Origin of the sequence: Micromonospora fluostatini (genome assembly GCF_050410825.1) — a bacterium.
Lineage (GTDB): Bacteria > Actinomycetota > Actinomycetes > Mycobacteriales > Micromonosporaceae > Micromonospora > Micromonospora rosaria.
In genome coordinates, this window is the sequence record NZ_CP191251.1 from 6,582,501 (window position 1) to 6,637,581 (window position 55,081).

Consider the following 55,081-nt stretch of genomic DNA (forward strand, 5'->3'; position numbering starts at 1 on the left):
GGCCAGCTTGCGGGCGGTCTGCAGGGTGCCGGCCAGGATCGGCAGGCCGAGCACGGTGACCAGCAGTCCGGTCCCGAGCAGGGTGCCGGCGAACAGGACGACGAAGCCGGCGAGCGCCACCGGGAAGCCGAGCAGCACGTACCGGGTGTCGGTGCCGAGCTGGCGCAGCATCCCGGCCCGGGGGGTGAGGACGCCGGTGGGCGCCGGGGCGGCGACGGGCGGTGTGTCGGCGGAACTGCTGGTGGTCATGCCGTCGAGGCTAGGCAGCCGCCGGGGCGGAACCCATCCTGCCCGCCGGGTACGCGCTGGTAGGGCTACCCCCACCACGCCGATCTTGGTGATTGGCGAGGGAAGTCGGAATTGAGCAATAATCGACGGGTGGCACCGCCGCGTCCGGCGGATCGATCTTGTGGAATGGAGGCCTGGTGGCGGCGCTGCGCCGATCTGCAAGATCGCGATTTGTGCACGTCTTCACAAGCGCCTACTCTGTAGTTCCGACGCGCCCCACTAGCACAGCCGTGAGTATCGGCCGCCGGTGGGAGTCCCGAAACGGCCGGCGACGGGAGCTGGCAGAGGATCGCACCGCACGGAGTCTCATGAGTCAGCATCGTCACCCTGGCGCGTCCGGCCGCGCCGGTGTCGTACCGGCGCTCCCGGACCTGCCCGAGGCGACTGTCGCCCGGCTCCCGGAGTACCTTCGTGCCCTGCACAATCTCGCCGAAACCGGGCACGAGACCATCTCCAGCGAGGGTCTCGCCTCCGCCGCCGGGGTGAACTCCGCCAAGCTCCGCAAGGACCTCTCCCAGCTCGGCTCGTACGGCACCCGGGGGGTCGGGTACGACGTCGCCCTGCTGATCGACCAGATCGAGTACGTGCTCGGCCTCACCCAACGCCGGGCCGTGGCCCTGGTCGGCGTGGGTAATCTCGGTCACGCCCTGGCCGGCTACGACGGCTTCGCCACCCGGGGATTCCGGATCGCCGCGCTCTTCGACGCCGACCCGAGGCGGGTCGGTGAGGAGATCAGCGGGCTGGTCGTGCGGCACATCGACGACCTGCCCCGGGTCGCCGCCGAGGAGGCCATCGCGATCGGGGTGATCGCCACCCCGGCCGCCGCCGCCCAGCGGGTCGCCGACGAGCTGGTCGCCGTCGGCGTGACGAGCATCCTCAACTTCGCGCCGTGCGTACTCTCGGTGCCGGACGGGGTCGACGTGCGCAAGGTCGACCTCGCCATCGAGCTCCAGATCCTGTCCTTCCACGAGCACCGTAAGGCATCGTTGACCCGGCTGCCCGCCACCGGCGGGTCCACCCTCACCGCGTTGCCCGGCGGGCTCGCGGCTCCCGACACCCAGGAGGCGATCGGCACGTGAAGCTGCTCGTCGTCGGCGCGTCGTACCGCACCGCTCCGGTCGCTGTCCTGGAGCACCTGGCGGTCGCCCCGGCCGACCTCACCCGCACCCTGGACCGACTCGTCGGTCAGCCGTACGTGGCCGAGGCCGTGCTCGTCTCCACCTGCAACCGGGTGGAGGTGTACGCCGCCGTGTCCGGTTTCCACGGCGGGCTCGGCGACATCTGTGCCGTCCTCGCCGAGCAGGCGGGGTGCCCGCCGGCGGCGCTCGCCGACCACCTCTACGTGCACTACGACGCCGCCGCGGTGGAGCACGTCTTCCGGGTGGCCGCCGGGCTGGACTCGATGGTGGTGGGCGAGGCGCAGATCCTCGGCCAGCTCCGTGACGCGTACCACTGGGCCAGCGGCGCCGACTCGACCGGCCGGCTGCTGCACGAGCTGATGCAGCAGGCGCTGCGGGTCGGCAAGCGGGCGCACGCCGAGACCGGCATCGACCGGGCCGGCCAGAGTGTGGTCACCGCCGCGCTCGGCCTGGCCGCGGGGCACCTCGACGGTGGCCTCGCCGGCCGGCCGGCGCTCGTGGTCGGGGCCGGCGCGATGGGTGCCCTCGGGGTGGCGACCCTGTCCCGCCTGGGGGCCGGGCCGCTGGCCGTGACCAACCGGGGGGCCGAGCGGGCCGTTCGGCTGGCCGAGTCGTACGGGGCGAGCGCGGTGCCGATGACCGGGCTCCCCGCAGCGCTCTCCACAGTGGACATCGTAGTGGCCGCCACCGCGGCGACCGAACCGGTCCTCACCCGTGCGGTGGTCACCCGGGCGCTCGCCGGCCGGGACCCCGGGCGGGGGCCGCTGGTCCTGCTCGACCTGGCCGTGCCGCGCGACGTCGAGGCCGGCGTCGCCGAGCTGCCCGGCGTCGTGGTGATCGACATCGACCGGATGGCGGCGGTGCTGGCCGGCGGCCCGGCGGCGGCCGACGCCGCCGCCGTCGAGCGGATCGTCACCGGCGAGGTCGAGGGCTTCCTCACCTGGCTGCGCGGCGCCGACGTGGCGCCCACCGTGGCCGCCCTGCGCGGGCGCGCGGACGACGTGGTCAGCACCGAGCTGCGCCGGCTGGCGCAACGTCGCCCGGATCTCACCGACGAGCAGCGGGCCGAGGTGGCGCGTACGGTGCACCGGGTGGTGCAACGACTGCTGCACCAGCCCACCGTACGGGTCCGGCAACTCGCCGCGGAGCCCGGCGGCGACCAGTACGCGGCGCTGCTGCGCGAGCTGTTCGATCTCCAGGTGCCGCAGACCTCACCGGTCGGCACCGTCCCCGACGTGGTCGGCGGCACCGCGCCCGACGTGGTGGGCCCCGACACCGTCCCGCACTTCGGAGGTGACCGATGACCGTGCCCCTGCGCCTGGGTACCCGGGGCAGCGCGTTGGCGATGGCCCAGTCCGGGCAGGTCGCCGAGGCCCTCACCGCCGCCACCGGGCGGCCGGTCGAGCTGGTCGAGGTGGTCACCGCCGGGGACCGCTCGTCGGCCCCGGTGCACCGGCTCGGGGTCGGCGTCTTCGTCTCCGCCCTGCGGGACGCGCTCACCGCCCGCACCATCGACTTCGCGGTGCACTCCTACAAGGACCTGCCCACCGCGGAGGCGCCCGGTCTGCACATCGCGGCGGTACCGCCCCGCCAGGACCCCCGGGACGCCCTGGTCGCCCGGGACGGGCGGACCCTCGCCGAACTTCCCCCCGGTGCCACCGTGGGGACCGGCGCGCTGCGCCGCACCGCCCAACTGCACGCGCTCGGGATGCAGTTGGTGGTGACCCCGGTCCGGGGCAACGTCGACACCCGCCTGGCGCGGGTGCTCGGCCCGGACGCCGATCTCGACGCGGTGGTGCTGGCCCGGGCCGGCCTGGCCCGGCTGGGCCGCACCGACGAGATCACCGAGACGCTCGACCCGATGCTGATGCTGCCCGCGCCCGCCCAGGGCGCGCTGGCGGTGGAGTGCCGGGTCGACGACCCGGAGCTGGTCGAGCTGCTCGCCGTGCTCGACCACGCACCGTCCCGCGCCGCGGTCACCGCGGAACGGGCGTTGCTGGCCACCCTGGAGGCCGGGTGCTCCGCCCCGGTCGCCGCCTACGCGATCCTCGCCGAGGGGGAGCCGACCGGCTCCGGCACCGAGGACGAGATCGTCCATGAGATCTACCTGCGCGGGGCGGTGATCAGCCCGGACGGTACCCGAGACCTCCGGCTGTCCCGCACCGGTACGCCCGCCGACGCGGCGGAGATCGGCAAGGCCCTCGCCGCCGAACTCCTCGACCTCGGCGCCGACTCGATCCTCGGCCAGGACGAACAGGCCGGCCCGGGGACACAGCACATTGGGAGCACAGGATGACCCGCACCCGTAAGCCCGTAGGCCGCATCGCGTTCGTCGGGGCCGGCCCCGGCGACCCGGGCCTGCTGACCCGCCGGGCGCACGACGCCCTGGTCGACGCCGACCAGGTGGTGTACGACCGGGGCGTACCCGAGTCGCTGCTCGACGCCGTACGGACCCAGGCCCGCCAGGACACGCAGTTCAGCCCGGCCGAGGGTGTACCGGGGGACGTGGCGAAGGTGCTGATCTCGGCGGCCCGCTCCGGGCTGAACGCGGTGCACCTGGTCGCCGGGGACCCGTTCGGCCACGACTCGGTGGTCAAGGAGGTGCAGGCGGTGGCCCGCACCGCCGCGCACTTCGAGGTGGTCCCCGGGGTCAGCCAGGCCGAGGGGGTGGCCACCTACGCCGGTGTGCCGCTGCCCGGCGTGCGGACCGCCGCCGACGTCGAGGACGTCGCCGCGCTGGACTTCGAGGCGCTCGCCGCCGCCGTGGCCCGGGGTTCGCTGGCGCTCGCGGTGGACGCCGGTGACCTGGCCGCGATCCGGGACGGCCTGCTCGCCGCCGGGGTGGACGGCACGACCGAGGTCGGGGTGACCGGCGACGGCACCGGCGAGACGCAGTACACCACCACCTCGACGGTGGACTCGTTCGTCGCGGCGGCGCTCGGCTTCACCGGCCGGGTGGTGCTCACCCTCGGCTCCGGCGTCGGCCAGCGGGACAAGCTGAGCTGGTGGGAGAACCGCCCGCTGTACGGCTGGAAGGTGCTCGTCCCCCGGACCAAGGAGCAGGCCGGCGCGATGAGCGCCCGACTGCGCGCGTACGGGGCGATCCCGTGCGAGGTGCCGACCATCGCGGTGGAGCCGCCGCGTACCCCGGCGCAGATGGAGCGGGCGGTCAAGGGCCTGGTCGACGGCCGGTACGCCTGGGTCATCTTCACCTCGGTCAACGCGGTACGGGCGGTCTGGGAGAAGTTCGCCGAGCACGGCCTGGACGCCCGGCACTTCGGCGGCGTCAAGATCGCCTGTATCGGGGAGGCCACCGCCGAGGCGGTCCGTGCCTTCGGCATCCAGCCGGAGCTGATCCCCGCCGGGGAGCAGTCCTCGGAGGGGCTGCTGGCCGAGTTCTCCCCGCACGACGAGGTGCTCGACCCGGTCGGCCGGGTGCTGCTGCCGCGCGCCGACATCGCCACCGAGACGCTCGCCGCCGGGCTCACCGAGCGCGGCTGGGAGGTCGACGACGTCACCGCGTACCGCACGGTGCGGGCCGCCCCGCCGCCGGCCGAGATCCGGGACGCGATCAAGTCGGGTGGCTTCGACGCGGTGCTCTTCACCTCCTCGTCCACCGTCCGGAACCTGGTCGGTATCGCCGGCAAGCCGCACGCGCGTACCGTGGTCGCTGTCATCGGGCCCAAGACGGCGGAGACCGCGACGGAGTTCGGCCTGCGGGTCGACGTGCAGCCGCCGCACGCCTCGGTGCCCGACCTGGTGGAGGCGCTCGCCGCGTACGCCGTGGAGCTGCGGGAGAAGCTGGCCGCGATGCCGGCCAAGCAGCGTCGTGGCTCGAAGGTGCAGGGCCCCACCGCGCTGAGGTTCCGCTAGTCGTCAGGGAGGCCCCGCCATGCCGTACCCCGAGATCCGGCCCCGCCGGCTGCGCCGCACCCCGGCGGTGCGGCGGCTGGTCTCCGAGACCCGGGTGGCCCCGGCCGAGCTGGTGCTGCCGATGTTCGTCAAGGAGGGGCTCACCGAGCCCCGCCCGATCGCCTCGCTCCCGGGGGTGCTCCAGCACTCCCGGGACTCCCTGCGCAAGGCGGCCGTCGAGGCCGTCCAGGCCGGGGTCGGCGGGATCATGCTGTTCGGGGTGCCGGCCGAGCGGGACGCCACCGGCTCGGGCGGCATCGACCCGGCGGGCATCCTGAACGTCGCCATCCGGGACGTGGCCGCCGAGGTCGGCGACGCCACGGTGGTGATGAGCGACCTCTGCCTGGACGAGTTCACCTCGCACGGGCACTGTGGCCTGCTCGCCCCGGACGGTGACGTCGACAACGACGCCACCCTCGCCGCCTACGCGGAGATGGCGGTGGCCCAGGCCGCCGCCGGGGTCGGCGTGGTCGGCCCGTCCGGGATGATGGACGGCCAGGTCGGGGTGGTCCGCCGGGCGCTCGACGCGGCCGGGTACGCCGACGTCGCGGTGCTGGCCTACGCCGCCAAGTACGCCTCGGCCTTCTTCGGCCCGTTCCGGGACGCCGTCGAGTCGGCGTTGCAGGGCGACCGGCGCACCTACCAGCAGGACCCGGCGAACCTGCGGGAGTCCCTGCGCGAGGTGGAGCTGGACGTCGCCGAGGGCGCCGACATGGTCATGGTCAAGCCGGCCCTGCCCTACCTGGACGTGGTCGCGGCGGTCCGGGCCGCCGTGGACGTCCCGGTCGCCGCCTACCAGGTCTCCGGCGAGTACGCGATGGTCGAGGCCGCCGCCGCGAACGGCTGGGTCGACCGGGAACGGGTGATCCTGGAGACGCTCACCTCGATCCGCCGGGCCGGCGCGGGGATCATCCTCACCTACTGGGCCACCGAGGCCGCCCGGCTGCTGCGCGAGAGCTACTGACGACCGGGTGCTTCCGGGGCGCGGGGTTCAGCCGTCGCCGGGCGGAGCCGGTGGGCAACCGGGGTGCCTTTCGAGCTGCCCCGTGGACAGGACCGCCGGCCCTGGAGCAGCGGCCACGGCCTGTTCCGGTCGGCGCTCGCCGGAGCGTTCGGCGCGCCCTCGTTGCCCCGACACCGCCGCGCGCGGTCGCGCCGCCCGGTCGGATGCGGCAGAGCCCCACCGCCCCGCCCCCGTCCACCGGCGATCGGTCATCGGTCATCGGTCATCCGAGGCGAAGCACACGTCCCCAGGTGGGTGCGCGGGGTTGCCCCGTCCATGGGGGCAGCTCGACAGCGCCCGACCACAAGGCGGCCGTCCACCCGGAAACTGGCCGCCCGTTCCGGGCCCGGCTACCGGTCGGGCCCGGACGCCGGGGCCGCCGGCGGTGGGACGTCGGCCGGCCGGACCCGGGTCAGGACGAACATGTACGGGTGGTCCGAGCCCCGGACGTCCATCGCGCCCAGCACCCGGTCCGCGTCGATCCGGCGGAACGCGTCGTGGATCGGGTGGGCGTCGTAGCACATGGTGGCGGTGACCACCCCCCGGTACCCGGTCAGCCGCAGCCGCGCGGTCGGCCGGGCGGTGCCGAGCAGCGGCCGGAGCACCCGGAACAACGTGCCCGCCGCCGGCAACCGGGTCAGCGCCGGCTGCCGCATCAGCGTGCCGACCGGCAGCAGCGCCGGGTTGACGCTGGTCAGCCCCCCGCCGGGGGTACGGAAGACCAGCGGGTGGACCACCTCGGCGCTCTCGAACCGCTTGCCGTACCAGCCGAGCTGCTCCAACAGCCAGTCCATCGGGTGGCCGGTCGGCAGGCCGGTGCCGCGCCAGCGGCCCAGCATCTCCTCGACCGGCACCGCTGGCAGGGTGTCGTAGTACGCCAGGGTCGCGGCGAGGTCCGGTCGTGCGCGCAGCCCGTCGAGGACGTCCGGGCCGTCCGGTCGGGTGGTCATCTCGTACCGTCTCTCCCGCTTCCGGGTCAGCCGTGGGCGTCGAGCCGGTGCACCAGCTCGGCGACGTCCGCGCCGTACTCGCACCACTCGCGGTCGGGACGGTACCCCAGCTCGGCGTTGACCTTGAGCATCGCCTCGTTCGACTGGGCGTTCCAGGTCTGCACCTCGATCAGCCCCGGCTCGGCCGAGCGGAGTTCGAGCAGCATCCGCGCCTTGATCGCCCGGTCGATGCCGTACCCCCGGTGGTCCTGCACCACGATCGTGTCGTACTGGTCGGCCCGGGTCGGGTGCTGTGCCGGGACGACCACCTCGGTCAGCCCGGCCACCTCCCCGGTCCGCTCGTGCAGGGCCAGCACGATGTACGGCTTCATGCCCCGCCGGTGCAGGCAGTCCAGGCTGTCCCGGAGCCGCTCCGGCTCGTACGAGCTGGGCCGCAGCTCGCCGTCCTCGACGTCGCGGATCTCGGCCTTCGCCCGCACGTACGCCTCGATCAGCTCGTTCGGCGGCCCACCCGGATAGAACTGCACCTGGTAGCCCGCGCCCACCCCGGCGGCCATCTCGCCCAGCGCCGGCCAGTCCACCGTCGAGAGGTCGAGCACGCTGCGGGTCTCGACGTAGTCCCGGGTGAAGCCGAGCGACTCGTAGAAGGCGACGGCGGGCGTGTCACCCACCACCTCCACCCCGACCGACTGGAAGCCCTCCTGGTAGACCCGGCGGGCGGCCAGCCGGACCAGTCGTCGGCCGAGGCCGGTCCGGCGCTGGGACGGATGGACCAGCACCTCCAGCACCCCGATGTCGCCGAGCAGCAGCACGTGGACGTGCCCGAGGACGGCTCCCGGGGCCGTCGGGTCGGTCGGCTCGGCCTGGACGATCCAGGAGATCCGCCGCTCGCCGGGCATCACCTCGCCGAGGTACTCCCGCATCGAGTCCGCCCGCCAGGAAGGGTCCTGCGGAAGGTCGGTCGCCAGGACCGCGTTCAGCGTCTCCACCAGTGATGTGATCTCGGCGGACGACGCGGTCCTGGGATCCCATTCGCGCACCATCACCCGTCTAGCTTGCCGGGTGCGGGTGGCCGGCGGAAGTGTCCAGTTCTCCATTGTGCTTGGAAGATCACCTCACGTGCGACTGGCCTGACCGTACCGGTTGGCCGTGTTGTAGACGTCCAGCGCGTACCGGCGGACGTCGTTGTAGGACAGGATCGCCTCCCACCAGTCACCCGGAATGGTGAGGTTCCGGCTGCCCTTGCAGAGGTACCGGCCGGCGGCGAGCGCGGCGTCGTTGATGTTGTGCGGGTCCTTCACGCCGTCGTTGTCGGCGTCCGCCCCGATCTCCTCCCACGTGGTCGGGATGAACTGCATCGGCCCGACCGCCCGGTCGTACGTGGTGTCGTTGTCGAGCCGGCCCTGGTCGCTGTCCCGGATCAGCATCCGGCCGCCCTGGCCGTCCAGCGGCAGCCCGAAGATCAGCGGGTCCTCCGCCCGGCCGTTCGGCTTCAGGGTCGCCCCGTTCGCCTGCCCGTGCCGGGACTCCACGAACCCGATCGCGGCGAGCGTGGTCCAGCTCAGCCCGCAGCTCCGGTTCGTCTCGGCGAGCACCAGTTCGGCGTAGCCGTACGCCTGCATGGCGACCGGCGAGATGCCCACCTTGGCGCCGGTGGTCTGCGCCCACGCGGCGAGCGCGTCGGCCGGCCGCCCGGCGGCCGGACCGACCGCCGGCCCCGTCGGCAGCACGCCGCCGGGACCCGGTGTCACCCCCGGCAGGGGCGACCCGGAGAGGCCGGGCAGCGGCGTCCCGCCGGGCAGGGCCGGCACCGCCGTCGCGCCGGGCGGCAGGGGTACCCCGGTCCCGAGCCCCGGCACCACGCCGCTGCTCGGGTCGGCGGTCGCCCCGGCGACCCGCCGGGTGTCCCCGGCGGTCGCCGGCACCAGCAGCGCGCCGGCCGTCGCCGTGGCCGCGACCAGGGCGAGCAGGAACAGGCCGGGCAGGGTGAGCCGCCCGCTGGGCCGCCGGGACCACTCCCGGGTGGCCTGCGCCGCCCTCCTCGCAGCCCGCCGGGGCGGCGTCCGCAGCGCGTGCGCGAACGGAACCCGCCGCCGCCGACCCCCCGTCGCGCCGGCCGCCCCCGATCCCCCGGCCGCCGTGCCCCCGGCCGCCGTGCCGCCGGTGCTGGCCTTCGTGCGGTCGGCCTCGATCTTCGTCCCGTCGGTGCTGGTCTTCGTGCCGTCCGCACCGGCCGCCGTGCCGTCGACCTCGATCTTCGTGCCGTCGATCTTCGTGCCGTCGATCTTCGTGCCGTCGATCTTCGTGTCGCTGATGCTGGCCTTCGTGTCGCCGGTGCCGGTGTCAGCGCCGGTGGCGGAGACGGTGCCGGTGCTGGCCGCCGGGCCGCCGCTGCCGTTTCCGGTCCCGCTGGCGGTGTCGACGGTGCTGGCCTCGGGGCTGCCGGTGGCCGCCGCCGTCGGGCCGTCCCCGTGCCCGGCCGCCGGACCTGCGGTGCCGGCGGCGGCCCCGCCCGTCGCGGGGGCCGCGCCGGCCTTCCCCGTTCCTGGCGTACCCGCTCCGGCGTCCCCGGCGGCATCGGGCGCTCCGCCCTCGGTCCTCCCCGCCTCGGTCCTCCCCGCCTCGCTCTTCCCGGTCGTGCTCTTCCCGACCGTCGGATCGGCGGTGCTGGCCTGCTGGGCGGCGGCGCCGGCGGCTGAGGCGGTGCCGGTCGGTGGGGTGGTGCCGGTCGGTGGGGTGGTGTCGGCGGCAGCCGGGGGCTGCTCAGCAGGCTGTCTGCTCAGCCAGGGGCGGCGCGGCCGGGGTATCCGGAAGACGCGGGTCGGTGCCGGCGTGTCGCCGGACGGAGCGGGCCCGGCCGGGGGCGCGGCCGGCCGCAGAGGTCGGTTCATCGAGCTTTCCTGGCCGTCCACCACTCGTGGAGTATCACCCATGCTGCCCAGCACGTCAGGTCCGGCCGTACCCTGGTGGCATGCCCCGGTACGAGTTCCGTTGCCGCGCGTGCGGCGACACCTTCGAGGTAAACCGCCCGATGGCCCAGGCCGGCGCGCCGGCGTCCTGCCCGCAGGGGCACCACGACACGGTCAAGCTCCTCTCCACGGTCGCGGTCACCGGCCGGGGCGGTGCGGGAGCGGCCGGTGGTGCGCCCGCGCCCACCGGTGGAGGTTGCTGCGGCGGAGGCTGCGGCTGCTGACACCATCGTCCCCAGTGGACGGCGTGTATCCCCCGACCTTGCCGCTGCGCAGGTCGAATGGCACCGTGGGGCACACCCGTTGGCCGCCGACGGCGCGCTACGGATGGCCCGGGAGTGCATGATGCCGACGTGAGGTGCGGAGGTTCCACGCATGTCGACACCGACCGACCTCCCGAGCGGCCTGGTGACCTTCGTGTTCACCGACATCGAGGGGTCGACCAGGCTGGCTCAGCTACTCGGCCCGGGGTACCGGCCGGTGCTGCGGGAACACCGCCGGTTGCTGCGCCGCACGCTGGCCAGCACCGAGGGCGCGGAGCTGCTCACCGAGGGGGACTCGTTCTTCATCGCGTTCTCCGACGCCGCCGCCGCCCTGACCGCCTGCCTCACCGCCCAACTGGCCCTGACCGGCCACGACTGGCCCAGCCCGGAGTCGGCCCCCCGGGTCCGGATGGGGCTGCACACCGGGTACGCCGAGCCGCGCGACGGTGAGTACGCCAGCCCGGAGGTGCACCGGGCCGCCCGGGTCGCCGCCGCTGCCCACGGTGGGCAGGTGCTCTGCTCGGCGGCGACCGCCCGGCACGCCGATCCGCTGCCGGTCGGGGCGTCCCTGCTCGACCTCGGCCTGCACCGGCTGCGCGGTTTCGACGACCGGGAACGGCTGTTCCAGCTCGTCGCGCCCGGTCTGGAACGGCAGTTCCCGCGCCCGCGTACGGCCGACGCGGTGGCACACAACCTGCCCACCCAGGTCACCACGTTCATCGGCCGGCAGGCCGAGCGGGCCGAACTGGACCGGTTGATGCGGCAGCACCGACTGGTGACCGTGCTGGGGGCCGGGGGCGCCGGCAAGACCCGGCTGGCCGTGGAACTCGCCGCCTGCGTGGTGGAGTCCTATCCGGACGGGCTCTGGTTCGTCGACATCGCCACGGTCACCGACCCGGGCCTGGTGGCGTTCGCCGTCGCCGCCGTGCTCGGCCTGCGTCCGGAGCCCGGCCGCCCGATGGTGGACACCCTGGTCGAGTACGCCACCGACCGGCGGATGCTGATCGTCCTGGACACCTGCGACGCCCAGCCGGCCGCCTCGGCGGAACTCATCTCCCGGCTGCTCGCCGGCGGCGGTGGTGTCCGGGTGCTCGCCACCAGCCGGGAGTCCTTCGGGCTGCCCGGCGAGGTGGTGTGGCGGATCCCGCCGCTCTCGGTCGACCCACGTCCCGACGGGGCGCAGAGCGACGCGGTCGCGCTGCTGCTCGACCGGACGGTGGCGGCCCGGGGTGGCCGGCAGCCCCATCCGGCCGAGGAGGCCGACCTCTGGCGGGTGGTGCAGCGGCTCGACGGCCTGCCGCTCGCCATCGAACTGGCCGCCGCCCGGCTACGGGTCCTCTCGGCCGGGCAGCTCGCCGAGCGGCTCGACGACGTGCTGGGCACCCTCGACGCGGGGCGGGACGACCCGACCCCGACCCCGACCGAGGGGGACTGGAGCGGCAACCAGGAGGACACCGTCGACCTGGTCGCCGCCGCGACCGGGGCCTCCCCGCCCACCCCGGCCACCCGGGCGGTACGCCGGTCGGCGGCGGAACGGCACCTCACCATGCAGGCGACGGTGACCTGGTCGTACCGGACCCTCGGGCCCCGGGCGGCACGCCTGCTGCGCTGGCTGTCGGTCTTCGCCGGCCCGGTCGACCTGGCGACCGTGCAGTGGCTGCTCGACGACGACCCGCTCGACCCGCTCAGTGTGCTGGTCGACAAGTCGATGCTGCTGGCCGAGCCGAGCGCCGCCGGCAGCACGTACCGGATGCTCGACCCGATCCGGGCGTACGCGGCGCGGCGGCTGGCCGAGGCCGGCGAGGAACGGACCGCCCGGGACCGGCACGTGGCCTGGTCGACGCACGCCCTGGAACGGGCCCACCTGGGCCCGGACGGGCGGCCGGTGACCCTGTCGCTGTACGCACTGGACCCGCTGGCCGGGGAGCTACGGGCCGCACTGCGCTGGTGCGCCACCGGGGGCAGCGCGCGCGCCGGCCTGCGGCTGGCCGGTGGACTGGACCAGTGGTGGCGGGAGCGGGGCCTGGCCCGGGAGGGGCGGCTCTGGCTGTTCCGGCTCTACGGCCGGATCGCCGAGACCGGTGAGGTGATCCCCGAGGCGGAGCTGGCGGCGGCGTACCATCTGCACTCGCTGCACGCCGGCGCGGACGGTGAGCTGGCCGAGGAGCTGCGCTTCTCGCAGCGGGCCGAGGCCGCCGCCCGGCAGGCCGGGGAGGCCGGGCTGCTGGCCCGGGTGCTCGCCGGACGGGCCGCCCCGCTGGTCGACATGGGACAGTTCGTCGAGGCGGAGCGGGTCTGCCGGGAGGTCATCGACTGGGCGCACGAGCAGGGCGTGATGGGCGACGCGCTCTTCGCCGTGTTCAGCCTGGCCGAGCTGCTCTGGCAGCGGGGCGCCCTGGACGAGGCGGCGGAGTTGCTGGGCGCGGCCCGCCCGATCGAGGCGGCCCGCCCGGTCGAGCGGGGCCGCCGGTCGGTGGACATGCTGCTCGGCATGGTGGCGCTGGCCCGGGGTGACCTGGTGGCCGCGCACGAGCACCTGCTGGTGGCGCTCCGCTCCCGGTTGAGCCACGGCTTCCACGGGCGGGCCTGCGACACCGTGGACGCGATCGCGGTGCGCTGTGCCGCCGGGGGCGACGCGCTCACCGCCGCCCGGCTCTTCGGTGCCGCCCAGGCGACCCGGGCCAGCATGCGCTGCACCCCCGGCATCCACGACGCGTACTGGTCGCAGCGGCAGGCGGAGGTACGGGAGCGGCTCGGTGACGGGGCCTTCGACGCCGCGTACGAGGAGGGGAGCGAGCTGAGCCTGGAGGAGGCGGCGGCGCTCGCGCTCCGGGTGGAGCATCCCGACCTCGCCGCGGACTCGACCCGCTTCACCACCCCCGCCCCACCCGTCGCCCCCTGAGCCCCCCACCCCGATGTAAGGAAGGGCCCCCTTTTAACACCTCCGGGTGAGAGGGGAACCCTTCTCTACCGTATGCGTTAACAAGGGGCCCTTCCTTACACCTAGGCGGCTCGCTGCTCGGCGTGGGCCTTGAGGTCGGCGGCGCGGTCCAGGTCGGCCTGGCTGACGGCGGCGACGGAGCCGAAGAGGCGGACCGCCTCGTAGTAGGTCCAGGCCAGGCTGAGGCAGGCCGGCCGGACGACCGAGTTGTACGTGGCGCAGACCCGCTTCAGGTCCTCGTAGAAGGCGCTGTCCAGGCGGGCCTTGTTGGCGGAGAACTGGCCGACCGCCTTGTAGTTGCGGTACCCGAAGTCGTGCCGGTGGCAGGAGGTCGCGAAGCTGAAGCCGAGCGGGTTGTCCGGGCTGGACGAGCAGTAGTCGGTGGACCAGTCGAAGTTGTAGGCGGCCCACGGCGCCCGGTTGAGCCGGGCCGAGTTCCAGTTGTTGTAGCTGGTGGCGCTGGTCTGGGTCCAGCTCGACAGGACGCTCAGCTTCTGCTGCTGGGTGGGGGCGGCGGCGGCCGGGGACGCGGCGGCGAAGGTGCCCGCCAGGGCCAGTGCGGCGGTGGCGACGAGGGTGGCGAGACGGCGGCGCATGGGGACCTCCAGGGTGGCGGGGGTGTGGGGGTTACCGGTCGGTCACCGGGATGTCGACCAGTGTCGTTGTATCGTCATCCATGGATCTTCCACGGAGGGGAAGTATTGGTGACATGCGTGGAAAGAGACGAATGCCCTGAGGTGTCGGAGCTGACCCGGTCAGGGTCGGGCGGCCGGCCCGGTCAGAGCCGCCGGGGCGGGCTGACCGGGCTCTCGTTGGCGAGCCGGTCGAGCGCGGTGACCCGGTAGGTGTACCGCCGGTCCGGCGCGGCCGTCGGGTCCACCCAGGACTGCGTCGCGCCCGGGGCGGCCCGGACCGTGTCGACCAGGTGCGCGGCGTCGGCCAGCCCGCACGGGTCGGTCGGGCCCGCCCCGTCGAACCGGTAGATCGCGTACCCGGTCGCCGTGCCGAACGGGCCCACCCCGTCGGCCGGCTGCCGCCAGGTCAGCCGTACCCCGTCGGCCTGCCGGGTCGCGCCGCTGAGCACCGGGGCGAGCAGCGGCCGGGCCGGCAGGTGCGGCATGGCGGGTACCAGCGCCGGACGGGAGTAGTGCTCGGCGGCGTAGAGGTCGGTCGCGCCGAGCCGGTTGGCCCGGACCTGGACGGCGGAGAAGTGGATGTTCCCCAGGACCTCCGGGTACGCCCGGTTCAGCGTCAGGTGGTCGGACAACTCGCGCGGGTCCTGCCAGTCCGGCCCGTACGCGGGGTCGCCGCTCTTGTAGTCGGCCTGCCCGACGTAGAGGTGCACCCGGGTGCCCCGGACGGTGCCGGCCCACCACGGGACCAGCCGGGCGTAGTCGGCCGCCGGATACTGCCCGATGTACCAGTACAACTGCGGCACGACGTAGTCGATCCACTCCTGGCGTACCCACCGGCGGCTGTCCGCCGAGACGATGTCGTAGGACTGGCTGCCGGTGGTGTCCGAGCCGAGCGGGTCGGCCGAGGCGTTGCGCCAGATGCCGAACGGGCTCACCCCGAACTTCACCCACGGCTTGACCGCCTTGATCCGGGTGCCGGTCTCCTGGATCAGCAGGTCGACGTTGTCCCGTCGCCAGTCCGCCCGGTCGGTGAAACCCCGGTGGTACCGGGCGAAGGTGGCGTCGTCGGGCACCTCGTGCGTGCCGCTCGGGTACGGGTAGAAGTAGTCGTCGAAGTGCACCCCGTCGATGTCGTACCGCCGGACGGCGTCCAGGATCGCGGTCTGTACGAACGCGCGGACCTCGGGTACCCCGGGGTCGTAGTAGAGCCGGCTGCCGGCGACCCCGGCCGGCGGGTACGCGAAGGTCCACTCCGGCTGCCGCCGGGCCGGATGGCCGGGCGCGAGCCGGTCGAGGTCGGCACCGGCCCCGCCCGGCGCCGGCATGGAGACCCGGTACGGGTTGAACCAGGCGTGGAACTCCAGGTTGCGGCGGTGTGCCTCGGCGACGAGGAAGCCCAGCGGATCCCAGCCCGGATCCTGGCCCCGCACCCCGGTCAGGTACTCCGACCAGGGCTCGTGCGGCGACGGCCAGAGCGCGTCGGCGGTCGGCCGGACCTGGACGACGACCGCGTTGTGGTGCCGCCGCTGCGCGAGGTCGAGCAGCGCGCGGTACTCGGCCTGCTGGGCGGCGATCCGGTCCGGGGCGGTCAGCGAGGCCGCCGACGGCCAGTCGATGTTGACCACCGACGAGATCCACATCGCCCGGAACTGCCGTTTCGGCGTCGCCGGATCGGTGTCGCAGCCGGCGGCCGGTCCGGGGCCGGCGGAGGTGGCGGTCGGTCCGGCGGCGGTGTTCAGCGGGGGGCGGTGGGTGGGCGGCGTGGTCGTGGCGGTCGCCGGGGTGGCGGCGGCAAGCGGACCGAGCAGCGCCACGGCCAGGGCGGCGGCGGGCAGCCGGAACAGTGTCATCCGGCACCTCCCTTCGTCGGGTCGGCGGGCGGAACCCGGCGTCGGCGGCGGCCCGCCGGACCGGACCTGTCGGCGACATTCGCCGCACGACGAATATCGATAGAAGGAAAGTTTCACATCCGTCCAAGGTGCGCAAGGGGTCGCGGCCGGCGACGCCCGTCGATGCCTTGTTCGATCCGGGGTGATGCGACGGAGGGTGGCCAGGTGTTACCGAAAGGCCGCGCGGGGTGACGGTTCGCTGGTCGTCGGGGCGGGTAGCAACGCCGGTCACCAGCCGCCGACGGGGTGGCCGACCGGTGGGAGGGGTGAGCGCGGTGTCCGTGCTGCGCACCAAACCGATCCAGGACGTGATCGCCCAGAGCACCGCCGAGGAGGGCGGGCAGGGCCGGCGGCTACGCCGGAAGCTGGGCCCGTTCGACCTGATGGGCTTCGGCGTCGGCATCGTGATCGGTACCGGCATCTTCACCCTGACCGGCCTGGAGGCCCGCGACTCCGCCGGTCCCGCGGTGATCGTCTCGTTCGCCGTCGCCGGGGTGGTCGCCCTGCTCGCCGCGCTCTGCTACGCCGAACTCGCCTCCAGCGTGCCGACCGCCGGCAGCGCCTACACCTACGCGTACGCGACCATGGGCGAGGTGGTCGCCTGGATCATCGGGTGGGACCTGCTGCTGGAGTTCGCCCTCGGCGCGGCCGTGGTCGCCCGGGGCTGGTCCGGGTACCTCGCCGAACTGTTCGGCCTGCCCACCGCCTGGTTCGGCGAGGAGGGCAGCGTCGTCAACGTCGGCGCGATCGCCATCGTGGCGCTGCTCGGCCTGGTCGCCACCGTCGGCATCCAGCAGTCCGCCCGGATCACCAACGTCCTGGTCGTGGTCAAGGTCGCGATCTGCGTCTTCATCGTGGCCGCCGGGCTCTTCTTCATCACCGCCGACAACCTCACCCCGTTCGTCCCGCCGACGCAGGAGCCGCCCGCCGGTGAGTCCGGCCTGGCCCAGCCGCTGACCCAGGTGCTGTTCGGGCTGGAGCCGTCCGTCTTCGGGATCGCCGGGGTGCTCAGCGCGGCGGCGGTGGTCTTCTTCGCGTACACCGGGTTCGAGGCCGTGGCGAACCTCGGTGAGGAGACCCGGCGGCCCGGCCGCGACCTGCCGCTCGGGCTGCTCGGCACGCTGGGCCTCTCCGCCGTGCTCTACGTCGGGGTGTCGTTCGTGGTGGTCGGCATGGTGCCGTACACCGAGATCGACCGGGGCGCCCCGATCGCCGCCGCCTTCAACGCGGTCGGCGCCACCTGGGCCGGCGCGCTGGTGGCGATCGCCGCCGTGGCCGGTCTGACCAGCGTGATCCTGGTCCAGTTGGTGGCGATCGGCCGGATCGGGTACGCCATCGCCCGGGACGGGCTGATCCCGCCGAAGATCGGCGAGATCCACCCCCGCTGGGGCACCCCGTACCGGGTCACCCTGCTGATGACGGTGCTGGTGGCGCTGCTCGCCGGCTTTCTGCCGCTCTCCGCCCTGGCCGACCTGGTGAGCATCGGCGCGCTCTTCGCCTTCGTGATCGTCTCGGTCGCGGTGCCGCTGCTGCGCCGTACCCGGCCGGAGTTGAAGCGCCCGTTCCGGGTGCCCCTCTCCCCGGTCCTCCCGGTCGTCAGCGCGCTGGCCTGCGTGTACCTGATGCTGAACCTGTCGGTGGAGACCTGGCTGCGCTTCCTCGCCTGGCTGCTGCTCGGCGTAATCATCTACGCCGCCTACGGCCACCGCCGCAACCGCCTGGCCCGCCGCTGACCCGCCCCCCTCCGCCCGGCTCCCGCCCGGCCCCTGGTCGGCTTCCGCCCGGCTCCCGGTCAGGCGAAGAAGCGGGCCAGGTGGGCGGGGGTGGGGCCGGGGGCGTCCGGCGGCAGCGGGGTCAGGTCGGCGAAGATGCTCGCGCCGTCGGAACCGGCGTGCAGGGGGTACCAGCGCGGGGTCCCGGGTGGCCGCTGCACGCAGATCCCCTTGACCGTCTGCACGTCCAACAGCCGGACGTGGGTCGGGTCGGCGACCGCGTTCACATGCCCCCACCAGGGGCTCATCACGTGCAGGACACCACCCGGCCGGAGCACCCGGTGGCACTCGTCGACCAGCGGCAGGAAGTCGATCAGGTGCTCCAGGATGTGCACGGCGAAGAGGACGTCCACCGAGTCGTCGGCCAGGGGCAGGGAGCCGGAGAGGTCGGCGACCGCGTCCACCCCGGGCGCGGGGAAGATGTCCAACCCCAGGTTCCCCGGGTACTGCTTGGTGCCGCCGCAGCCCAGGTCGACCACGACCGGTTCCCGTCCGGCCACCCGGACCCGGCACCAGACGCCGAACACCCCGGCGAGCCGGCCCAGCCGGTCCCGTACCAGCCGCAGGTGGGTGGCGTCGGGGACCTCGCCGGTCACGTGCGCCACCCCCCGGTCGAAGCGCACCCGTACCGCCAGGTCGCGGAGCCGGTCGTCGTGGGACACCTGGTCCGCCCACGCCTCGGCGAGGAACTCGTCGACCGCCCGCAGCCGCTCGGCCGAGGGCGGAGTATGGGTCAGCGCGACCATGGGCCACCTCCGGCCGGCCCGGTACCCGCATCATGCCCCGGTATGCCCGATCCTCGCCGCTGTCACCCGAACGGGCGCGGGTGTAAGGAGGGGCCCCCTGTTAACGCATACGGTAGAGAAGGGGCCCCTTCTCACCCCGACGTGTTAATAAGGGGCCCTTCCTTACACCGGGGCGGGTGGGGGTGGGGGTCAGTGCTCGGTGACGTGGCCGGCGTCGACCCGGAGGCGTCGGGTGGTGTGCACCGCGTCCAGCATCCGGCGGTCGTGGGTGACCAGCAGGAGGGTGCCCGGGTACCCGGCCAGCGCCGACTCCAACTGCTCGATGGCCGGCAGGTCCAGGTGGTTGGTCGGCTCGTCGAGCACCAGCAGGTTCACCCCGTGCCCCTGGAGCAGGGCGAGGGCGGCCCGGGTCCGCTCGCCGGGGGAGAGGGTCGCCGCCGGCCGCAGCACGTGGTCGGCGCGCAGTCCGAACTTGGCCAGCAGGGTCCGCGCGTCCGCCGGCGACAGCTCCGGTACGGCCAGCCGGAACGCGTCCAGCAGCGGCTGGTCGCCGAGGAAGAGTTGCCGGGCCTGGTCCACCTCACCGACCACCACCCCGGGGCCGAGGGTGGCGTGGCCCCGCTCCAGCGGCAGCCGGCCCAGCAGCGCGCCGAGCAGCGTCGACTTGCCGGAGCCGTTCGCCCCGGTCACCGTCACCCGGTCCGCCCAGTCGATCTGGAGGTCCACCGGCCCGAGCACGAAGTCGCCCCGGCGGACCACGGCGTCGCGCAGGGTGGCCACCACGGCACCGGCGCGGGGCGCGGCGGCGATCTCCATCCGCAGCTCCCACTCCTTGCGCGGCTCCTCGACCACCTCCAGCCGCTCGATCAGCCGTTCGGTCTGCCGGGCCTTCGCCGCCTGCTTCTCGCTCGACTCGGACCGGAACTTGCGGCCGATCTTGTCGTTGTCGGTGGCCTTGCGCCGGGCGTTGCGGACGCCCTTCTCCATCCACGACCGCTGGAGGCGGGCCCGCGCCTCCAGGTCGGCCTTCGTGTCGGCGTACTCCTCGTACTCGGCGCGGGCGTGCCGGCGGGCCACCTCCCGCTCCTCCAGGTACGCGGCGTACCCGCCGCCGAAGTGGTTGACCTGCTGCTGGTGCAGGTCCAGCTCCAGCACCCGGGTCACCGTGCGGGTGAGGAACTCCCGGTCGTGGCTGACCAGCACGGTGCCGGCCCGCAGTCCGGTGACGAACTGCTCCAGCCGTTCCAGGCCGGCCAGGTCCAGGTCGTTGGTGGGCTCGTCGAGCAGGAAGACGTCGTACCGGCTGAGCAGCAGCGAGGCGAGCCCGGCGCGGGCCGCCTGGCCGCCGGAGAGCCCGGTCATCGGGTGGTCCAGGTCGACGGTGAGGCCCAGGTCGGCGGCGACCTGCTCGGCCCGTTCGGCCAGGTCGGCGCCGCCGAGGGCGAGCCAGCGCTCCAGCGCGTCGGCGTACGTGTCGTCGGCGCCCGGGGCGCCCCCGGTCAGCGCCTCGGTGGCGGCGTCCAGCGCGGCCTGGGCCCCGGTCACCCCGGTCCGGCGGCCGAGGAAGTCGCGGACCGTCTCGTCGGCCCGCCGCTCCGGCTCCTGCGGCAGGTGCCCGACGGTGGCGGTGGGCGGGCTGAGTGCGATCGTCCCGGCCTCGACCGGCAGCAGACCGGCGAGGGTACGCAGCAGCGTCGACTTGCCGGCGCCGTTCACCCCGACCAGGCCGACCACGTCCCCGGGGGCGACCACCAGGTCCAGCCCGGAGAAGAGGAGCCGGTCGCCGTGCCCGGCGGCGAGATCCTTGACCACCAGCGTCGCGCTCATCAATGGTCGAGCCTAGCCCCGCCGGCCCCGCCGATTTCGGGCACCCGGCGCGCCCCGCTCGGCGGTACGGGGCAGACTCGCGGGAGTGGTGACCACTCTGGCGATCGACTGCGGTGGCGGCGGGATCAAGGCCTCGGTGCTGGACGCCGCCGGCACCATGCGGGCCCGTCCGCTGCGGGTGCCCACGCCGTACCCGCTGCCGCCCGCGCTGTTCGTGAAGACGCTGGTGGAGCTGGGGGCCCGGCTGCCCACGGCGGAGCGGGTGACCGTCGGGATGCCCGGCATGATCCGGCACGGCGTGGTGGTGGCGACCCCGCACTACGTGACCCGCGCCGGCCCCCGGAGCAGGGTCGACCCCGCGCTGCTCGCCGAGTGGTCCGGGTACGACGCCCGCGCGGCGCTCGCCGACGCCTTCGGGGTACCCGCGCTGGTCCTCAACGACGCCGAGGTGCACGGCGCCGGGGTGGTCGCGGGGACCGGCTGCGAGCTGGTGTTGACCCTGGGCACCGGGCTGGGCAGCGCGCTCTTCGACGGCGGGATGCTCGCCCCGCACCTGGAGCTGTCCCACGCCCCGGTGCGCTGGGGCACCACCTACGACACGTACGTGGGGGAGCCGGAGCGCCGCCGCCTCGGCGACGGGTTCTGGTCCCGCCGGATCCGGCAGGTGGTCGACGGGCTGCGTCCGGTGGTCCGCTGGGACCGCCTCTACCTGGGCGGCGGTAACTCCCGGCTGATCCGTCCCGAGCAGCTCGCCCGGATGGGCGACGACGTGGTGGTGGTGCCGAACACCGCCGGCATCGTCGGCGGCGTGCGCGCCTGGGACCTGGTCGCCGGCCGGTACGACCCGACCGGCTGACCGGGGTTCGGTGCAACTTCCATCCGGGGAACACTCGCGGTCCCGGCGATGTTGTGCCAGCGTCGGGGAAGTGGCGTGGCGACACCAGGAGGTGGGTCGGATGGACTTTCTGGCCGAGTACCGGCGGGCGACCATGTTCTTCGAGGCGGGCGACGCGGGCGGCGCGGCCCGGCTGCTGGAGCCGATCGTGGCGGCGGAGCCGGAGAACTCCTCGGTGCGCCAGTTGCTGGCCCGGGCGTACTTCCAGTCCGCCCAGCTCAACCGGGCCGAGGAGCAGTTGCGGGAGCTGGTCGACCGCGACCCCAGCGACCACTACGCGCACCACGTGCTCGGGCGGACGCTGGAGCGGCTGAACCGGCCCGTCGACGCGCTGCGGCACCTGCGCATCGCGGCGGCGATGCACGGGACGAACACCGACTACACCACGGCGCTGCGCCGGGTCGAGTCGCGGGTCGGGGGCGGTGCCAACGGCTCTACGATGAGGCGGCACGCGAGCTGAGCGGAGGGGCGGCCGGCGGTGAAGCTCAAGCTGGACCTGCACGACATCTTCAACAAGGGCCACGACATCGACCGGGCGCTGCGCGGGATCATGGACGAGGCGGTGGCCAAGAAGGCCACCCTCGTCGAGATCATCCCCGGCAAGGGCTCGGGCCAGCTCAAGAAGCGGGTGCTGCGGTTCCTCGACCAGAAGGACGTCAAGCAGCTCTACCATCGGGTGGAGAAGGACTCGAAGAACTTCGGCCGTCTCTTCGTCCACTTCCGCTGGAAATAGCTACGACATGGCCTCTGACCTGCCTCGCAGGCCGCTACCAGGGCCGTTGAACCATGATCATGCCGTGTCCAGGCCGTCAGAGGCTTGCGGAGCATCATCGCTGCCTTGGTCTTCACCGAGTGCCTTGTCGATGGCGCGGCGGGTGCGATCCTCGCTGGCCGGCAGCAGGTGTGTGTAGGTCCGGAGGGTGAAGCCAGGGTCCGCGTGGCCCAGGTAGGCCGACAGAGCCTTGATGCTCTCCCCGGCGTCCAGGAGGACCGAGGCGTAGGTGTGCCGCAGGACGTGCATCCCGTTGTGTCGGTCGTCCGGGATGCCGGTCGCACGGATTGCGGGCTTCCAGACACCGGAGTTGAACATCGAGCGGGACAGCGCCAGGCCGGTGGGTGTCGTCAGGTACAGCTCTACAGTTCGCGGCTCACCGGTCAGGGTCGCCCACGGCAGGGTCACCGCGACCGGCGGGCAGTCCTGCGCGTGTTGTCTCAGCCTGCCCGCTACCGAGTCCGGCAACGGAACCTCGCGGGACTTGCCGCCCTTCGGTGGCGCGAAGATCAGCGAGCCGCGAACGAGTTTGATCTGCCGAGTGATATGCAAAACGGGGCGGGCCGGGTCGAGATCTCCGGGGCTGACCGCAAAGATTTCCCCTTGCCGTAGGCCGCAACCCGCGCCCAGGTCCACCGCTACCCGGTACCGGGGCTGCACGTTCTTGCGAAACGCCGTCAATCGGGTGACCGGCCACGGCACCACCTTGGTTGGAGCGGGCTTCGGCCGGCGAATGCTCTTGACCGCGAAAGGGTTGCTGACAATCTTTTTGTCGTCCACTGCCGCGTTCAGAACCATGGACACATCGGTGAACAGGACCCGGCGGTAACCTACCGACAGCCCTTTCTCCTGAATCTTCCGCGCCCACTCTCTGATTGTCGTCGGCTGAATGGCCGCGATCGGTTTGTGACCGAAGATCGGGTATACGTGCAGTCGGAGTTCGTACTCGATGCGGTCGCGAGTCAGGACATCGGTGGTCGCGGCGGCGAGCCATTCGTCCGCGTACTGCTTGAAGGTGGTGCGCCCGGCGTCCGGGTCGACGTAGGTGCCCTTGAGGATGTCAGCTTGGACGTTGGCGAGGAACGCTTGTGCCTCGCGCTTTTTCTTGTCGGGGAACGACTGGGATTTCTCTTTGCCGTCCGGGGCGATGTACCGGACGCGGTAGCGCATTCCCTGCCCGCACTCTGGCTTTGGTTCCTGCCGAGCTTTCCCATCCGGGCCGGCAACCGTCTTGTACCAGCGGTCAACGATGTGGGCCATGTCAGGCCGCCTGAGACTGATCGGCGAACCAGGTGCGCACCGAGGCCGGGTCGTAACGGAGGTGCCGGCCGACCCGGGCGGCGGGTGGTCCGTACTTGCGTTTGCGCCACTGGTAAAGCGTCTGCACCGGCACCCGGAGGTAGGTCGAGACATCTTCGACCTCCCAGAGGGGTTCGGGCGTAGCGGGTGCGGTCATCGGGGCTCCTTTCGGGTGATGGTGATGTAGGCGCGGCTTTCGCCGCTGTAGCCGGCGGGGCGGGTGCTGGTGCGGCAGGTGACCCGTTCGCGGCCGTAGTGGGCGACGAGTTGGGCGGCGATGGTCGCGGCGTGGGCGGTGACGGTGGCGGTCGGGCCGATGAGCCGGACCGCGACCAGGGCGCGGGGTCGTGTGGGCATGGCGCTCCTTCCAGGGGGTCGGTCGGGTGAGGTGGTTGCTTGCGCTGTGGAGTTGTCAAGGAACGGCTACACAGGCGTTGACACGTACGTGTCAAGCGGCCAGGGGTTGGACCGCGCGGGCGGCGGTGAGTTCGTCGGCCAGGGCGTCGAGGCCGGCGAGGTGTCGGGCGCGGGCTTGGGCGGCGGCGGTGTTGGCCAGGAGGGCGTCTCCGGTGGTGATCCAGCCGGTGGCTTGGTAGCCGAGTTCGTAGATGACGCGCTCGGTCTGCTCGTCGTCCCAGGTGTGGGGGTGGCCCTCGGTGCGCCGCCAGATGGTGCGTTGGAGCCGGAGGAAGCCGAGGGTGACGGAGAAGGCGCGGCTCTTGGTGGCGATGTGGCCGCCGTAGCCGAACTGGTGCGCCCACCGCCGTAGGCGGGCGTAGTCGGGGTGCTCGCCGAGGTCCCAGCAGGCGCGGATCAACCGGCCGAGGTGGGTGCGCGGGTCGCCGTGGACTTCGACGGAGAGGTCGTCGACGCGGCGCAGGCTCAGGCCGGTCACTTCGGTGCTCTTGGTGACGTACTTGGCGATGTAGCCGGTGATCTGGGCGAGGTTGACGGTGCCGCCGGGGGCGTTGACGTGCTTGAGGTCCAGGCCCTTTTCACCCCAGGCGATGCGCCACCCGTGCCCGTTGTTAGCGGGGTGTGGCGCGGAGGTGTAGGCGGTCTTGACGAACGCGGTCCGGACGGCGTGTTCGAACATGTCGCGGGTGATGGCGGCCGGTGGTGGGGCGATGGCGTCGGGGCAGTCGGGGTTGTGGCCGTCGAGGCGGATGAGGGCGTGGTAGTGGATGACGCCGCGTACCTGGAATTCGTAGACCTTGATGTAGCGGCGGCGTAGGTCGACGCCGTGGGCGCGGCCGAGGCGGCGTAGCTCGCGGTCGGCTTGTTGGATGGTGCGGCGCCACAGCTCGGGTGCTTCGTGGTTCCAGATGACCTGTGCGGTGTGGTCGTAGCAGTCCAGGCAGAACGGCTGCCCGAGGCGGGTATCGCTGGCCTTGTGCCGGGCGGTGCAGCGGATCTCGACGCCGTGCGGACAGACCCGGCCAAACGGGCGGCAGATCTCTGGACGGCAGGTGCAGCCGTCCTTCTTCCGGCAGTCGGCGGCATGCACTTTCACGACCCGGTGGTGCACCGGCCCGAACGAGGGGGCGGTGGCGGTGAGGAAGATGGCGATGTGCTCGTGCAGCGGTGGTAGTCCCCACCGGTCGCCCTGGAGCCCGGCCTTGACGAGGTGGTACGTGTCGCGCCGGTACAGCTCGGCGCAGGACGGGCACACGGCGGCGCGGCGGTTGCCGCAGGGGGTGTAGATCGCGCCGTCGGGCATGTCCTCGGTGTCGATGGTGACCATGCGGTTGCCGTCGGCGTCGTTGACGTGGATCTGCCCAGCCAGCCGGATCGGGTGCTTGCACGCCGAGGCCGCACGGACGTGGCCGAGCCATTCGGGATAGTCGGGATCTTGGGCGCGGGCGCGGCCGGAGGCGACGGTGCGGGGGTCGTGGCCGCGCACCCAGCCGTCGGCGGTCAGGTCGCGGGTTCCGGTGTTGGGGGTGGCCCAGGGCCAGTAGCCGTCGGTGGTTTCGGCGCATGCTCCCGTGCCCGAAACCGTGGTGGTTTCGGGCGCGAGAGGCAACGTCGAGGACGTCACGCGGTGGCTCCCACAGCGGTGCCGTTGTGGGTCTTGTCGTTGATGCTCGGATCGGTGGTCAGGGCCGTGAGGATGTCAGCGGCCGTGTGGGTGGGGACGCGGAGCCGGACGGCGAGTTGGCCGGGGGTGATGGGTTCACCGTGGGCTTTCTCATGGGCCGTGGCGACGATGCGGGCGTTGGACAGCATCGCCGGAGCCGGTGCGGCCGGCTTGGTGGCCGGGGTCGCGGGTGCGGTCGTGTCCGGGACCGGAGTCGGCGCGGGTGCGGTCGACTCGGTCGGGGTGGTCGTCTTGGGTGCGGTGGTCGTCTTCGTCGGGGTGGTGCGCTTGCGAGGTGCCGCAGTCTTCTTCGCCGGGGTGCTCTTCTTGATGGGGTTGGTGGCCGTGGTGTTCTTCGCGGCTGCCGGGCGGACCTTCGCGTCGGCGGTGATGTCGGGTGACGACGCCGGGGCGGAGGTGGCCGGCACCAGTGCCGGGGCAGGGTTTGACGGCCGGGTGTCGGTGCGGTGTTTGGCGGCGAGGAGTGCGGCGGTGGCCATGAGCATCAGGCCATCGACGGCGACGGGACCGAACCAGATGACCAGGGTTCCTTCGTCGTAGTGACGCAGGAGCCCGGACAGGTGTTGGTAGGACACGAACGCGGCGACCAGGGCCACGGGCGGCAGCCCGACCCAGCGCAGCACGTCCCAGCCCCAGCCGTTCGGCCAGGGGGTGCGGGCAAGGATTTCGATGGCGATGAACAGGAACAGCGGCCAGACGATCGCGGAGACAACCGCGCCCGGCTCAGGAGTCCAGTTCTCGGGTGCGCCCTTCGGGGCGATGAAGGAGTGGGCGATGTTCGCGGCGACGGAGACGAGTCCGCCGAGGATCAGGCCGAGGTAGGCCCAGCGTGAGGGGCGAAGGTTCGATGTCATCGTGGGTTCCTCCGGGGTCGGCGAGTGCGGAGGTGGGCGCAGTCGGTGCAGCGGGGACCCTTTTCGAAGGGGCCGAGTTCAGTGCCGCAGTTGGCGCACAGGCGCAGGTCGTATTCGTCGGGAATGGGGGTCATCGGTCGCCTCCGTGGCAGTCGAGGCATGCGCCGGTTCGGCGGGGGATGTAGTAGGGCTGGACCTGGCCGCATTCGGGGCAGGTACGCCGGGCGGTGAGCGCCTTGTCGATGGCCGCCAGTTGGGCGGGAGTTGCGGTCCGCTTCGGGACGGCGAGGTCGAGGCGGAACAGGTAGGCGACGCGCTTGCCGCGCCGCCAGAGGATCTGCGCGGCGGGTTCCTGGCCGCCGGGGCGCAGGTCGCGGGCGCGGAGCTGTCGGCGGGTGAGCAGGTCGCCGGGGGCGAACTTGTAGGGGTAGGTCGGCATGCCGTAGCGCTCGCCGGTCGGGTCGTAGAACACCATCGGGTCCTCCGAGTCGGCGTCGTCCTGGTCCTGGTCGTCGTCCTTGTCCTCACCGCCGTTGCCGGTGGTGAAGGTGGGGTGTTCGTAGGTGTCGCGGTCGATGTCCTCGGGCAGGAACGCCGCCGAGCAGACCGCGCAGACGATCGGCCCCTCTTCGAAGGCCGTGGTGGAGATCCGCAGCTTGCGGGGGCACTCGCACTCACACGAGACGCCGTTGTTGTTGTTCGTGCGCTGCTTGCCCTCCCCGGTCGGTTCGGGGTGGCGGTAGAAACGCAGCGCGACCGAGAGGCCGGCGATGGTGGCCTTGTAGCGGGCGCGGGTGAGGTCGGTCAGGGTGCAGGGCGAGTAGCCGAGCTTGTCGTCCTTGGTGGTCGACATGCCGAGTTCAGCGGCGAGGGTGGCGAACTTCTTGTTGTGCCAGCGGCCCTGCCGGGAGGTGTCCTGCACACCTCTGGCGTCGGCCAGAGCGTGGGTCGCTTCGTGCAGGAGGGTGGTGAACACGGCCTCCGGTTCGCGGGACAGTCCCTCACCGGAGATGAGGATTTCGGGGAGTTGGGTGTCGCCGGCCTGCCAGCGCAGGGAGGCGAAGTGGCCCCACTTCATGCCCTGGCTGGCCTTGGTGGGCGAGCCGGAACCGACCACGATCACGGCGGCCGGAACCTCGGAGTGCTGGGCGCGGATCGCGGCCCAGGCGGATTCGAGTGCGCCGACGAGTGCGGCGGTGGAGATGTCGTTTTGACACGTACGTGTCACGTCGGTGATCGAGGTAGCGGTGCTCATGCGGCCCTCCAGGTGGTCGGGGCGGCGGCAAGGGGACTGGTGGGGCGGGCCAGGTCACGGGGCCGGTCGGCCGCAGCCATGGCGGGGGTGTCGGTGGTGGCCGTGTAGACGGCGGTCGTCCGGCGGTTCGCGCGGGCGGCGTACATGGCCAGGTCGGCGCGGTGCAGCCAGGTCGCGGCGGGGTGGCCGGGGTGGGCCAAGACCGCGCCGAGGGTGGCGCCCACCGCCAAGGGGTGGGCGTGGTAGGTGACCGAGGTGGTCAGCCGGGTGTGGATGTGGGTCAGCCAGCCGGTCAGCCAGATGTCCGGATCGGGCGGGGTGGCGGGGCCGGTGGTGATGACGGCGAACTCGTCACCGCCGAGACGGGCGGCGATACCGGCGGGACCGGCGATGCCGGTCAGCCGGTGGGCGACGGTGGTAAGGATGTGGTCCCCGGCGTCGTGGCCGTGGGTGTCGTTGACCTTCTTGAAGCCCACCAGGTCGACCAGGACGACAGCCACCGGACGGCCGGTGGTGTGGGCGGAGGTGATCAGGGTGTCGGCGGCGGCGGTGAGGCCGGCGCGGTTGTGGATGCCGGTCAGCGGGTCGTGACAGGCGGCGTGTCGGACGGTGGCGAGTTCGGCCCGCAGGCTGTGGCGGGCGGTGAGGTAGCCGGCGGTCGCGGCGGCGCTGATGGCGCTGGCGGTGACCAGGGCGCGCAGGCGGGGGCTCATCGGGCGGCCCGCCAGGCGAGGAAGCCCTCACGGGTGGGGTGCTTCTCGGCCCACGCGCAGGCGTCGGCGTAGGTTTCGAGGTCGTCCTCGGTGGCGTGCGACCAGTCGTAGTCGTCAGCGGCGGCCCGCAGGGTGGTGATGACCTGCTCGGCGGTGCGGGTAGGCCGGTCGTTCCAGTCGAACGGGTTCGGGTTGTCGCAACCGGTGAGGGTGTTGAGGTCCAGGTAGTCGACCAGGTAGGTCACGGCGCGGTTGTAGTCGCGGAAGCCCGGATCGCCGTCGGGGGCAAGGGCGAGGAAGGTGACACGGCCGTAGGCAGCCATGCCGAGCGCGCCGTCGACGCACGCGGGCGGGAACGGGTTGTCCTCGGTGGGGGCGTAGTAGGTGCCCTGGTTCCAGCCGTGCAGTTCGAGGTAGCGGGCGGCGCAGCGCAGGATGTCGGCCGGGGTGAGGTCGGCCAGCGCGCCGGGGCTGTGGGGCTGTTTGTGGGTAGGGTTCATGGCGGCCACGTCCTTTCGTGGGCGGTGGTTGGGTCGGCAGGCCGGGGTTGCTTTCTCAGGGCTGGTCCCGGTCTGTCGGCCGCTTCTATCGGTGGTGCAGGTGGAGCCGGAGGAACACCCGCTGCCGGTTGTCGTGCTCACCGGCGGGGGTGGGTGCGGAGCGGAAGACGAGCGCGCCCGAGCGGCGGGCGATGGCGGTCAGGGCGGCGATGTCCTCGCCGTCGCCGATGAGCACGAGGTCCAGGACGCGAGTCGGGACAGCGGTCCGGGTTTTCATGCCGCGACCTTCGCGGCGTAGGCGGTGGCGTGCCGCTCGGCGGGGGTGACCAGGCCGCTACGGCGGCGGGTCCAGGTGGCGTAGTCGGCCACGCGGATGATGTCGGCATCCGTCATGTAGGCGGCCTTGACCCGGTTCGGGATGCCGCCTTCGGCGATGAGGTAGCCCTCGCCCTGGTTGTTCGGGTCGATGCTGTTGGACGAGAAACCGCGGGCGTACCAGCCGTGCCCGAGCACGATGTCCGAGGACACGTCGTTGGTGCAGCGGCCGGCGAACCGCCACGCGAACAGGTCCCGCAGCGACGGCGGGATGATGTCCGAGGACGGGCGCTGAGTCGCGGCGGCCACGATGATGCCGACGGCGCGGCCACGGGCGACGATGTCGCGCAGCAGCGCGGCGAACAGTTCCTGGGTCTTCTTGTCCCCGGCGGTGGCGGAGAAGTAGGCGATCTCGTCGCAGGCCACGAGGATCTGACCGAACAGGTCGTTCGGGCCGATCTTCCGACGCCGCCGGGACAGCAGGAACGTGTAGCGGTTGTCCATCACGGTCTGCACCCGGCGAAGGGTGCGGATGGCGTGGTCCATGTCCGGGCCGACGAACACGTCGGCGGCGTCCTTCCACAGCCCGAGTTCGACCTGCTTGCCGTCCAGCAGGCACAGCCGCACGTCCGGGCACAAAGCGGCGTGACCGACGATGGTGTTCAGCAGGCTCGACTTACCGGCACCGGGCTCTCCGCCGATCAGGATGTTCCGGTAGATCATCGGCAGGTAGACGGCCTGGCCGAACTCATCGATGCCGAGGAAAATCGGGTCGAAGATGGACAGGCCCGCCCCGACCGGCACCGTCTGCGGCGCGTCCGGCGGGGTGGGAAGTTTGAGGGTGTCCGTGAGATCCATGGCAGGGCTCCCGGGGTCGGTTGACACGTACGTGTCAATGCGGGTGGGGGAGGGGGAGGGAGGGGCGCGGACTCTTGACCCGTGTGGGGTGCTCGGTCCGCGCCGTCCCGGTCAGGCGTAGTCGGAGGGGTCGAACCCGTTCGGGCTCTCGGTGGTGGGGGTGTTGCGCGGCTTGCGCGGCCGGGGGGTGTCGGCGGTCGTGGTGACCGGCTCGTCCGGCACGTCGGGCAGGTCCAGGCCGACAGGCGGCATGCCCGGTGAGGTGGGGGCGTTGACCGGCACGTCGGTGGGCACGTAGTCCGGCAGCGGGGACACGACCTTGCCCGCCAGGGGTTCGCGGCGGGTGATGTCGATGCGGATGAACGCGGCGTACTTGCGGTTGGCGCGCATGACGCGGACCTCGTTGGCCCAGCACGCCACGGCCAGTTTCTGCACCTGGCCTTCCTGCTCCAGGTCGCGCAGGGACAGGCCGGGACGCAGCCACACCCACACCCGCTCCCCTGCCGGGGTGGGCCGGGCGGGCAGGATCAGCGGCAGTGAGCCGTGCCGGTTGGTGGCGATGAACGCCGCGAAGCACAACCGCAGGCGGTGCCGGACGATCAGGCACCAGATCCACGCCATCACAGGGCGGCGCACGGGTGTGATCGCGGCCGGGACGCCGACGACCAGGGCGACGATGAGCAGCGAGCCCCACAGCGGGGTGGACTGCATTAGCGTGGTCCAGCCGTAGACGGCGGCCAGGCCCAGCACGATTTCCGGCAGCCAGTGCCAGAAGACGCGCAGCACCGGCCACGCCACGATCAGCGCGAACACCACCGCGCCGAGCACCGCACCCAGGACGACACCGAGCAGAGCACCCACGATCGGGTGCAGGTAGTGAGAGGCCACCGTGGCGGCCAGCAGGCCGACCACACCGAGGGTGACCCAGAACGCGATGACGGCCCGACGACGGTACGAGCGGGCAACCGGCGCTTCGATGACAGTGACGTTGTTGCCCCCACGGTTCGACCAGCCGAACGGGGACCTTTGGCTAGACTTGGACACGACAAGTCCTCCCTACTCAGGGAACGGATCTGTTGGCAGGACGCGGGGTCGCAGACGACGCCAATCAACGGCGACCCCGTGTCCACCTCTTCGCTTCTGTGGAGCCGATCGAGAACGCCGCCGCTAGGCGGCGGTGTCCATCGCGGTCAGGGCCGAAGCCCGGAACGCGACACCCGAGCGGACCTTGCCGTCGCGGTCGTTGACCCAGGGCAGCGCCTCCAGGTCCACGGGCACGACCGGCTGACGAACGGTCACCGCCGGCATGGTCGGGCTGACCACCGTCACGTTGATGACCTCGGCGCTACCCTCCGCTAGGGCGTAGAGCTGCACCGCCCACATCGGGGCCTTCGTCTCCCGGTCGAACTTCTGCTGACCGGTCTGGTCCAGCTTCGGCACCGGGTTGACCGCGACCTCGTACGACACCTTCGAGGTGTCCAGCAGCAGACGTCCCATGACTGACTCCTTCTCGACTAGGGCTCTCCCACCTTGGGAGACTGCCCGGCTTGCCTTTCCCGCCGCACCATTTGTGGCGGCGGCTTCGATGGCAACAGCATTGCGCGAGGGGAGGGGACGGGTTCACCACGCACTGTAGACAACCGAGGGACGACTTTGTTAGAGTAAGTCGTCCCTCCTAATCGTCCCGACTGAGGAGCACCCATGCGGAACGAACGTCTCCGTGAAGCGATGTTGAACTGTGGGGTAAGCCTCCCTGTGCTGGCTGAGCATGTCGGCGTCGATCCGAAGACGGCGGAGCGGTGGGTAACTCAGGGGCGTATCCCATATCCGCGCTACAGGCGTCCAATAGCGCGCCTGTTGAAGCAGAACGAGACGTACCTCTGGCCGGATGCCATCACTGCAACGCGGAAGACTGAGCTGGCGAAATCCGAGCTGGTGACGGTGTATCCCCGTAGAAGTGCCGTGCCTGAGAATCTATGGCGGGAACTTCTGGATCAGGCCACGGAGCGAGTCGGCATCCTCGTGTACGCTGGTCTATTCCTCGTGGAGCAGGACCGGAAGTTTATCGACAAAGTACGAGCGAAGGCGGAGAGCGGCGTCGAGGTTCAGATACTGCTTGGAAATCCCGGTAAGCCGGAGATTGAGCAACGGAGCACTGACGAAAGCGTCGCCGGGGTGATGGCTTCCAAGATTCATCAGGTCATGGACCACTACGCCAGGCTGCAAGACGCGCCGAATGTAGCCGTTCGGTTCCACCACACGACGTTGTACAACTCGGTATACCGCTTCGACGACGAAATGCTCGTCAACACTCACGTGTATGGACTTCCGGCACCACACGCCCCCGTGCTGCATCTCCGACAGCTATCGGGAGGGGAATTCTTCGAGACTTACGCCGACAGCTTCGACCGAGTTTGGCAGACCGCCACGGCGGACTGGCCGGAAGCTGTGGCACGCTAGGAGTGTGGCCAGAAGAGACTACTACTACGACCCGGCAGCCCCGCAGGCGAACAGCATCGTGGTTGCTGTCACCGTGTTTGCTCAGGATGACGAGGGCCGAGTCTTGCTGATTCACCGCAGCGACAACGACTTGTGGTCGTTGCCCGGAGGTGCCCAGGAGGTCGGCGAGGACATCAGAGGCACGGCAGTGAGGGAGACTCGGGAAGAAACCGGCGTCGAAGTCAGAGTGACCGGTTTGGTCGGGATCTACAGCAACCCGAATCACGTCGTCGCCTACGACAACGGCGAGGTGCGACAACAGTTCGCGATATGTCTCCGCGCGAGGAGTGCTGGCGGAAATCTCGCAACCAGTTCTGAATCAGTAGATGTCCGTTGGGTCCGGCGAGACGAACTGGAATCGCTTTCGATGCATCCTTCGACCCGAATCCGTGTCTCACATGGCTACGACCACGACGGCAAGCCTTACATTGGCTGAAGCGACGAAATTCGCTGCTTCGTACGCCGGACGGCGGCTAGTATCTCGGGTTCCGCCTTGGTAATGAATCGAGTGACCAGGTGGTCGGGTCCGTAACGGGACCTGATTTCGGCCAGTCGGTCAGCCGCTTCGAAGTCTTGGCCGTCCGGACCAGTCGTCATGTCGCAGTAGCAGAGGGCGTCGGCGGTTGGCGAGTCCTCGCGAGGAAACTCATCGGTGAGAGTTGCGTCCAAGTTTCGTTCGACCGCTTCCAGCCGGGCGCACGAATGATAGGCAACAAGAGCTGTTACGCGGTTATCAAACCCATGGTCACGAAGCCACCGAGCACCATCTAGCGAATGAAAGCCAGTGGATACCAAAGTGGGGCTGTAGCCGACGTCATGGAGCCACGCAGCCACGACGAGAGCGGAACCATCTGATGAAGGCAGCATGCGGCAGATGCGTTCAGCCTTAGCCCCCACCGCTTGGACGTGACTCCACCGACGAGGCAATGCATCTTCAAGGAGGTATTGAGCAAGAGATCGCGCCTCAGCGACAGTCGGCAGAGTCATGCTGTGAGCTTACGGGCAGCGACCAGAGATCGCTACAGCGTCGGGTCGGGTCGATAGTTCTTGCTGGAGCTACTTGCATCAGGGGAGGCTTTCCATGGGGAGGCTTTCCAATGGTGTGAGAACTTTCTGTACGGGATCAAGGCGGCCCGCTTCGCAGGCCGCTCGCGCCGCCGAACCAGGGCCGGGCCGATGGCCCGCCGCCGCGCCTCTGGCCTTCGGCCGCCAGCGCGTCGGTTTTAGCCCGCCGGCGGCGCGACATACGAAGAAGCCCCGGGCCGCCATGATGAGTGGCAGTTCCGGGGCTTCGATGTTGAGGGCGACGACCAGGGCGTGCCTCCGGCGGGGCGCTCAGGCACTCCAGGATGGTTGGCGCCATCCTGACAACCTTCGTCCGGGCAGAGCCGAGCGGATGGGGCCTGCCCGGTCAAGGTCGTTCAGACGGTGGTGTGCTCCACCTTGACCGGGCAGGCCCCACCCACTCCATGATGTGCGGACGAAGGCCGACAGGATGGCTAGGGGCGCAGCCGGGGGAGAGGGCGAGGCGGTTCAAGATCAGGCCGTTTCCAGGCCGTCCAAGGGGAGCCGAGGGTGACCAACGTTGACCATCCATGGCAGACGTATCGGCAGGTCAGCGGCGCATGCGTCCGGTTTGATCGACTACGCCCCCGGCCTAGATCAATACCGCTGGAAGTAGCGCCCCGCCCGCCCGGGACCGGAGGCGGCATCGTGTTGAGCGGTATACCTACCAGGCATAATTATGCCTGGTAGGTATACCGCTCGAATGCTTATGGTGCCCGGGACGCCCCACGCCACCGCGCCCGCACCCGGACCGGTCAGCTCACAGGGCCACTGGATCACGATCAGGCCGTCGCCGGCTCCCGGACCGGCGACGGTCCTGTCCAGTCACTGCCGATGCGTCGTACCCTGACCGTCAGGCTAGGGCGAGCACGGCGAAGGGTTCGGCTCTGGTCGGGTGGTCTCCGGAAGCAGATGCCCTAGAAAGACCTGTACACCTCTCGCCGGTGCGCGATCCGGACGACTACTACCAGTACCTGATCACCCAAGATCATGTAGACGATTCGATAATCGCCTACCCGAATCCTCCATCTGTCGTCTCCACCAGACAGCTTGACGCAGCCGGCGGGCCGAGGGTCTTCCGCCAGATGATCGATCGCGGAGCTGACGCGGACCTGAACTGAGCGATCAAGCTTTGCCAGTTCGCGGGTTGCGGCATTGGTGAACTCCACCTTCCATGTCACAGGCCGAGCTCCCGCTTGACGCTGTTCCACGGCTGGGTCGACTCGCCAGCGCGGATCGACTGCAGCGCATCGCTGCATGCCTGGGCGTCTTCCTCGTTGATCGCTTGCTCGATGATGTCTTCGAGCTGTGCAAGCTGCTCACGAGCCCGAGCCCGCAGGGCTTCCGTTCGGTTGGGGTTGCTGGCTACCGACTCCAGGTACTGCCCGATCCTCTCAAGATCGTGAGGATTCAGCGATGTCGGTGGCCCCATCGCCACCACGCGCTGCCCGTGACGAGTCAGGTATACAACATTGCCTTCCTCTGCCGCCTCGACGGCTTCAGACGGCGGCCCGGCGTGAGGTGGCAGCTCATACTCGTACGCGTGGGCTGCAGTCATGGGGTCATGTTAGCGCTGAGTGGAGCCGTAGCCGGCCACCCGGGCGACCTGGTGGATGCACATGCGCCGCGTCCGCTAGAGCGACCTGACCGATAGGCGGTGGCACTGTGGGTTTCCCTCGATCGGGCACCATGAGTGGACCCCCGAGCCTTAGCTAGCCAACGGTACCTGTGGGGCCTTGTGTGCTGACGACGGTCACGGAGTGTGCACCGTATTTCTCCACCTTTCCGTCTGCCCTGGTCACCAGGATGACCGGCTCGCCTTCCTGGAGGCCGAAATTCCGCTGCTCCGGGGGGTCGGGCATCCGGGCCTGCGCCTGGTCTCCCGTCGCCAGGGCGATGAGAGTGCGTTCCTGCTCGCCTCGGACGAAGGTGCCGCGACTGCGCACTACCACGATCAAGCCCTCGCTTCGAAGTTGCTGAAGCGCGCGGCGGACCGTGAGTCGGCTGAGTTGATACTCCTGGGTGAGGCCCAGTTCGGTCGGAACTCGCTGGCCAGGGGCAAGCTGGCCTGAGCGGATGGCTTGCCGTAGCCGGTCCGCGAGTTGCTTCCAGGTGGCGACATCGGGATCGAAGCCGCTCTCACTGCTCACGAGCGCACGTTAAGTCCCTCCATGTTGACGTACTGTTGTGTCGACGTAAGTACAACACCTAGAGTGATGGTTTCTATGTTCGTCGGCGTCAGGGAGGCGGTCATGCCTCGGCATGTCAGCTACGACAGTTACCTCCTGGCAGTTGCCGTGACCCTCGCCCGGCGACATGGGCCGGTCTGGTCGTGGCGGCGGTGGCGCAGGGTGTGCCGCTGTGGAGCGGAGTTGCCCTGCCGCAGCCGACATCGCGTCCCGATCAACCGGGGCCACTGGCCGGAAGAGGAGAGTCCGCGATCGGTGCCGGCCTCGTCAGCGCGTTCCCAGCGGCAGAGGAATGCACGATGACGGTGCACCAGCCGGTGCGGCCGGCCTGGACGTGTGGCGGCTGCGGTGCCGAGTGGCCCTGCGAACCGCAGCGACAGGCGTTGCTCGTCGAGTACGAGCGAGCACGCGTATCCCTGTCATACCTGGCCGCCCACTTCCTCGACGCCGTGCCGGAGTTGACCGAGGTGCCGGTGGCCCACCTGCATCGCCGATTCCTCGGCTGGGCCCGGTGAGCATCCTGCGGCGGGCCGACGAGAAGTTCCACTACAGCGACGGGTCTCACCGGTGGATCCCGCCCGACCCGGATCACGATCAGGAGGTCTGGGACGAGCAGGTCCGCCAGCACCAGCAACGCCACCTCGCCAACGAACTGCCGACGGTCCGCATCCAGCGGCTGGTCTGACGCCGCCGGACCCGGACCACCAGGCTCACAGCTCGTAGGTGCGGGCCACCGCGACCACGTCCGAGCTGTGTGAGCCGACCACGCCCACCCCGCTCGGGCGGGGGCGGAAGCCGGGCAGCCCCGTGAGGCCGTCGCTGCTGTCCATCGCCCGCAGACGTACCGGCTGGCCCGGTTTCGGGGTGACGGTCATGGTGATCTCGACGCCCCCGGGCGGGGGCGCGTAGAAGACGACGCCGAAGTCCCACCGCTGGGTGACGCGGTCCAGGGTGACCGGCCGGCCGGCGACGGTCATCGAGCCGACGACGGCGCTGGTGGTGTCGACGTGCAGGCTGACCAGGCGGGCCTGCCGTTGCGGGGTGAGCCGCAGCCGCAACGTGCGGTTGACGCCCTCGGTGCTCTCGGCCAGCACGTCCAGTGTCGGGGCGGGCAGGTCGGCGGCGGGGGCCGGGGCCGGTCCGCAGGTCCCGCACGCCCAGCCCGGGGAGGTCGTCCACCCGTTCCACGGCACCGACGTACCCGGCGGTCCAGGGCTGCGGGTCGGTCTCGCGGCTGAGCCAGCGGGCCTGCCCGGTGCCGGCGTCCAGGGCGTACATCAGGTGGGTGGGGGCGGGGTGGGCGGCGTCGAAACGGTCGACGGCCAGGCCGACCCCGGCGAGGACCACCGTGGCCAGCGCGGCGGCGAGGGTGGGCAGCCCGCCGAGCCGGCGGGCCCGCAGGGCGACCAGCCCGCGCTGCCCGCCGGCCGCCGGGTGCAGCAGGTCCACCACGGGCAGCACGGCCAGCCCGAGCAGCACCGCGACCAGGGCGGCGACGCCACCCATCGCCATGCCCATCGCCGGAAAGAGCAGCACCACCGTGGGCAGCAGCACGGTCACCGCGACCGCCCCGGCCACGGTCACCGCGACCACCGGCCCCGGCCCGTCGATCCGGGTGCGCAGCGCGACCAGCCCGCCGACCGCGCCGGCCAGCGCGGGCAGGGTGAACAGGTACGCCCCGCCGGGGGCCAGCGCGGCGAGCAGCACCCCGAGCAGGGCCAGCCAGCCCAGCGCGCCGACGGCCAGCGCGGCCGGGCCGGCCCACCGGCGCAGCAGCGCGTACCAGCCGGTGAGCACCGTGGCGGCCAGCGCCAGCACGGCCAGCCGGTACCAGGTCGGGCGGTACGGATCGAGCAGCTCGGCGTGTTCGGGGCGGATCGTGGTGACCCCCCACCAGAGCGCCTGCGCGCCCACCGGGGCGACCACGATCGGCACCACGCCCAGCCCGAAGCCGGCGACCAGCCGGCCGGTGCCGGCCCGGCCCCGGCGGCGGGTCAACCAGCCCAGCGCGGCCACCGCCACCAGCGCGGCCAGCGCCAGCGGCCAGGTCAGCCAGCCCGGGTACCGGACCAGCCCGCCCGGCACCGGGAAGTAGGTGGCGTCGTGCCCGGCGCGCAGCCCGGTCAGGTCGACCCGGCCGAACTCGCGGGCCAGGCCGAGGGTGTTGTCGCCGTGGTGCTGGAGGCTGCGCCGGTCCACGCTGGCGGCGGTGTCCAGCGGGGTGTGGTAGATCGCCCCGCCGTCGATGTAAGCCGAGTTCAGCCCGGCGAAGTCGCGGCCCGGGAAGGCGGTGAAGTCGGTGTCGTTGGGCAGCGCCCGGTAGACCTCCACGGCGAACGAGGTGCCCACCGGGTGCGGCGCGGCCCGGCCGAAGACGTCCACCAGGGCGGCGTTGTCCCGGGACGTCTCGAACATGATCACCGGCCCGGTGGAGCCGCGCGCCTCCAGGTTGAGCACCACCCCGCCCTCGGCAGCCAGTGGATGGCCGCCGACGAACGCCGACGCCCCACAGAGGCAGGCCTCCTCGGCGTCGGTGAGCACGAAGACGACGTCGTTGCGCGGTCGCGGGCCGGCGGCCAGGGCGCGGGCCACCTCCAGGATGGTCGAGGTGCCGGCCGCGTTGTCGTTGCCGCCCGGCCCGGTCTGCACCGAGTCGTAGTGCGACACCAGGAAGACCCGGCCGGTCGGGTCGGTGCCGGGCAGCCGGGCCACCACGTTGCGGACCCGGGCCAGGGTGGCGCCGCCGGCCCCGCCGCTGAGCTGGCCGGCCTCCGGAGCGACCGTGTCCTGCACCTCGGTCTCCAGGCCCAGCCCGCGTAGGGTGCGCTCGACGTGCTGGCGCACCCGGTCGTTGGCGGGGCTGCCGACCGGGTGCGGCTCGGCCGCCACCACCTCGACGTGCTGGTACGCCCGGCCGGCGCTGAACTCGTCGGCCGGGGCGTCGACCGGCCGGGGCGCCGGGGTACGCAGGTCGAGCAGGCCGGCGGCGCCGACCGCGGCGAGCGCGGCGAGGGCGAGCAGGGCGGCGAGTGGGCGGCGGCGGGGGCGGGCCAGGGCCCGGTCCTCGGGGCGGGTGACAGGGACGCCCACTGGGTCTCCTCGGGGGTGGGGCCGGTGGTGCGCACCATCCTGCACGCTCTCGGGCCGCAGCGGGGACTCGCGCCGGCCGGAACCACAGGAGTTCGACTTGCCGGAAAAAACCACCCCCGTACCGTTGACGGTGGAGCCGGGCGCGCTCCCACCGGACCGGGGGCCGGAAGGGCACGCCGGTGCCGGCCTCGGCGCGTCGTGTGCGACCGTTGTCTAATACAGGATCGGCGAGGCACTCGGAAGGAGCCTGACATCAGCAGCGATCTCCCGCGCCTCGCGGCGGTGACCCGGCAGCACCGGGTGGCCGGCCGGGCCGGACCTGCCGTCGTGCCGCACCCCCTGCCGCAGGGTGGTCTCGGGCACCACCCCGGCCTCCCTCCCGGCGAGCGGCTGCGCGTGTTGCTGGTCGAGGACGACGAGGGGGACGCCTTCCTCGTCGGTGAGCTGCTCGCCGAGACCAACTCGATGATCGACCTGCTGGTCGCCACCAGCCTCAGCGAGGCCCGGCAGCGGGTGATGGGCGTGGACTGCGTCCTGCTCGACCTGGGCCTGCCCGACGCGCAGGGGCTGGACGGGCTGCGCCAGGTGCTGGAGATGTCCAGCGGTGCCGCGGTCTGCGTGCTCACCGGCCGTACCGACGAGCACCTGGGCATCGTCGCGGTCGCCGAGGGCGCCCAGGACTACCTGGTCAAGGGGCAGGTCGACGGGGTGCTGCTGACCCGCGCCCTGCGGTACGCGGTCGAACGCAAGCGGGCCGACGAGAACGCCCGCCGGCTGCGTGAGGTGGAGCTGCGCCAGGCGGAGTCCGCCCGGTTGGAGCGCGGCCTGCTGCCCCAGCCGCTGATGTCCACCGACCAGATCGCGGTGCACACGTTCTACCGTCCCGGCCGGCACGCCGCCCTGATCGGCGGGGACTTCTACGACGTGGTGCAGACCCGGCCGGACCGGGTCGACCTGATCGTCGGCGACGTCTGCGGGCACGGGGTGGACGAGGCGGCCCTCGGGGTCGAGCTGCGGGTCGCCTGGCGGGCGCTGATCCTGGCCGGCGTGCCGGACGACGAGGTGCTGCCGGCGTTGGAGCAGGTGCTGATGAGCGAGCGCCGGTTGCAGGAGATCTTCGCGACCGTGGCGACCACCCGGCTGGACATCGACGCCAACCGGGCCACCGTCCGGCTGGCGGGTCATCCCCCGCCCCTGCTGCTCTCCGGCGGTAAGGTCGCGCCGGTGCCGGCACCGGGCGGTCTGCTGCTCGGCGTACGACCCCGCCGGCCCGTGGCCTTCGACCTGGAGTTCGACACCGATGACTGGTCCCTGCTGATGTACACCGACGGCCTGATCGAGGGGCGGGTGGGCGCCGGCGACGAGCGGCTCGACGTCTCCGGACTGACCGGGCTGCTCGACGAGCCGGCCAACCACGCGGTGCCGCTGCCCGAGCTGCCCGCCTGGCTGGTCGGCCGGGCGGAGCAGCTCAACGGCGGCCCGCTCGCCGACGACGTGGCCATGCTGCTGGTGAACCGGGGTGACAGCCGGTGACCACCATGCCGACGAACGGCTGGACCCTGCGCCGCCGGGTGGTGGCCATGCTCGCCGTGGTGGGCGTGCTGCTGGTCGCGCTGGCCGGCGCCGAGGCGGTGGTGGCCTCGCAGAACCGCCAGTACACCGACGCGGCGCTGACCGAGACCGGTCCGTTGCGGGTCCATGGGCAGGAACTGCTCAGCGTCATGCTGGACCAGGAGACCGGGGTCCGCGGGTACGCGGTCAGCGGCGACCGGGCCGACCTCGTCCCGTACGAGGAGGGGGTGCGTCAGGAACGGGACATCGTCGCCGCCATCAACCTGCTGATCGACGACTACCCGGGCATCGCCCAGGAGCTGCGGCTGGTCGAGGAACGGGCCGAGCAGTGGCGGTCGACCGTGGCCGAGCCGGTGATCAACGCGACCACCGCCAACGGCCCGGCCGCCGGGCAGGCCCTCCTCAACGACCAGGCCCGGCAGCAGTTCGACGGCATCCGCAGCGCGATCGAGGCCCTCCAGGCCGAGATCCTCACCGCCCGGGACCGGGTCGTCACCGAGATTGAGCGCACCGGTGACCTGCTGGTCCTGCTGCTGATCGTGGCGGCGGTGGTGGTCGTGCTGGCCGGTACCGTCCTGCTGCTCTCCCTGGAGAAGATGGTGGTCCGCCCGCTGACCTCGCTCGCCGGGCAGGTGCGCGAGGTGGCCGACGGCGACTACCGGCACCGGATCGCCGGGGAGGGGCCGCCGGAGTTCCTCGCCCTGGCCGAGGACGTCGACAGCATGCGGCAGAAGATCGCCCGGGAGCTGGACGAGGTCCGGGAGGCCCGGGAGCGGATCGAGTGGGTCAACAGCCAGCTCCAGAAGCAGGCCGAGGAGCTGGTCCGCTCCAACCGTGACCTGGAGCAGTTCGCCTACGTCGCCTCGCACGACCTGCAGGAGCCGCTGCGCAAGGTGGCCAGCTTCTGCCAGTTGCTCCAGCGCCGGTACGCCGGCCAGCTCGACGAGCGCGCCGACCAGTACATCGCCTTCGCGGTGGACGGTGCCCAGCGGATGCAGCGCCTGATCAACGACCTGCTGGCCTTCTCCCGGATCGGGCGGCTCACCACCGGCTTCACCGACGTCGACCTGAACCGGGTGATGGCCGAGGTGGCCGGGCAGACCGAGGCGGGCCGGCAGTACGCCGACGCCGAGCTGACCTGGTCGGAGCTGCCGGTGATCCGGGGCGAGGAGCCGCTGCTGACCAACCTGCTGGTCAACCTGGTGAGCAACTCGGTGAAGTTCCGCCGCCCGGACGTGCCGCCGAAGGTGCACGTCTCGGCCCGGCTGGTCGACGGCGAGTGGGAGATCTCCTGCCAGGACAACGGCATCGGGATCGAGCCGGAGTTCGCCGACAAGATCTTCGTCATCTTCCAGCGGCTGCACTCCAAGGACGCCTACCCCGGCACCGGCATCGGGTTGGCTATCGTGAAGAAGATCGTGGAGTACCACGGCGGCCGGGTCTGGGTCGACACCGGCACCCCGGAGGGTACGGCGATCCGCTTCACCCTCCCGGCCCGGGACGAGGACGTCGAGGCCGCCGTGGCGGCGGAGGCGGCCGAGGACGCGGCGACCGGCGAGGACGCCGCCGACCCGGCGACGGACGGCCCGGTCGACGCCGACGCGGACGCCGCGACCGGTGCCGCGGTCGACGACGGCGGGGCGGACCGGAGCGGGCCGGCCGTGCGGCAGGCGAGACGGCAGGACACCCCGGACCCGGCCGGTGAGCCGGGTGGTGGCACAGGTGGCACGAAGGAGACGGTGGGATGACCGCGCCGGCGGACGGCAAGAGCCCGATCGAGGTCCTGCTGGTCGAGGACGATCCGGGTGACGTCCTGATGACCCAGGAGGCGTTCGAGGAGCACAAGCTCCGGAACCGGTTGACCGTCGTCTCCGACGGGGCCGAGGCGTTGGCCTACCTCCGACGGGAGGGCCGGTACGCCGACGCGGTGACCCCGGACCTGATCCTGCTCGACCTCAACCTGCCCCGCCGGGACGGCCGGGAGGTGCTGGAGGAGATCAAGAAGGACGAGCAGCTCTGCCGGATCCCGGTGGTGGTGCTCACCACCTCGCAGGCCGACGAGGACATCCTGCGCAGCTACCAGCTCCACGCCAACGCGTACGTGACCAAGCCGGTCGACTTCGAGCGGTTCATCTCGGTGGTACGGCAGATCGACGAGTTCTTCGTCAGCGTGGTGAAGTTGCCGCCGCGTGGCTGACACCCTCCTCGACGACGTCGCCGAGCTGCTCCGCGACACCGCCGCCGACATCGTCCTGCCGCTGTTCCGCAAGCTCGACGAGGCGGACATCACCGAGAAGGCCCCCGGCGAACTGGTCACCGTCGCGGACCAGCGGGCCGAGGAGATGATCACCGCCGGGCTGCGCCGGCTGCGCCCCGGCTCCGTGGTGGTCGGCGAGGAGGCGGTCGCCGCCGACCCGGGCCTGCTGCGCCACCTGGGCGGCGGCGGGGACGTGTGGGTGGTCGACCCGATCGACGGTACCGCCAACTTCGCCGCCGGCCGGCGGCCGTTCGCCCTGATGGTGGCCCTGCTGACCGACGGCGAGCCGGTCGCCTCGTGGATCCTGGACCCGCTGGCCGGCACCCTCGCCACCGCGCGGGCCGGCGCGGGCACCCGGCTCGACGGTCACCGGGTCGAGCCACCCGTCGCGGGCGCCGGTCCGGCCGCGCTGCTGGGCAGCGTCACCACCCGGTACCTGCCGGCGGCCACCCGACAGCGGGTCGAGGCCGGCGCCACCCGGCTCGGCGGGCTGGTCCCCGGGCACCACTGCGCCGGCCGGGAGTACCTGGACCTGCTCACCGGCCAGCGACAGTACGTCCTGTTCTGGCGGACCATGCCGTGGGACCACGCGCCCGGCACGTTGCTGCTGCGGGAGGCCGGTGGGGTGGCCAACCGCCTCGACGGCAGCGCCTACCACCCGGCCGAGGAGGGTCTGGGCCTGCTGATCGCGGCCTCCCCGCAGGTCTGGACCGAGGTCCACGACGCCCTGCTCGGCGAGCTAGGCCACTAGCGCACCGCCCGCCCGTCGCCGACGGTGACGGTGGTGGGGCGCTGGGTCGAGATTTCGCGGACCGGGGGCGCGCGGTCCCGGTCGGTGCCGCCCGGTCCGGTATCGTGACCGGCGGTCTTCGCCAGCAGGCCGCCGACCGGCGCCGCTGGAGGCCGCCGCCGGCCGGGTCCCCGGCGGCTGACGGAGGGACACTTTCGTGCCGAGGACGATGTTCATCCGGCGTCGTGGCCGCCGCCCGCTGGTCGCCCTGCTCGTCGCCGTGGCCGTGCTGCTCGGGGTCGGTGCGGTGCCGGCCCACGCCGAGCCGAACGAGGGCGGGACGAAGAAGCTGCGCGACGCCCTGGAGACGACCGCGAAGGGGCACATCGAGGCCAAGAACAAGCTGGACGCCTCCAAGAAGCGGCAGAAGGCGCTCGCCAGCGAGCTGAAGACCATGGAGGAGCGCCTGGTCGGCCTCACCGAGCTGGTCGGCGAGGTGGCCGCGCAGTCGTACCGGCTGGGCCGGCTCACCGCGCCGGCGGTGCTGCTGAACGCCGACACCCCGGACGCCTTCCTGGACCGGGTCGCCGCGCTGGACGTGATGGCCCAGCGCGACGGCAAGCGGGTGCGCGACATGATCCAGGCCCGCGACGAGGCGAACCAGGCCAAGCAGGCGATCGACGCCGAGATCCGGGAGCAGCAGAAGCAGGTCGCCACGATGGCGAAGAAGAAGAAGGAGGCCGAGCGGGCGCTCGCCGCGGTCAGCAACGGCAGCAGCGGCGGCTTCAGCGGCGGCAACTCCTCCTCGGCGCGCTCCGCGCCGCGCAACTCGGACGGCTCCTGGCCGTCGGAGTCCTGCTCGGTCAACGACCCGACTCCGGCGAACGGCTGCATCACGCCCCGGACGCTGAACATGCTCCAGCAGACCCAGGCGGCCGGGTACAAGCGGTACGCGTCGTGCTTCCGCAGCGGCGGGTCGGGCGAGCACCCGAAGGGTCGGGCCTGTGACTTCTCCGCCGCCACCGGCGGCTTCCAGGACCGTACGGCGACCGGCGGCGACAAGGCGTACGGCGACAGCCTGGCCGCCTGGCAGGTGCGCAACGCGAGCCGCCTCGGCATCCTCTACGTCATCTGGTACCGGCAGATCTGGCACCCCGGCACCGGCTGGCGGGCGTACGGCGGCAGCGGCAGTCCGGCCGCCGACCACACGAACCACGTTCACACCTCGATGTATTGACCCGGCCGGTCAGGAACGGGCCGTACCATCGCTGCGATGAGCAGCTCGACTCCTGATGTCACGGCCTCACCCGACGAGGTGGGGCCACCGCCGGTCCGCGCCCTGCCGCCCGGTCTCGCCGCGTTCCTGGTCTTCTTCTCCAGCGGCGCGGTCCTGGTGCTGGAGACCGTGGCCCTGCGCCTGGTCGGCCCCTACGTCGGGGTGACCCTCCAGGTCACCAGCGCGGTGATCGGGGTGGCCCTGGCCGCGATCGCGTACGGCACGTGGGCCGGCGGCTGGCTGGCCGACCGGCGGGACCCCCGTCCGCTGCTCGCCCCCGCGCTGTTGATCTCCGCCATCGCCACCGCGGTCACCCTGCCGATCGTCCGGTACGCCGGTGAGGTGCTGCGCGGTGGCGCGGTGAGCGCCGTCATGCTGCTCACCGTGCTGGCCGTGTTCGTGCCGGCGATGCTGCTCTCGGCGGTCACCCCGCTGGTGGTCAAGCTCCAGCTCGCCGACCTGCGGCAGACCGGCCAGGTGGTCGGCAAGCTCTCCGGGATCGGCACGCTGGGCGGCATCACCGCCACCTTCGCCACCGGCTTCGTGCTGGTGGCCGCGCTCACCAGCACCACCATCGTGCTCGCCACGGCGGTCGCCCTCGCCGTGGCCGGGGTCGGCCTCTGGGTGTACCTGCGCCGGCAGGACGGGGTGGGCCGGCTGCCCGGCCCGGCCCGGACCCGGGCCACCCTGGCCGTGCTGGGGCTGGTCGGGGCGGGGCTGACCACGGTCGCCCCGAACCCGTGCGACATCGAGACCGCGTACCACTGCGCGAGCGTGGAGACCGACCCCGACCGGGCGAGCGGGCGGACCCTGCTGCTCAACTCCGCCCAGCACTCGTACGTCGACCTGGCCGACCCGACCCACCTGGAGTACGCGTACACCCAGTGGTTCGGCGCGGTGGCCGACGTGTCCGCCCCGACCGGTGCGCGGCTGGACGCCCTGCACCTCGGCGGTGGCGGGTTCACCGTCCCCCGGTACCTGACCGCCACCCGGCCGGGCACCGACAACCTGGTCTTCGAGATCGACGGCGGCCTGGTCGACCTGAGCCGCGAGCAGCTCGGCCTGCGGACCGGGCCGCAGCTACGGGCGGAGGTCGGGGACGCCCGGATCCTGCTCGGCGAGGAGCCGTCGGCCAGCCGGGACCTGGTGGTCGGCGACGCCTTCGGACACCTGGTGGTGCCCTGGCACCTGGCCACCCGGGAGATGGCCGCCGAGATCCGGCGGGTGCTGCGCCCCGGCGGCATCTACGTGCAGAACGTCATCGACTACGCGCCGCTGCGCTTCGTCCGCAGTGAGCTGGCCACCGTCCACGCCGAGTTCCCGCACGTGGCGCTGGTCGCCCCGCCGGCCGCGCTCGCGGGGGAGTGGGGCAGCAACTTCGTCATCGTCGCCTCGGTCGAGCCGCTGCCGCTGGCGGCCCTGCGGGCCCGGCTGGACCAGCTTCCCGAGCGGGTGAGCCTGCTGGCCGGCGCGGAGCTGGCCGAGTTCGTCGACGACGCGCTGGTGCTGACCGACGACTACGCCCCGGTGGACCAGCTCCTCGGCGCCGCCTGATCGGGTGAATCCGAGTCCGATTCCGATCGACCAGGTGTAGCCCGGTACCTCCCGGGCAACACCTCCGACCATGGGTGGAAGGGTCCGTGGCGACGCCGCACCGCTCGGTGGGCGGTACCGGCTGATCGAACAACTCGGCGCGGGCGGCATGTCCGTGGTGTGGCGGGGCTACGACGAGGTGCTCGGCCGGCAGGTGGCGGTGAAGGTGCTCGCCTCCCGGCTCGCTGCCGACCGGGCGTTCCGGCACCGGATCCGGATCGAGGCGCAGGCCGCCGCCCGGCTCTGCCACCCCAACATCACCAACGTGTACGACTACGGCGAGTCCGAGCGGGGCGGGCTCACCGTGCCGTACGTGGTGATGGAGCTGGTCGACGGCGGCCCGCTGCACGCCCGGCTCGGCCGGGACGAGCGGCTGCCCTGGCGTCAGGCGGTGACCATCGCCGCCGAGACCGCCTCGGCGCTGGCCACCGCGCACGCCCGGGGGGTGGTGCACCGGGACGTCACCCCGGGGAACGTGATGCTGACCGCCACCGGGGTGAAGGTGGTGGACTTCGGCATCTCCGCGCTGGTCGGCGCGAGCGAGCAGGGGACGGACGGCCCGCTGCTCGGCACCCCGGCGTACCTGGCGCCGGAGCGGCTCGACGGCGGCCAGGTCTCCCCGGCCACCGACGTGTACGCGGTGGGCCTGCTGCTGTACCGGATGCTCACCGGCCGGCTGCCCTGGGACGCCAGCAGCACCACCCAACTGCTGCGGGCCCACATGTACCAGGACCCGGAACCCCTGCCGCCGGTGCCCGACCTGCCCGACGGGGTCCGGGAGCTGGTGCAGCGCTGCCTGGCCAAGCGCCCCGAGGAGCGGCCGGGCAGTGCCGAACTGGCCCGTACCCTCGCCAAGGCGGCCGGCGTGCCGGTGCCGGCGGCCCCGGTTGCCGCATCCGGTGGGGCGGCGGCCGGGTCCGACGCGGGTACCACGATCCTGCCCTGGTCGGCCGAGACCGGGGCGCTGCCGCTGCATCGGGTGGGTCGTCGACGGGGCAGCGCCCGGCGACGCCAGGTCGAGGTGGGGGCCGCCGCCCTCGGGGTGATGGCGCTCACCGCCGCGCTGTGGGGCGTCACCGGACGCAACCCGGCCGTCGGCGGCGCCGAGCGGCCGACCGAGGCCCGGATGGTGCTGGACCGGCAGGTGAGCTGCGCGGTGACGTACACATTGCGGTCGGACACCGGGCGGGACTTCGCCGCCGACCTGACGCTGACCAACACCGGCGGGCGGGAGCTGCGGGACTGGTCGGTGAGCTTCGCCTTCCCCGCCGAGCAGACCCTGACCAAGCCGGCCGCGACGGTACGCCAGCAGGGGCGGACGGTGGTGGTCCGGCCGGCCGCCGCAGGCGCCCAGGTGGCGCCCGGCGACTCGGCGAAGGTCGCGCTGACCGGCCGGTACACCGGGGCGAACCCGCTGCCGGTGGAGTTCCGGGTGGGCGAGACGGCGTGCGGGGTCCAGGTCGCCGGGGTGGCCGGGACGGCGTCGCCGGTCGCGAAGCCGAGCACACCGAAGGCGAGCACGCCGAAGCCGGGCGGGTCGAAGGCGGGCGGGGCGGCGGCGAGCAGGGCCCCGTCGAAGCCGACCACGTCGGCGGCGAAGAAGGGTTCGGGGTCGGGTGCGGGCCAGCAGGCCAAGCCGACCAAGCCCGGGAAGGCGGCGAAGCCGGAGAAGAAGGGCAAGGCTGGTAACTCGGCCAAGCCCAACAAGTCGGCGCAGCCCGAGAAGAAGCCCAAGCCGGACACGAAGGCGAAGCCGAGCCCGACCGAGGACGCCGGGCCGAAGCAGCCCAAGGCGGATCGCGGAAACGGGTCGAACGGCGGGAACGGGTCGGAGGGCGGCCAGCAGGGCGAGGCGTGATCTCGGGGCGCGTCAGTCGAGGCCGGCGAAGCGCTGCACCTGGTCGATGCTGCCCTCCACGATCAGGATGCTGCCCGGCGCGATGACCATCTCGGGCGTGGCGTACCGGAACGGCTGCCCCGGCAGCTTCGCGCCGACCACCATAACCCCGTACCGGTCCATCGGCCCCAGGTCCCGCAGGGAGCGACCGACCAGGGTCTGCGGCGCGCGCACCTTCGCGATGGCGAAGGCGTCGCCGAAGTCGATGTAGTCCAGCATCCGGCTGACGATCAGGTGCGCCACCCGTTCGCCGGTCTCCCCCTCGGGGAAGACCACGTGCCGGGCACCCACCGACTCCAGGATCCGGGCGTGCTGCTCCGAGGTGGCCCGCGCCCAGATCTCCGGGCCACCCAGCCCGGCCAGGGCCAGCACGGTGAGCACACTGGCCTCCAGCGAGGCGCCGATGGCGACGACCACCCGCTCGAAGTCGGCCAGGCCGAGCTGACGGAGGGTGCCCTCCTCGGTCGAGTCCGCCTGGACCACCCGGTCCAGGTACGGCGACCACTTCTGCACCCGGTCCGCGTTCCGGTCGATGGCCAGCACCTCGTGACCGAGCTGGGTCAACGAGGCGGCGAGGTGGCAGCCGAACCGGCCCAGCCCGATCACCACCACCCCACCGCCGCGACGCCGTCTAGCTGACAATGGGTTGCTCCTCCGGGTAGCGGTACAGCCGGCGTCGGGTGTTCAGGGCGATCGCCGACCCGAGGGTGAGCGGTCCGACCCGACCGACGTACATCAGGGCGATGAGGACGAACTGGCCGGCGTCGTCGAGGTGCGCGGCGAGCCCGGCGGTGACGCCGGTGGTGCTGAACGCGCTGACCACCTCGAACAGCACCCGGTAGTCGCGGACGTCCTCGGCCAGCCCGATCAGCACGGTCGTGCCGGCGACGACGAGCGCGACGCTGAGCAGCGCCACGGTCAGCGCCTGCCGCTGGCTGGTGCCGGCGATGCGGCGGCTGCCGACCGTGACGTCGGGTTCCCCGCGTACCTGCGCCCAGATGACGGAGGCGAGCAGGAAGAAGGTGCCGACCTTGATCCCACCGGCGGTGCTGGCGCTGCCGCCCCCGATGAACATCAGCGCGATGAGCAGGGGATAGCTCTCCTCGTCGAGTTCGGCCATGTCGATGAACTGAAAACCACCGGTACGCAGCGACGCGCTCTGGGTGGCGACGGCGAGCACCTTGCCCGACCAGCCGTACGAGCCGACGGTCCGGAGGTTGGCCCACTCGGCGGCGAGCAGGCCGGCGAAGCCGACGACCAGCAGCGCCAGGCTGCCCCAGACGGTCAGTTTGGTGGCCACCCCCCACCGGCTCGGCCGCCGCCAGGTGCGGGCGGCGTCGAAGATGGCCGGGAAACCGAGCCCGCCGATGATCGTGCCCGCCGCCACCGGCAGACAGATCCAGGCGTCCCGGGCGAAGCGGAGCAGACTGTCCGGGTAGAGCGAGAAGCCGCCGTTGTTGAACGCCTGCACCGCGTGGAACAGCCCGTACCAGAGCGCCCGGCCGGGCGGGTAGTCGTAGCCGAGCCAGAGCCGACCGGCGAAGACCAGGGTGATCGCGGCCTCGCAGACCAGGGCGATGACGGCGATGCGCAGCAGCAGGCCGCGGACGTTGCCGATGCCGTACTCGGTGGTCTCGGCCTGCACCAGCAGGCGGTTGCGCAGGCCGAGCTGTCGGGCCACCAAGAGGATGACCAGCGCCGCCCCGGTCAGGATGCCCAGGCCGCCGACCTGGGTGAGCACGGTGATCAGCACCAACCCGAAGGTGTTCCAGTAGGTGTGCGTGTCGACCACGCTCATGCCGGTCACCGAGACGGCCGAGGTCGCGGTGAACAGGGCGGTGGTGAACGGCGTGTACTCGTACTCCACGGATGCCTGGGGCAGCATCAGCAGGCCGGTGCCGAGCAGGATCGCCACCAGGAACCCGAACGGCACCAGGCGTACCGGGTAACGGAAAAACCGGCGCACCAGACAATCTTCCGATGTCGGGCGGGGCGCGGCGGGCAAACGTCACATCTGCGAGAGTCACCCGTCGGCCGTCAGCGGGTTCGTCGCCGCCGCCTCGTCGCCGTCCACCGCAGGCCATCCTTTTGGCGCCTGTCGAGCTGATGTCGCAGACGATTCATGCTCCGCCGGCCGTCAGGCGGGGATGGTTCACGATCAGGAGGCGGCGTCGTCGGCCGGTGAACCTCCGGTGGCGGCGACAACGGCAGGGCCGGACGCGGTAGGGTAGGTGTTCGCGAGCCCTGTCGAACTGCCCCACCTGCCAATCACCCTGCCCTGTCGAACGCCCCGAGGGTGCGAAAGGGTCATACCTGAACAATGCGCCCCCGCCCCGCGGCTAAATTCCCCGAAGCGGTGGACCTTGGAAGATTTCGGCCCCTCTGGGGGCCACTCAGCTCCAAGATCTCCTGGGGTCAGCCTCGCGAGGTGCGATCGCCGCTGGAGCGAGTGCGCTTTGCAGATCTTGGACAGCTACCGTTCGCTGGCAACGGTAGCTGTCCAAGATCTCTCTGCTGCGGAGTGACCGTCTCCGACCATGACCGGACTCGACACCGGGCATGGGGAACCACGTAGGTGTGGTGGATGGCGCTGGCATCTGCTCCGCCCGCCGGGGTGGGATGGATGGTGACCGCCCCGGTCAGGTCATGCCCCTCGTCGCCGCTGCCACGGCACGAGGTCTCCGGAAACCCGGCAGCAGACCTTGGAAGATTTCGGCCCCCATGGGGGCCACTCGGCTCCAAGGTCACTCGGGGCTCATCCAGAGGGGTGGGTGGGGTCGGCGACGTAGGTGCCCCGTCCAGGTTGGCCGGTGATGAGATCCCGGTCGTGCAGGAGGGACATCGCACGGTAGGCGGTGTTCATGCTGACGTTGTACTGGTCGGCAATCTGCCTGGTCGAAGGTAGCTTGTCGCCGGGCTTCAACTCGCCGCTCTTGATCTTTGCGGTGAAGTCGTTGGCGATCACCTTGTAGGGCGCTGGTGCTGTGGGCATGGTGAGGACTCCGGTTGGTTCGGCGTCTCTGATCCTGCCCCAATTACTCAAGCAACTGCAACGGGCTGCGACACGAGAGCTACTCGTGGTCGCGCTTCTCCAGATACTGGTGTAGGTTGCGAGATGTCCGGCTCCGGTTGGTTCGGCAAGCCTGAGGGGCTGGGCGCGAGGTTGGTCGCGGGGCCGTACCGCCGGTGAGGGCTGCGGTCGCGGGGCCGGCGGCCCGGTCCACTTCCCCCTCGTGGACCGGGCCGCCATCCGGTGTCTCTCACAGCGGGCGTGCGCCCGGGGAAGGTGCTTTCATGTTCGACCTGCTCTCCCGGTTCCGCCGGGCCACCCGACGTCCGGAGCCGGCCCCGCGTCCGGTGCCGGTGCGCCGGCCGAACGCCGGGTGGTACCGGGCCGCGTCCTGTCGGCCGTTGAGCGTCGGGCAGATCCGGCAGCGGCGGTTCGGCGTCGTCCGGCGCGGGCTGGACCCGGCCGAGGTGTACGCGTACCTGCACCGGGTCGCGGGCGAGCTGGCGGTGACCCGGCGCGACCTGGCGACCCTCACCGAGGAGCACACCCGGATCAAGGCTGCCCTGCACGGCTGGCCGGCCCGCTTCGCACCCGGAGACGGCGTGACGCCCAGGAACCGCATGACGCCGGGGGACCGCTTCGCATCCGGGGACCGCTTGACGCCGGGGGATCAGCGGTGAGCGGGGAGCGGTTCGTGGTGCATCTGCCGGTGGCCGCCGAGGATCTTGACGTGGCGAAACGGTACGCCCGGGTGATCAGTCGGGCGGTCGGGTTCCTCGGGAACGTGGACCGCGCCGAGAGCACGGTGTCGTCCGAGGACGCGCAGGGCGTACACCATCGGGTTTTCTGCGACCGGCTGCTCGCTGCCGGCCGGCGCTGCCCCCGGGCGGCCGACCACGGCGGCGACTGCGCACCGGCGGCCCGTCGGTGAGCCCCTGCGCCCCCGGTCACACGCGGCTGGTAGGAATGCCGGATGGGTGGTCAGGACCGGGCGGCGGTACGGGAGCGGGCCGAGGCGGTGCTGCGCCGGCTGGCCGGCGAGCACGCGCGGCTGCGCGAGGACCAGTGGCGGGCGATCGAGGCGCTGGTGGTCGACCGGCGGCGGGTGCTCTGCGTGCAACGGACCGGGTGGGGCAAGTCGGCGGTGTACTTCGTCGCCACCGCGCTGCTGCGGGAGGCGGGGGAGCACGGGCCGACGGTGATCGTGTCGCCGCTGCTGGCGCTGATGCGCAACCAGGTCGAGGCCGCCGCGCGGGCCGGTATCCGGGCCCGGACCATCAACTCGGCGAACCTCGACGAGTGGGACGAGATCACCGCCGAGATCCACGCCGGCTCCGTGGACGTGCTGCTGATCAGCCCGGAACGCCTCAACAACCCCGACTTCCGGGACGCCGTCCTGCCGAAGCTCGCCGCCACCACCGGGCTGCTCGTGGTGGACGAGGCGCACTGCGTCTCCGACTGGGGGCACGACTTCCGGCCGGACTACCGCCGGCTGCGGACCTTCCTCGGGCGGCTGCCCGAGCAGACCCCGGTGCTCGCCACCACCGCCACCGCCAACGCCCGGGTCACCGCCGACGTCGCCGAGCAGCTCGGCACCGAACTGGCCGACCCGGCGGCGCAGCGCCCCGACGTGCTGGTCCTGCGTGGTTCGCTGGACCGGGAGTCGTTGCGGCTGGGCGTGGTCGACCTGCCGACCCCGGCCCACCGGCTGGCCTGGCTCGCCGACCACCTGGACCGGCTCCCCGGCTCCGGGATCGTCTACACGCTGACCGTCGCGGCGGCGGGGGAGACGGCGGAGTTCCTCCGCTCACGCGGCTGGTCGGTGGCCTCGTACACCGGGCAGGCCGACGACGCCGACCGGCGCGCCGCCGAACAGGACCTGCTCGACAACAAGATCAAGGCGCTGGTCGCCACCAGCGCGCTGGGCATGGGCTTCGACAAACCGGACCTCGGGTTCGTCGTGCACCTCGGCGCGCCGCCCTCGCCGATCGCGTACTACCAGCAGGTCGGCCGGGCCGGCCGGGCCGTCGAGCACGCCGAGGTGCTGCTGCTGCCCGGGGCCGAGGACGCCGCCATCTGGCGGTACTTCGCCTCGCTCGCCTTCCCGCCGGAGGCGCAGGTCCGCACGGTGCTGGCCGCGCTGCACACCGACCGGCCGCTCTCCACCCAGGCCCTGGAACCCATCGTCGACCTGCGCCGGACCCGGCTGGAGCTGATGCTCAAGGTGCTCGACGTGGACGGCGCGGTCCGCCGGGTACGCGGCGGCTGGCTCGCCACCGGCGAACCCTGGGTCTACGACGAGGCCCGGTTGCGCCGCGTCGCCGAGGCCCGCACCGCCGAGCAGCAGGCCATGCGCGAGTACGCCAGCACCGGCGGCTGCCGCCTGCGCTACCTGCGCGAATGCCTCGACGACAGCGGGGCGGCCGACTGCGGGCGGTGTGACCGGTGCGCCGGCCCGCTGTTCACCCCGCAGGTCTCCGACGCGGCGCTGACCGCCGCGCAGACCTTCCTCGGTCGCCCCGGCGTCGAGGTGCCGCCGAAGAAGCTCTGGCCGACCGGGCTGGACGCGGTCGGCGTACCCCTCAAGGGCCGGATCGCCCCCGGCGAGCAGGCGCTGCCCGGCCGGGCCGTGGGACGCCTCTCCGACCTCGGCTGGGGTGGGCGGCTGCGCGGCCTGCTCGGGCCGGAGGCCGCCGACGGCCCGGTCCCCGACGACGTGACCGCCGCCGTGGTCGAGGTGCTCAAGGCGTGGGCGCACGGCGACCACCCGTGGCCGGCCCGGCCGGTCGCCGTGGTCGCGGTCGGCTCGCGGCGGCGGCCCCGGCTGGTCGGCTCGCTCGCCGAGCGGATCGCCGCCGTCGGCCGGCTACCGCTGCTCGGCGAGGTCGTCCCCACCGGGCCGGAGAGCGCCGGGGCCGGTCCGCGCGGCAACAGCGCCCAGCGGGTACGCGCGCTGCACGACGCCTTCGCCGTCCCCGACGCACTGGCCGCCACCCTCGGCGGGCTGGCCGGGCCGGTGCTGCTCGTCGACGACCTGGTCGACTCCGGCTGGACGATGACGATCGTGGCGCGGCTGCTGCGGCGGGCCGGCGCACCGGACGTGCTGCCGCTCGCCCTCGCCGTCGCCGGCTGACCCGGACCGGGGCCGGGAAGTTCCCGGAGCGCCCGCACTGGGATCATCGACACACGGCTGCACGCCCGATGGTGTCCTGCCGACCTGGGAGTACCGTGTCGGCATGGCTGACCAGGGATCCGTCACGCAGACGTACGAGGTGCGCGGCATGACCTGCGGGCACTGCGTACGCGCCGTCACCGACGAGCTGTCCACGCTGCCCGGCGTCGACGAGGTGCGGATCGACCTGACCGCCGGCACGGCGACCGTGACCAGTCAGGATCCCCTGCCGATCGAGTCCGTCCGGGCGGCCGTCGACGAGGCGGGCTACGAACTGGTGAACGACCTTGCCTGAGCAGCGCACCCCTGATCAGACCACCACGGACCAGCGCCTCCCCGATCAGCCCACCGCCGTGGACGCCGGCACCGTCCGGCTGGCGTTGGTGGTCGGCGGGCTGGTGCTCGCCGTCCTGCTCGGCTTCGGGCTCGGCCGGCTCAACCCGCGCGAGACCGTCCCCGGCGCGGGGCCGGCCGGCGTGCCCGCCGGCGCGATGCCGGCCGGAGCGCACAGCCACGCCCCCGGCACCGGGGCGCACCAGCACGACGGCGGCGGGGACGACGTCGCCAGCGGGTTCTCGGTCACCTCGGCCGGCTACACCCTCGCCCCGCTGACCGGGGAGTTCCCGGTCGGCCGGCAGGGCGACCTGCGGTTCCAGATCCACGACGGGCAGCGCCGCCCGGTGACCCGGTTCGCGGTCGTGCACGAGAAGCCGCTGCACCTGATCGTGGTGCGCCGGGACCTCACCGGGTTCCAGCACCTGCACCCGACGATGGCCCCGGACGGCACCTGGTCCATCCCGCTGACCCTGCCCGAGCCGGGTGTCTGGCGGGCGTA

Annotated in this window: 53 protein-coding genes and 2 pseudogenes (2 of these 55 only partly in view); 27 read left to right on the forward strand and 28 right to left on the reverse strand. The window is 72.2% G+C overall.

What is annotated here, in order from left to right; all coding sequences use genetic code 11:
* A pseudogene (locus tag ACQUFX_RS29380) lies at window positions 1-249 on the reverse strand (sensor histidine kinase); its annotated part reaches 837 nt to the left of the window's first position; the annotation flags it as partial.
* 347 nt (window positions 250-596) lie between these two features.
* On the opposite strand from ACQUFX_RS29380, the gene ACQUFX_RS29385 reads away from it, so the two are divergent.
* The 5 genes from ACQUFX_RS29385 to hemB are packed head-to-tail and all read left to right on the forward strand — an operon-like array spanning window position 597 to window position 6,303.
* The gene (locus tag ACQUFX_RS29385) at window positions 597-1,367 is read left to right on the forward strand and encodes a redox-sensing transcriptional repressor Rex (protein WP_428963428.1); all 771 of its coding nucleotides are present in this window, start codon (window positions 597-599) and stop codon (window positions 1,365-1,367) included.
* Window positions 1,364-2,731: a glutamyl-tRNA reductase gene (locus ACQUFX_RS29390; protein WP_428963429.1), complete on the forward strand. Its 1,368-nt coding sequence runs from the start codon at window positions 1,364-1,366 to the stop codon at window positions 2,729-2,731. Before ACQUFX_RS29385 ends, ACQUFX_RS29390 begins: the two co-directional genes overlap by 4 nt.
* Entirely contained in the window at window positions 2,728-3,723 is a 996-nt protein-coding gene (hemC, locus tag ACQUFX_RS29395) for a hydroxymethylbilane synthase (RefSeq protein WP_428963430.1), read from the forward strand. The genes ACQUFX_RS29390 and hemC overlap by 4 nt, the downstream gene beginning before the upstream one ends.
* On the forward strand, window positions 3,720-5,300 hold the full coding sequence (locus tag ACQUFX_RS29400; RefSeq protein WP_428963431.1) for a bifunctional uroporphyrinogen-III C-methyltransferase/uroporphyrinogen-III synthase: 1,581 nt from the start codon (window positions 3,720-3,722) through the stop codon (window positions 5,298-5,300). The genes hemC and ACQUFX_RS29400 overlap by 4 nt, the downstream gene beginning before the upstream one ends.
* Window positions 5,301-5,319: 19 nt before the next feature.
* Window positions 5,320-6,303, forward strand: coding sequence for a porphobilinogen synthase (gene hemB, locus ACQUFX_RS29405; protein ID WP_428963433.1), 984 nt, complete (start codon window positions 5,320-5,322; stop codon window positions 6,301-6,303).
* A gap of 389 nt (window positions 6,304-6,692) precedes the next feature.
* On the opposite strand, the gene ACQUFX_RS29410 is transcribed toward hemB, so the two are convergent.
* The 3 genes from ACQUFX_RS29410 to ACQUFX_RS29420 form a co-directional block, all read right to left on the reverse strand.
* Entirely contained in the window at window positions 6,693-7,292 is a 600-nt protein-coding gene (locus ACQUFX_RS29410; RefSeq protein ID WP_428963434.1) for a DUF4334 domain-containing protein, read from the reverse strand.
* 26 nt (window positions 7,293-7,318) lie between these two features.
* The gene (locus ACQUFX_RS29415) at window positions 7,319-8,335 is read right to left on the reverse strand and encodes a GNAT family N-acetyltransferase (RefSeq protein ID WP_428967120.1); all 1,017 of its coding nucleotides are present in this window, start codon (window positions 8,333-8,335) and stop codon (window positions 7,319-7,321) included.
* A 72-nt stretch (window positions 8,336-8,407) separates the two neighbouring features.
* A complete protein-coding gene (locus ACQUFX_RS29420) occupies window positions 8,408-9,484 on the reverse strand; it encodes a lytic transglycosylase domain-containing protein (protein ID WP_428967121.1) in 1,077 nt (358 codons plus the stop codon).
* Between the two features lie 779 nt (window positions 9,485-10,263).
* On the opposite strand from ACQUFX_RS29420, the gene ACQUFX_RS29425 reads away from it, so the two are divergent.
* A complete protein-coding gene (locus tag ACQUFX_RS29425) occupies window positions 10,264-10,485 on the forward strand; it encodes an FmdB family zinc ribbon protein (RefSeq protein ID WP_083978399.1) in 222 nt (73 codons plus the stop codon).
* Window positions 10,486-10,636: 151 nt separating this feature from the next.
* Window positions 10,637-13,426, forward strand: a complete 2,790-nt coding sequence (locus ACQUFX_RS29430; protein ID WP_428963435.1) for an ATP-binding protein — start codon at window positions 10,637-10,639, stop codon at window positions 13,424-13,426.
* A gap of 101 nt (window positions 13,427-13,527) precedes the next feature.
* Here the strand turns inward: ACQUFX_RS29430 and ACQUFX_RS29435 are convergent, their stop codons facing one another.
* Together ACQUFX_RS29435 and ACQUFX_RS29440 are read right to left on the reverse strand one after the other, a co-directional pair.
* Window positions 13,528-14,061: a phospholipase gene (locus ACQUFX_RS29435; protein ID WP_428963436.1), complete on the reverse strand. Its 534-nt coding sequence runs from the start codon at window positions 14,059-14,061 to the stop codon at window positions 13,528-13,530.
* A gap of 182 nt (window positions 14,062-14,243) precedes the next feature.
* Complete coding sequence (locus ACQUFX_RS29440) at window positions 14,244-15,950, reverse strand: glycoside hydrolase family 10 protein (RefSeq protein WP_428963438.1); 1,707 nt, start codon at window positions 15,948-15,950, stop codon at window positions 14,244-14,246.
* A 305-nt stretch (window positions 15,951-16,255) separates the two neighbouring features.
* Between ACQUFX_RS29440 and ACQUFX_RS29445 the strand changes: the two genes are divergently transcribed.
* Window positions 16,256-17,722 (forward strand): amino acid permease, encoded by a 1,467-nt coding sequence (locus ACQUFX_RS29445; RefSeq protein ID WP_428963439.1) that lies wholly within the window; start codon window positions 16,256-16,258, stop codon window positions 17,720-17,722.
* A gap of 59 nt (window positions 17,723-17,781) precedes the next feature.
* On the opposite strand, the gene ACQUFX_RS29450 is transcribed toward ACQUFX_RS29445, so the two are convergent.
* Window positions 17,782-18,507: a methyltransferase domain-containing protein gene (locus ACQUFX_RS29450; protein ID WP_428963440.1), complete on the reverse strand. Its 726-nt coding sequence runs from the start codon at window positions 18,505-18,507 to the stop codon at window positions 17,782-17,784.
* Window positions 18,508-18,696: 189 nt separating this feature from the next.
* A complete protein-coding gene (locus ACQUFX_RS29455; protein ID WP_428963441.1) occupies window positions 18,697-20,334 on the reverse strand; it encodes an ABC-F family ATP-binding cassette domain-containing protein in 1,638 nt (545 codons plus the stop codon).
* Window positions 20,335-20,419: 85 nt separating this feature from the next.
* Here ACQUFX_RS29455 and ACQUFX_RS29460 point away from each other — a divergent pair, with 85 nt between their 5' ends.
* From ACQUFX_RS29460 to ACQUFX_RS29470, 3 genes are all read left to right on the forward strand, one after another.
* The gene (locus tag ACQUFX_RS29460; protein WP_428963442.1) at window positions 20,420-21,190 is read left to right on the forward strand and encodes an ROK family protein; all 771 of its coding nucleotides are present in this window, start codon (window positions 20,420-20,422) and stop codon (window positions 21,188-21,190) included.
* Between the two features lie 100 nt (window positions 21,191-21,290).
* Entirely contained in the window at window positions 21,291-21,689 is a 399-nt protein-coding gene (locus ACQUFX_RS29465) for a tetratricopeptide repeat protein (RefSeq protein WP_067363847.1), read from the forward strand.
* An 18-nt stretch (window positions 21,690-21,707) separates the two neighbouring features.
* A complete protein-coding gene (locus tag ACQUFX_RS29470) occupies window positions 21,708-21,962 on the forward strand; it encodes a Smr/MutS family protein (RefSeq protein ID WP_013736060.1) in 255 nt (84 codons plus the stop codon).
* A gap of 57 nt (window positions 21,963-22,019) precedes the next feature.
* Here ACQUFX_RS29470 and ACQUFX_RS29475 read toward each other — a convergent pair whose 3' ends face one another.
* From ACQUFX_RS29475 to ACQUFX_RS29530, 12 genes are all read right to left on the reverse strand, one after another.
* Complete coding sequence (locus ACQUFX_RS29475; RefSeq protein ID WP_428963443.1) at window positions 22,020-23,261, reverse strand: tyrosine-type recombinase/integrase; 1,242 nt, start codon at window positions 23,259-23,261, stop codon at window positions 22,020-22,022.
* A 1-nt stretch (window position 23,262) separates the two neighbouring features.
* On the reverse strand, window positions 23,263-23,457 hold the full coding sequence (locus ACQUFX_RS29480; RefSeq protein ID WP_428963444.1) for a helix-turn-helix domain-containing protein: 195 nt from the start codon (window positions 23,455-23,457) through the stop codon (window positions 23,263-23,265).
* A complete protein-coding gene (locus ACQUFX_RS29485) occupies window positions 23,454-23,657 on the reverse strand; it encodes a hypothetical protein (RefSeq protein WP_428963445.1) in 204 nt (67 codons plus the stop codon). Before ACQUFX_RS29485 ends, ACQUFX_RS29480 begins: the two co-directional genes overlap by 4 nt.
* Window positions 23,658-23,748: 91 nt before the next feature.
* Window positions 23,749-25,341, reverse strand: coding sequence for a replication initiator (locus ACQUFX_RS29490; protein WP_428963446.1), 1,593 nt, complete (start codon window positions 25,339-25,341; stop codon window positions 23,749-23,751).
* Entirely contained in the window at window positions 25,338-26,255 is a 918-nt protein-coding gene (locus ACQUFX_RS29495) for a DUF2637 domain-containing protein (protein ID WP_428963447.1), read from the reverse strand. The genes ACQUFX_RS29490 and ACQUFX_RS29495 overlap by 4 nt, the downstream gene beginning before the upstream one ends.
* Before the next feature lie 130 nt (window positions 26,256-26,385).
* Complete coding sequence (locus ACQUFX_RS29500) at window positions 26,386-26,730, reverse strand: RRQRL motif-containing zinc-binding protein (protein ID WP_428967122.1); 345 nt, start codon at window positions 26,728-26,730, stop codon at window positions 26,386-26,388.
* Between the two features lie 776 nt (window positions 26,731-27,506).
* On the reverse strand, window positions 27,507-28,223 hold the full coding sequence (locus ACQUFX_RS29505) for a GGDEF domain-containing protein (RefSeq protein ID WP_428963448.1): 717 nt from the start codon (window positions 28,221-28,223) through the stop codon (window positions 27,507-27,509).
* Window positions 28,220-28,723 (reverse strand): DUF6197 family protein, encoded by a 504-nt coding sequence (locus tag ACQUFX_RS29510; protein WP_428963449.1) that lies wholly within the window; start codon window positions 28,721-28,723, stop codon window positions 28,220-28,222. The genes ACQUFX_RS29505 and ACQUFX_RS29510 overlap by 4 nt, the downstream gene beginning before the upstream one ends.
* Before the next feature lie 85 nt (window positions 28,724-28,808).
* Entirely contained in the window at window positions 28,809-29,000 is a 192-nt protein-coding gene (locus ACQUFX_RS29515) for a hypothetical protein (protein WP_428963450.1), read from the reverse strand.
* Window positions 28,997-29,896 carry an FtsK/SpoIIIE domain-containing protein gene (locus ACQUFX_RS29520; protein WP_428963451.1) on the reverse strand — a complete coding sequence of 300 codons (900 nt, stop codon included), beginning with the start codon at window positions 29,894-29,896 and terminating at the stop codon, window positions 28,997-28,999. Before ACQUFX_RS29520 ends, ACQUFX_RS29515 begins: the two co-directional genes overlap by 4 nt.
* 111 nt (window positions 29,897-30,007) lie before the next feature.
* Window positions 30,008-30,940 carry a hypothetical protein gene (locus ACQUFX_RS29525; protein WP_428963452.1) on the reverse strand — a complete coding sequence of 311 codons (933 nt, stop codon included), beginning with the start codon at window positions 30,938-30,940 and terminating at the stop codon, window positions 30,008-30,010.
* A 123-nt stretch (window positions 30,941-31,063) separates the two neighbouring features.
* Window positions 31,064-31,393 carry a hypothetical protein gene (locus tag ACQUFX_RS29530; RefSeq protein ID WP_428963453.1) on the reverse strand — a complete coding sequence of 110 codons (330 nt, stop codon included), beginning with the start codon at window positions 31,391-31,393 and terminating at the stop codon, window positions 31,064-31,066.
* A 204-nt stretch (window positions 31,394-31,597) separates the two neighbouring features.
* On the opposite strand from ACQUFX_RS29530, the gene ACQUFX_RS29535 reads away from it, so the two are divergent.
* Both ACQUFX_RS29535 and ACQUFX_RS29540 read left to right on the forward strand, forming a co-directional pair.
* Complete coding sequence (locus tag ACQUFX_RS29535; RefSeq protein WP_428963454.1) at window positions 31,598-32,356, forward strand: XRE family transcriptional regulator; 759 nt, start codon at window positions 31,598-31,600, stop codon at window positions 32,354-32,356.
* Between the two features lie 4 nt (window positions 32,357-32,360).
* The gene (locus tag ACQUFX_RS29540; RefSeq protein WP_428963455.1) at window positions 32,361-32,831 is read left to right on the forward strand and encodes an NUDIX hydrolase; all 471 of its coding nucleotides are present in this window, start codon (window positions 32,361-32,363) and stop codon (window positions 32,829-32,831) included.
* Here ACQUFX_RS29540 and ACQUFX_RS29545 read toward each other — a convergent pair.
* The 4 genes from ACQUFX_RS29545 to ACQUFX_RS29560 all read right to left on the reverse strand — a co-directional run bounded on the left by ACQUFX_RS29545 (window position 32,819) and on the right by ACQUFX_RS29560 (window position 35,610).
* The gene (locus tag ACQUFX_RS29545) at window positions 32,819-33,382 is read right to left on the reverse strand and encodes an HD domain-containing protein (protein WP_428963456.1); all 564 of its coding nucleotides are present in this window, start codon (window positions 33,380-33,382) and stop codon (window positions 32,819-32,821) included. The two genes, ACQUFX_RS29540 and ACQUFX_RS29545, sit on opposite strands and share 13 nt — an antisense overlap.
* Before the next feature lie 995 nt (window positions 33,383-34,377).
* Window positions 34,378-34,719 carry a type II toxin-antitoxin system RelE family toxin gene (locus tag ACQUFX_RS29550; protein ID WP_428963457.1) on the reverse strand — a complete coding sequence of 114 codons (342 nt, stop codon included), beginning with the start codon at window positions 34,717-34,719 and terminating at the stop codon, window positions 34,378-34,380.
* The gene (locus tag ACQUFX_RS29555; RefSeq protein WP_428963458.1) at window positions 34,638-35,018 is read right to left on the reverse strand and encodes a hypothetical protein; all 381 of its coding nucleotides are present in this window, start codon (window positions 35,016-35,018) and stop codon (window positions 34,638-34,640) included. The genes ACQUFX_RS29550 and ACQUFX_RS29555 overlap by 82 nt, the downstream gene beginning before the upstream one ends.
* 154 nt (window positions 35,019-35,172) lie before the next feature.
* On the reverse strand, window positions 35,173-35,610 hold the full coding sequence (locus ACQUFX_RS29560; RefSeq protein WP_428963459.1) for a GntR family transcriptional regulator: 438 nt from the start codon (window positions 35,608-35,610) through the stop codon (window positions 35,173-35,175).
* Window positions 35,611-35,948: 338 nt separating this feature from the next.
* On the opposite strand from ACQUFX_RS29560, the gene ACQUFX_RS29565 reads away from it, so the two are divergent.
* On the forward strand, window positions 35,949-36,164 hold the full coding sequence (locus tag ACQUFX_RS29565; protein ID WP_428963460.1) for a flavin reductase: 216 nt from the start codon (window positions 35,949-35,951) through the stop codon (window positions 36,162-36,164).
* Window positions 36,161-36,334 (forward strand): hypothetical protein, encoded by a 174-nt coding sequence (locus ACQUFX_RS29570; protein WP_428963461.1) that lies wholly within the window; start codon window positions 36,161-36,163, stop codon window positions 36,332-36,334. Before ACQUFX_RS29565 ends, ACQUFX_RS29570 begins: the two co-directional genes overlap by 4 nt.
* A gap of 25 nt (window positions 36,335-36,359) precedes the next feature.
* On the opposite strand, the pseudogene ACQUFX_RS29575 reads toward ACQUFX_RS29570, so the two are convergent.
* Window positions 36,360-38,739 (reverse strand): annotated as a pseudogene (locus tag ACQUFX_RS29575) (M28 family peptidase).
* 282 nt (window positions 38,740-39,021) lie between these two features.
* On the opposite strand from ACQUFX_RS29575, the gene ACQUFX_RS29580 reads away from it, so the two are divergent.
* From ACQUFX_RS29580 to ACQUFX_RS29610, 7 genes are all read left to right on the forward strand, one after another.
* Window positions 39,022-40,272, forward strand: a complete 1,251-nt coding sequence (locus ACQUFX_RS29580) for a PP2C family protein-serine/threonine phosphatase (protein WP_428963462.1) — start codon at window positions 39,022-39,024, stop codon at window positions 40,270-40,272.
* Window positions 40,273-40,277: 5 nt separating this feature from the next.
* A complete protein-coding gene (locus tag ACQUFX_RS29585) occupies window positions 40,278-42,059 on the forward strand; it encodes a sensor histidine kinase (RefSeq protein ID WP_428967123.1) in 1,782 nt (593 codons plus the stop codon).
* Complete coding sequence (locus tag ACQUFX_RS29590; RefSeq protein ID WP_428963463.1) at window positions 42,056-42,508, forward strand: response regulator; 453 nt, start codon at window positions 42,056-42,058, stop codon at window positions 42,506-42,508. Before ACQUFX_RS29585 ends, ACQUFX_RS29590 begins: the two co-directional genes overlap by 4 nt.
* A complete protein-coding gene (locus tag ACQUFX_RS29595; RefSeq protein ID WP_428963464.1) occupies window positions 42,501-43,319 on the forward strand; it encodes an inositol monophosphatase family protein in 819 nt (272 codons plus the stop codon). The genes ACQUFX_RS29590 and ACQUFX_RS29595 overlap by 8 nt, the downstream gene beginning before the upstream one ends.
* A 208-nt stretch (window positions 43,320-43,527) precedes the next feature.
* Entirely contained in the window at window positions 43,528-44,535 is a 1,008-nt protein-coding gene (locus ACQUFX_RS29600; RefSeq protein WP_428967124.1) for a coiled-coil domain-containing protein, read from the forward strand.
* A 36-nt stretch (window positions 44,536-44,571) separates the two neighbouring features.
* A complete protein-coding gene (locus ACQUFX_RS29605; RefSeq protein WP_428963465.1) occupies window positions 44,572-46,128 on the forward strand; it encodes a fused MFS/spermidine synthase in 1,557 nt (518 codons plus the stop codon).
* A gap of 70 nt (window positions 46,129-46,198) precedes the next feature.
* A complete protein-coding gene (locus ACQUFX_RS29610) occupies window positions 46,199-48,025 on the forward strand; it encodes a serine/threonine-protein kinase (protein ID WP_428963466.1) in 1,827 nt (608 codons plus the stop codon).
* A gap of 12 nt (window positions 48,026-48,037) precedes the next feature.
* On the opposite strand, the gene ACQUFX_RS29615 is transcribed toward ACQUFX_RS29610, so the two are convergent.
* The 3 genes from ACQUFX_RS29615 to ACQUFX_RS29625 form a co-directional block, all read right to left on the reverse strand.
* A complete protein-coding gene (locus ACQUFX_RS29615) occupies window positions 48,038-48,706 on the reverse strand; it encodes a potassium channel family protein (protein ID WP_428963467.1) in 669 nt (222 codons plus the stop codon).
* A complete protein-coding gene (locus ACQUFX_RS29620) occupies window positions 48,696-50,030 on the reverse strand; it encodes a TrkH family potassium uptake protein (RefSeq protein ID WP_428963468.1) in 1,335 nt (444 codons plus the stop codon). Before ACQUFX_RS29620 ends, ACQUFX_RS29615 begins: the two co-directional genes overlap by 11 nt.
* 789 nt (window positions 50,031-50,819) lie before the next feature.
* Window positions 50,820-51,029: a winged helix-turn-helix domain-containing protein gene (locus ACQUFX_RS29625; RefSeq protein ID WP_428963469.1), complete on the reverse strand. Its 210-nt coding sequence runs from the start codon at window positions 51,027-51,029 to the stop codon at window positions 50,820-50,822.
* 329 nt (window positions 51,030-51,358) lie between these two features.
* Here ACQUFX_RS29625 and ACQUFX_RS29630 point away from each other — a divergent pair, with 329 nt between their 5' ends.
* The 5 genes from ACQUFX_RS29630 to ACQUFX_RS29650 all read left to right on the forward strand — a co-directional run.
* Complete coding sequence (locus ACQUFX_RS29630; protein ID WP_428963470.1) at window positions 51,359-51,754, forward strand: DivIVA domain-containing protein; 396 nt, start codon at window positions 51,359-51,361, stop codon at window positions 51,752-51,754.
* On the forward strand, window positions 51,751-52,005 hold the full coding sequence (locus ACQUFX_RS29635) for a hypothetical protein (RefSeq protein ID WP_428963471.1): 255 nt from the start codon (window positions 51,751-51,753) through the stop codon (window positions 52,003-52,005). Before ACQUFX_RS29630 ends, ACQUFX_RS29635 begins: the two co-directional genes overlap by 4 nt.
* 42 nt (window positions 52,006-52,047) lie before the next feature.
* Window positions 52,048-54,207, forward strand: a complete 2,160-nt coding sequence (locus ACQUFX_RS29640) for a RecQ family ATP-dependent DNA helicase (protein ID WP_428963472.1) — start codon at window positions 52,048-52,050, stop codon at window positions 54,205-54,207.
* Window positions 54,208-54,310: 103 nt separating this feature from the next.
* Window positions 54,311-54,541: a heavy-metal-associated domain-containing protein gene (locus ACQUFX_RS29645; protein ID WP_428963473.1), complete on the forward strand. Its 231-nt coding sequence runs from the start codon at window positions 54,311-54,313 to the stop codon at window positions 54,539-54,541.
* Window positions 54,534-55,081, forward strand: partial view of a hypothetical protein gene (locus ACQUFX_RS29650; protein ID WP_428963474.1) — the 5' portion only. Its footprint extends 430 nt past the window's final position; the window shows 548 of its 978 coding nt (coding positions 1-548); its start codon is at window positions 54,534-54,536; the stop codon falls past the right edge of the window. The genes ACQUFX_RS29645 and ACQUFX_RS29650 overlap by 8 nt, the downstream gene beginning before the upstream one ends.

Excerpts from the sequence above, each read along its gene's own strand:
- ACQUFX_RS29425 (WP_083978399.1), top strand. The coding sequence starts at position 10,264 with ATGCCCCGGTACGAGTTCCGTTGCCGCGCGTGCGGCGACACCTTCGAG.
- ACQUFX_RS29475 (WP_428963443.1), bottom strand. The coding sequence starts at position 23,261 with ATGGCCCACATCGTTGACCGCTGGTACAAGACGGTTGCCGGCCCGGAT.
- ACQUFX_RS29630 (WP_428963470.1), top strand. The coding sequence starts at position 51,359 with ATGTTCGACCTGCTCTCCCGGTTCCGCCGGGCCACCCGACGTCCGGAG.
- ACQUFX_RS29510 (WP_428963449.1), bottom strand. The coding sequence starts at position 28,723 with ATGAACCCTACCCACAAACAGCCCCACAGCCCCGGCGCGCTGGCCGAC.
- ACQUFX_RS29465 (WP_067363847.1), top strand. The coding sequence starts at position 21,291 with ATGGACTTTCTGGCCGAGTACCGGCGGGCGACCATGTTCTTCGAGGCG.
- ACQUFX_RS29485 (WP_428963445.1), bottom strand. The coding sequence starts at position 23,657 with ATGCCCACACGACCCCGCGCCCTGGTCGCGGTCCGGCTCATCGGCCCG.
- ACQUFX_RS29435 (WP_428963436.1), bottom strand. The coding sequence starts at position 14,061 with ATGCGCCGCCGTCTCGCCACCCTCGTCGCCACCGCCGCACTGGCCCTG.
- ACQUFX_RS29480 (WP_428963444.1), bottom strand. The coding sequence starts at position 23,457 with ATGACCGCACCCGCTACGCCCGAACCCCTCTGGGAGGTCGAAGATGTC.
- hemB (WP_428963433.1), top strand. The coding sequence starts at position 5,320 with ATGCCGTACCCCGAGATCCGGCCCCGCCGGCTGCGCCGCACCCCGGCG.
- ACQUFX_RS29645 (WP_428963473.1), top strand. The coding sequence starts at position 54,311 with ATGGCTGACCAGGGATCCGTCACGCAGACGTACGAGGTGCGCGGCATG.
- ACQUFX_RS29385 (WP_428963428.1), top strand. The coding sequence starts at position 597 with ATGAGTCAGCATCGTCACCCTGGCGCGTCCGGCCGCGCCGGTGTCGTA.
- ACQUFX_RS29410 (WP_428963434.1), bottom strand. The coding sequence starts at position 7,292 with ATGACCACCCGACCGGACGGCCCGGACGTCCTCGACGGGCTGCGCGCA.
- hemC (WP_428963430.1), top strand. The coding sequence starts at position 2,728 with ATGACCGTGCCCCTGCGCCTGGGTACCCGGGGCAGCGCGTTGGCGATG.
- ACQUFX_RS29500 (WP_428967122.1), bottom strand. The coding sequence starts at position 26,730 with ATGGTGTTCTACGACCCGACCGGCGAGCGCTACGGCATGCCGACCTAC.
- ACQUFX_RS29495 (WP_428963447.1), bottom strand. The coding sequence starts at position 26,255 with ATGACATCGAACCTTCGCCCCTCACGCTGGGCCTACCTCGGCCTGATC.
- ACQUFX_RS29545 (WP_428963456.1), bottom strand. The coding sequence starts at position 33,382 with ATGACTCTGCCGACTGTCGCTGAGGCGCGATCTCTTGCTCAATACCTC.
- ACQUFX_RS29400 (WP_428963431.1), top strand. The coding sequence starts at position 3,720 with ATGACCCGCACCCGTAAGCCCGTAGGCCGCATCGCGTTCGTCGGGGCC.
- ACQUFX_RS29600 (WP_428967124.1), top strand. The coding sequence starts at position 43,528 with ATGTTCATCCGGCGTCGTGGCCGCCGCCCGCTGGTCGCCCTGCTCGTC.
- ACQUFX_RS29515 (WP_428963450.1), bottom strand. The coding sequence starts at position 29,000 with ATGAAAACCCGGACCGCTGTCCCGACTCGCGTCCTGGACCTCGTGCTC.
- ACQUFX_RS29640 (WP_428963472.1), top strand. The coding sequence starts at position 52,048 with ATGGGTGGTCAGGACCGGGCGGCGGTACGGGAGCGGGCCGAGGCGGTG.
- ACQUFX_RS29605 (WP_428963465.1), top strand. The coding sequence starts at position 44,572 with ATGAGCAGCTCGACTCCTGATGTCACGGCCTCACCCGACGAGGTGGGG.
- ACQUFX_RS29590 (WP_428963463.1), top strand. The coding sequence starts at position 42,056 with ATGACCGCGCCGGCGGACGGCAAGAGCCCGATCGAGGTCCTGCTGGTC.
- ACQUFX_RS29440 (WP_428963438.1), bottom strand. The coding sequence starts at position 15,950 with ATGACACTGTTCCGGCTGCCCGCCGCCGCCCTGGCCGTGGCGCTGCTC.
- ACQUFX_RS29610 (WP_428963466.1), top strand. The coding sequence starts at position 46,199 with ATGGGTGGAAGGGTCCGTGGCGACGCCGCACCGCTCGGTGGGCGGTAC.
- ACQUFX_RS29520 (WP_428963451.1), bottom strand. The coding sequence starts at position 29,896 with ATGGATCTCACGGACACCCTCAAACTTCCCACCCCGCCGGACGCGCCG.
- ACQUFX_RS29450 (WP_428963440.1), bottom strand. The coding sequence starts at position 18,507 with ATGGTCGCGCTGACCCATACTCCGCCCTCGGCCGAGCGGCTGCGGGCG.
- ACQUFX_RS29430 (WP_428963435.1), top strand. The coding sequence starts at position 10,637 with ATGTCGACACCGACCGACCTCCCGAGCGGCCTGGTGACCTTCGTGTTC.
- ACQUFX_RS29505 (WP_428963448.1), bottom strand. The coding sequence starts at position 28,223 with ATGAGCCCCCGCCTGCGCGCCCTGGTCACCGCCAGCGCCATCAGCGCC.
- ACQUFX_RS29530 (WP_428963453.1), bottom strand. The coding sequence starts at position 31,393 with ATGGGACGTCTGCTGCTGGACACCTCGAAGGTGTCGTACGAGGTCGCG.
- ACQUFX_RS29415 (WP_428967120.1), bottom strand. The coding sequence starts at position 8,335 with ATGGTGCGCGAATGGGATCCCAGGACCGCGTCGTCCGCCGAGATCACA.
- ACQUFX_RS29535 (WP_428963454.1), top strand. The coding sequence starts at position 31,598 with ATGCGGAACGAACGTCTCCGTGAAGCGATGTTGAACTGTGGGGTAAGC.
- ACQUFX_RS29585 (WP_428967123.1), top strand. The coding sequence starts at position 40,278 with ATGCCGACGAACGGCTGGACCCTGCGCCGCCGGGTGGTGGCCATGCTC.
- ACQUFX_RS29550 (WP_428963457.1), bottom strand. The coding sequence starts at position 34,719 with ATGCAGCGATGCGCTGCAGTCGATCCGCGCTGGCGAGTCGACCCAGCC.
- ACQUFX_RS29455 (WP_428963441.1), bottom strand. The coding sequence starts at position 20,334 with ATGAGCGCGACGCTGGTGGTCAAGGATCTCGCCGCCGGGCACGGCGAC.
- ACQUFX_RS29565 (WP_428963460.1), top strand. The coding sequence starts at position 35,949 with ATGACGGTGCACCAGCCGGTGCGGCCGGCCTGGACGTGTGGCGGCTGC.
- ACQUFX_RS29555 (WP_428963458.1), bottom strand. The coding sequence starts at position 35,018 with ATGACTGCAGCCCACGCGTACGAGTATGAGCTGCCACCTCACGCCGGG.